General features: G+C 60.5%; 60 protein-coding genes (2 of these 60 only partly in view). 25 read left to right on the plus strand and 35 right to left on the minus strand.

The window, feature by feature from the left end; genetic code table 11:
- A protein-coding gene (locus GOX88_RS10005) for a TIGR03862 family flavoprotein (RefSeq protein WP_170401027.1) crosses the window boundary here: on the minus strand, window positions 1-939 show its 5' portion. The gene continues 246 nt to the left of window position 1, outside the view; 939 of the gene's 1,185 nt are visible here — the first part of the coding sequence; it begins with the start codon at window positions 937-939; its stop codon lies off the left edge, out of view.
- A 48-nt stretch (window positions 940-987) separates the two neighbouring features.
- Here GOX88_RS10005 and GOX88_RS10010 point away from each other — a divergent pair, with 48 nt between their 5' ends.
- Complete coding sequence (locus GOX88_RS10010) at window positions 988-1,284, plus strand: HNH endonuclease (protein ID WP_170401028.1); 297 nt, start codon at window positions 988-990, stop codon at window positions 1,282-1,284.
- Here GOX88_RS10010 and GOX88_RS10015 read toward each other — a convergent pair whose 3' ends face one another.
- Genes GOX88_RS10015 through GOX88_RS10025 form a run of 3 tightly spaced genes read right to left on the minus strand, consistent with a single transcriptional unit; the run spans window position 1,285 to window position 3,367 of the window.
- The gene (locus GOX88_RS10015) at window positions 1,285-2,022 is read right to left on the minus strand and encodes a VOC family protein (protein WP_170401029.1); all 738 of its coding nucleotides are present in this window, start codon (window positions 2,020-2,022) and stop codon (window positions 1,285-1,287) included.
- Complete coding sequence (locus tag GOX88_RS10020; protein WP_170401030.1) at window positions 2,019-2,627, minus strand: enoyl-CoA hydratase/isomerase family protein; 609 nt, start codon at window positions 2,625-2,627, stop codon at window positions 2,019-2,021. Before GOX88_RS10020 ends, GOX88_RS10015 begins: the two co-directional genes overlap by 4 nt.
- Window positions 2,624-3,367: an SDR family oxidoreductase gene (locus tag GOX88_RS10025; RefSeq protein ID WP_170401477.1), complete on the minus strand. Its 744-nt coding sequence runs from the start codon at window positions 3,365-3,367 to the stop codon at window positions 2,624-2,626. The genes GOX88_RS10020 and GOX88_RS10025 overlap by 4 nt, the downstream gene beginning before the upstream one ends.
- A 139-nt stretch (window positions 3,368-3,506) precedes the next feature.
- On the opposite strand from GOX88_RS10025, the gene GOX88_RS10030 reads away from it, so the two are divergent.
- The 5 genes from GOX88_RS10030 to lpxK all read left to right on the plus strand — a co-directional run bounded on the left by GOX88_RS10030 (window position 3,507) and on the right by lpxK (window position 9,536).
- Window positions 3,507-5,030, plus strand: a complete 1,524-nt coding sequence (locus GOX88_RS10030; RefSeq protein WP_170401031.1) for a DUF2125 domain-containing protein — start codon at window positions 3,507-3,509, stop codon at window positions 5,028-5,030.
- Window positions 5,031-5,185: 155 nt separating this feature from the next.
- Window positions 5,186-6,532 carry a TldD/PmbA family protein gene (locus GOX88_RS10035; protein ID WP_170401032.1) on the plus strand — a complete coding sequence of 449 codons (1,347 nt, stop codon included), beginning with the start codon at window positions 5,186-5,188 and terminating at the stop codon, window positions 6,530-6,532.
- Window positions 6,519-7,319: an inositol monophosphatase family protein gene (locus GOX88_RS10040; protein WP_170401033.1), complete on the plus strand. Its 801-nt coding sequence runs from the start codon at window positions 6,519-6,521 to the stop codon at window positions 7,317-7,319. The genes GOX88_RS10035 and GOX88_RS10040 overlap by 14 nt, the downstream gene beginning before the upstream one ends.
- A complete protein-coding gene (locus tag GOX88_RS10045) occupies window positions 7,316-8,551 on the plus strand; it encodes a 3-deoxy-D-manno-octulosonic acid transferase (RefSeq protein ID WP_170401034.1) in 1,236 nt (411 codons plus the stop codon). Before GOX88_RS10040 ends, GOX88_RS10045 begins: the two co-directional genes overlap by 4 nt.
- A complete protein-coding gene (gene lpxK / locus GOX88_RS10050; RefSeq protein WP_170401480.1) occupies window positions 8,538-9,536 on the plus strand; it encodes a tetraacyldisaccharide 4'-kinase in 999 nt (332 codons plus the stop codon). The genes GOX88_RS10045 and lpxK overlap by 14 nt, the downstream gene beginning before the upstream one ends.
- 39 nt (window positions 9,537-9,575) lie before the next feature.
- Here the strand turns inward: lpxK and GOX88_RS10055 are convergent, their stop codons facing one another.
- A complete protein-coding gene (locus GOX88_RS10055) occupies window positions 9,576-10,238 on the minus strand; it encodes a DsbA family protein (RefSeq protein ID WP_170401035.1) in 663 nt (220 codons plus the stop codon).
- 14 nt (window positions 10,239-10,252) lie between these two features.
- Window positions 10,253-10,759, minus strand: a complete 507-nt coding sequence (locus GOX88_RS10060) for a DUF721 domain-containing protein (protein ID WP_170401036.1) — start codon at window positions 10,757-10,759, stop codon at window positions 10,253-10,255.
- Between the two features lie 81 nt (window positions 10,760-10,840).
- On the opposite strand from GOX88_RS10060, the gene mutY reads away from it, so the two are divergent.
- Together mutY and GOX88_RS10070 are read left to right on the plus strand one after the other, a co-directional pair.
- Window positions 10,841-11,896 carry an A/G-specific adenine glycosylase gene (gene mutY, locus GOX88_RS10065; RefSeq protein ID WP_254436274.1) on the plus strand — a complete coding sequence of 352 codons (1,056 nt, stop codon included), beginning with the start codon at window positions 10,841-10,843 and terminating at the stop codon, window positions 11,894-11,896.
- Window positions 11,897-11,955: 59 nt separating this feature from the next.
- Window positions 11,956-13,092 (plus strand): alkane 1-monooxygenase, encoded by a 1,137-nt coding sequence (locus GOX88_RS10070; RefSeq protein WP_170401037.1) that lies wholly within the window; start codon window positions 11,956-11,958, stop codon window positions 13,090-13,092.
- 78 nt (window positions 13,093-13,170) lie between these two features.
- Here GOX88_RS10070 and GOX88_RS10075 read toward each other — a convergent pair whose 3' ends face one another.
- The 4 genes from GOX88_RS10075 to GOX88_RS10090 form a co-directional block, all read right to left on the minus strand.
- Window positions 13,171-14,559: an adenylate/guanylate cyclase domain-containing protein gene (locus tag GOX88_RS10075; protein ID WP_170401038.1), complete on the minus strand. Its 1,389-nt coding sequence runs from the start codon at window positions 14,557-14,559 to the stop codon at window positions 13,171-13,173.
- 144 nt (window positions 14,560-14,703) lie between these two features.
- Entirely contained in the window at window positions 14,704-15,804 is a 1,101-nt protein-coding gene (locus tag GOX88_RS10080) for a site-specific DNA-methyltransferase (RefSeq protein ID WP_170401039.1), read from the minus strand.
- 107 nt (window positions 15,805-15,911) lie between these two features.
- Window positions 15,912-16,529 carry a ribonuclease HII gene (locus tag GOX88_RS10085; RefSeq protein WP_170401040.1) on the minus strand — a complete coding sequence of 206 codons (618 nt, stop codon included), beginning with the start codon at window positions 16,527-16,529 and terminating at the stop codon, window positions 15,912-15,914.
- 111 nt (window positions 16,530-16,640) lie between these two features.
- Window positions 16,641-17,129: a hypothetical protein gene (locus GOX88_RS10090; RefSeq protein ID WP_170401041.1), complete on the minus strand. Its 489-nt coding sequence runs from the start codon at window positions 17,127-17,129 to the stop codon at window positions 16,641-16,643.
- A 176-nt stretch (window positions 17,130-17,305) separates the two neighbouring features.
- Here GOX88_RS10090 and GOX88_RS10095 point away from each other — a divergent pair, with 176 nt between their 5' ends.
- From GOX88_RS10095 to GOX88_RS10105, 3 genes are all read left to right on the plus strand, one after another.
- Entirely contained in the window at window positions 17,306-17,593 is a 288-nt protein-coding gene (locus GOX88_RS10095) for a hypothetical protein (RefSeq protein WP_170401042.1), read from the plus strand.
- Complete coding sequence (locus tag GOX88_RS10100; protein WP_170401043.1) at window positions 17,565-18,266, plus strand: winged helix-turn-helix domain-containing protein; 702 nt, start codon at window positions 17,565-17,567, stop codon at window positions 18,264-18,266. The genes GOX88_RS10095 and GOX88_RS10100 overlap by 29 nt, the downstream gene beginning before the upstream one ends.
- 106 nt (window positions 18,267-18,372) lie before the next feature.
- Complete coding sequence (locus GOX88_RS10105; protein WP_170401486.1) at window positions 18,373-19,944, plus strand: DUF427 domain-containing protein; 1,572 nt, start codon at window positions 18,373-18,375, stop codon at window positions 19,942-19,944.
- Between the two features lie 54 nt (window positions 19,945-19,998).
- Here GOX88_RS10105 and GOX88_RS10110 read toward each other — a convergent pair whose 3' ends face one another.
- The 6 genes from GOX88_RS10110 to GOX88_RS10135 form a co-directional block, all read right to left on the minus strand.
- Entirely contained in the window at window positions 19,999-20,790 is a 792-nt protein-coding gene (locus GOX88_RS10110; protein WP_170401044.1) for a DUF1217 domain-containing protein, read from the minus strand.
- Window positions 20,787-21,188, minus strand: a complete 402-nt coding sequence (gene flbT / locus GOX88_RS10115) for a flagellar biosynthesis repressor FlbT (protein ID WP_170401045.1) — start codon at window positions 21,186-21,188, stop codon at window positions 20,787-20,789. The genes GOX88_RS10110 and flbT overlap by 4 nt, the downstream gene beginning before the upstream one ends.
- Window positions 21,188-21,562: a flagellar biosynthesis regulator FlaF gene (flaF, locus tag GOX88_RS10120; protein ID WP_170401046.1), complete on the minus strand. Its 375-nt coding sequence runs from the start codon at window positions 21,560-21,562 to the stop codon at window positions 21,188-21,190. Before flaF ends, flbT begins: the two co-directional genes overlap by 1 nt.
- Window positions 21,563-21,639: 77 nt before the next feature.
- Window positions 21,640-22,851, minus strand: a complete 1,212-nt coding sequence (locus GOX88_RS10125) for a flagellin (RefSeq protein WP_170401047.1) — start codon at window positions 22,849-22,851, stop codon at window positions 21,640-21,642.
- 209 nt (window positions 22,852-23,060) lie between these two features.
- Window positions 23,061-23,420, minus strand: coding sequence for a flagellar export chaperone FlgN (locus GOX88_RS10130; protein ID WP_170401048.1), 360 nt, complete (start codon window positions 23,418-23,420; stop codon window positions 23,061-23,063).
- Entirely contained in the window at window positions 23,404-23,685 is a 282-nt protein-coding gene (locus GOX88_RS10135) for a rod-binding protein (RefSeq protein ID WP_170401049.1), read from the minus strand. The genes GOX88_RS10130 and GOX88_RS10135 overlap by 17 nt, the downstream gene beginning before the upstream one ends.
- A 111-nt stretch (window positions 23,686-23,796) precedes the next feature.
- Between GOX88_RS10135 and GOX88_RS10140 the strand changes: the two genes are divergently transcribed.
- Genes GOX88_RS10140 through GOX88_RS10150 form a run of 3 tightly spaced genes read left to right on the plus strand, consistent with a single transcriptional unit; the run spans window position 23,797 to window position 26,615 of the window.
- Window positions 23,797-25,026, plus strand: a complete 1,230-nt coding sequence (locus GOX88_RS10140; RefSeq protein WP_170401050.1) for a flagellar hook-length control protein FliK — start codon at window positions 23,797-23,799, stop codon at window positions 25,024-25,026.
- Between the two features lie 2 nt (window positions 25,027-25,028).
- Window positions 25,029-25,694 carry a flagellar hook capping FlgD N-terminal domain-containing protein gene (locus tag GOX88_RS10145; RefSeq protein ID WP_170401051.1) on the plus strand — a complete coding sequence of 222 codons (666 nt, stop codon included), beginning with the start codon at window positions 25,029-25,031 and terminating at the stop codon, window positions 25,692-25,694.
- Window positions 25,695-25,748: 54 nt separating this feature from the next.
- The gene (locus GOX88_RS10150) at window positions 25,749-26,615 is read left to right on the plus strand and encodes a phosphotransferase (protein ID WP_367647813.1); all 867 of its coding nucleotides are present in this window, start codon (window positions 25,749-25,751) and stop codon (window positions 26,613-26,615) included.
- 3 nt (window positions 26,616-26,618) lie between these two features.
- Here the strand turns inward: GOX88_RS10150 and GOX88_RS10155 are convergent, their stop codons facing one another.
- Genes GOX88_RS10155 through GOX88_RS10175 form a run of 5 tightly spaced genes read right to left on the minus strand, consistent with a single transcriptional unit; the run spans window position 26,619 to window position 31,904 of the window.
- Window positions 26,619-27,920: an NAD(P)/FAD-dependent oxidoreductase gene (locus tag GOX88_RS10155; RefSeq protein ID WP_170401052.1), complete on the minus strand. Its 1,302-nt coding sequence runs from the start codon at window positions 27,918-27,920 to the stop codon at window positions 26,619-26,621.
- Complete coding sequence (locus GOX88_RS10160) at window positions 27,917-28,735, minus strand: ABC transporter permease (RefSeq protein ID WP_170401053.1); 819 nt, start codon at window positions 28,733-28,735, stop codon at window positions 27,917-27,919. The genes GOX88_RS10155 and GOX88_RS10160 overlap by 4 nt, the downstream gene beginning before the upstream one ends.
- Window positions 28,732-29,622: an ABC transporter permease subunit gene (locus GOX88_RS10165; protein WP_170401054.1), complete on the minus strand. Its 891-nt coding sequence runs from the start codon at window positions 29,620-29,622 to the stop codon at window positions 28,732-28,734. Before GOX88_RS10165 ends, GOX88_RS10160 begins: the two co-directional genes overlap by 4 nt.
- Window positions 29,622-30,761: an ABC transporter ATP-binding protein gene (locus GOX88_RS10170; RefSeq protein ID WP_170401055.1), complete on the minus strand. Its 1,140-nt coding sequence runs from the start codon at window positions 30,759-30,761 to the stop codon at window positions 29,622-29,624. Before GOX88_RS10170 ends, GOX88_RS10165 begins: the two co-directional genes overlap by 1 nt.
- A gap of 57 nt (window positions 30,762-30,818) precedes the next feature.
- Window positions 30,819-31,904 (minus strand): polyamine ABC transporter substrate-binding protein, encoded by a 1,086-nt coding sequence (locus GOX88_RS10175; protein WP_170401056.1) that lies wholly within the window; start codon window positions 31,902-31,904, stop codon window positions 30,819-30,821.
- A 140-nt stretch (window positions 31,905-32,044) separates the two neighbouring features.
- Here GOX88_RS10175 and GOX88_RS10180 point away from each other — a divergent pair, with 140 nt between their 5' ends.
- Together GOX88_RS10180 and GOX88_RS10185 are read left to right on the plus strand one after the other, a co-directional pair.
- Window positions 32,045-32,728: a GntR family transcriptional regulator gene (locus GOX88_RS10180; protein WP_170401057.1), complete on the plus strand. Its 684-nt coding sequence runs from the start codon at window positions 32,045-32,047 to the stop codon at window positions 32,726-32,728.
- 74 nt (window positions 32,729-32,802) lie between these two features.
- The gene (locus GOX88_RS10185) at window positions 32,803-34,200 is read left to right on the plus strand and encodes an aspartate aminotransferase family protein (RefSeq protein ID WP_170401058.1); all 1,398 of its coding nucleotides are present in this window, start codon (window positions 32,803-32,805) and stop codon (window positions 34,198-34,200) included.
- Window positions 34,201-34,970: 770 nt separating this feature from the next.
- Here the strand turns inward: GOX88_RS10185 and GOX88_RS10190 are convergent.
- Window positions 34,971-36,269 (minus strand): lytic murein transglycosylase, encoded by a 1,299-nt coding sequence (locus GOX88_RS10190; protein ID WP_170401059.1) that lies wholly within the window; start codon window positions 36,267-36,269, stop codon window positions 34,971-34,973.
- A 111-nt stretch (window positions 36,270-36,380) separates the two neighbouring features.
- On the opposite strand from GOX88_RS10190, the gene GOX88_RS10195 reads away from it, so the two are divergent.
- On the plus strand, window positions 36,381-36,767 hold the full coding sequence (locus GOX88_RS10195; protein WP_170401060.1) for a DUF1801 domain-containing protein: 387 nt from the start codon (window positions 36,381-36,383) through the stop codon (window positions 36,765-36,767).
- On the opposite strand, the gene rnr is transcribed toward GOX88_RS10195, so the two are convergent.
- The 3 genes from rnr to dapE are packed head-to-tail and all read right to left on the minus strand — an operon-like array spanning window position 36,758 to window position 40,782.
- Window positions 36,758-39,016 (minus strand): ribonuclease R, encoded by a 2,259-nt coding sequence (rnr, locus tag GOX88_RS10200; RefSeq protein ID WP_170401061.1) that lies wholly within the window; start codon window positions 39,014-39,016, stop codon window positions 36,758-36,760. The genes GOX88_RS10195 and rnr overlap by 10 nt on opposite strands.
- 47 nt (window positions 39,017-39,063) lie before the next feature.
- Window positions 39,064-39,639 (minus strand): TIGR04282 family arsenosugar biosynthesis glycosyltransferase, encoded by a 576-nt coding sequence (locus tag GOX88_RS10205; protein WP_170401062.1) that lies wholly within the window; start codon window positions 39,637-39,639, stop codon window positions 39,064-39,066.
- A 3-nt stretch (window positions 39,640-39,642) separates the two neighbouring features.
- The gene (dapE, locus tag GOX88_RS10210) at window positions 39,643-40,782 is read right to left on the minus strand and encodes a succinyl-diaminopimelate desuccinylase (RefSeq protein WP_170401063.1); all 1,140 of its coding nucleotides are present in this window, start codon (window positions 40,780-40,782) and stop codon (window positions 39,643-39,645) included.
- A 199-nt stretch (window positions 40,783-40,981) separates the two neighbouring features.
- Here dapE and GOX88_RS10215 point away from each other — a divergent pair, with 199 nt between their 5' ends.
- Window positions 40,982-42,040: a transporter substrate-binding domain-containing protein gene (locus GOX88_RS10215; RefSeq protein WP_170401064.1), complete on the plus strand. Its 1,059-nt coding sequence runs from the start codon at window positions 40,982-40,984 to the stop codon at window positions 42,038-42,040.
- Between the two features lie 96 nt (window positions 42,041-42,136).
- Here the strand turns inward: GOX88_RS10215 and GOX88_RS10220 are convergent, their stop codons facing one another.
- Window positions 42,137-42,481: a hypothetical protein gene (locus tag GOX88_RS10220; protein WP_170401491.1), complete on the minus strand. Its 345-nt coding sequence runs from the start codon at window positions 42,479-42,481 to the stop codon at window positions 42,137-42,139.
- 106 nt (window positions 42,482-42,587) lie between these two features.
- On the opposite strand from GOX88_RS10220, the gene GOX88_RS10225 reads away from it, so the two are divergent.
- On the plus strand, window positions 42,588-42,923 hold the full coding sequence (locus tag GOX88_RS10225) for a cupin domain-containing protein (protein WP_170401065.1): 336 nt from the start codon (window positions 42,588-42,590) through the stop codon (window positions 42,921-42,923).
- Window positions 42,924-42,975: 52 nt separating this feature from the next.
- Here the strand turns inward: GOX88_RS10225 and dapD are convergent, their stop codons facing one another.
- Window positions 42,976-43,803, minus strand: coding sequence for a 2,3,4,5-tetrahydropyridine-2,6-dicarboxylate N-succinyltransferase (dapD, locus tag GOX88_RS10230; RefSeq protein WP_170401066.1), 828 nt, complete (start codon window positions 43,801-43,803; stop codon window positions 42,976-42,978).
- Between the two features lie 108 nt (window positions 43,804-43,911).
- The gene (locus GOX88_RS10235; protein ID WP_170401067.1) at window positions 43,912-44,829 is read right to left on the minus strand and encodes a threonine/serine dehydratase; all 918 of its coding nucleotides are present in this window, start codon (window positions 44,827-44,829) and stop codon (window positions 43,912-43,914) included.
- Window positions 44,830-44,908: 79 nt separating this feature from the next.
- Here GOX88_RS10235 and GOX88_RS10240 point away from each other — a divergent pair, with 79 nt between their 5' ends.
- Together GOX88_RS10240 and GOX88_RS10245 are read left to right on the plus strand one after the other, a co-directional pair.
- Window positions 44,909-45,751: a TIGR00730 family Rossman fold protein gene (locus GOX88_RS10240; RefSeq protein ID WP_170401068.1), complete on the plus strand. Its 843-nt coding sequence runs from the start codon at window positions 44,909-44,911 to the stop codon at window positions 45,749-45,751.
- Window positions 45,752-45,754: 3 nt separating this feature from the next.
- A complete protein-coding gene (locus GOX88_RS10245) occupies window positions 45,755-46,852 on the plus strand; it encodes a cystathionine gamma-lyase (protein WP_170401069.1) in 1,098 nt (365 codons plus the stop codon).
- Here the strand turns inward: GOX88_RS10245 and GOX88_RS10250 are convergent, their stop codons facing one another.
- The gene (locus GOX88_RS10250) at window positions 46,853-47,236 is read right to left on the minus strand and encodes a hypothetical protein (RefSeq protein ID WP_170401070.1); all 384 of its coding nucleotides are present in this window, start codon (window positions 47,234-47,236) and stop codon (window positions 46,853-46,855) included. It lies immediately after the preceding gene.
- Between the two features lie 149 nt (window positions 47,237-47,385).
- On the opposite strand from GOX88_RS10250, the gene GOX88_RS10255 reads away from it, so the two are divergent.
- The 3 genes from GOX88_RS10255 (at window position 47,386) to GOX88_RS10265 (ending at window position 50,360) form a co-directional block, all read left to right on the plus strand.
- The gene (locus GOX88_RS10255; protein ID WP_170401071.1) at window positions 47,386-48,303 is read left to right on the plus strand and encodes a DnaJ C-terminal domain-containing protein; all 918 of its coding nucleotides are present in this window, start codon (window positions 47,386-47,388) and stop codon (window positions 48,301-48,303) included.
- Window positions 48,300-48,638 carry a hypothetical protein gene (locus tag GOX88_RS10260; protein WP_170401072.1) on the plus strand — a complete coding sequence of 113 codons (339 nt, stop codon included), beginning with the start codon at window positions 48,300-48,302 and terminating at the stop codon, window positions 48,636-48,638. The genes GOX88_RS10255 and GOX88_RS10260 overlap by 4 nt, the downstream gene beginning before the upstream one ends.
- 63 nt (window positions 48,639-48,701) lie before the next feature.
- A complete protein-coding gene (locus tag GOX88_RS10265) occupies window positions 48,702-50,360 on the plus strand; it encodes a U32 family peptidase (RefSeq protein ID WP_170401073.1) in 1,659 nt (552 codons plus the stop codon).
- Window positions 50,361-50,363: 3 nt separating this feature from the next.
- Here the strand turns inward: GOX88_RS10265 and GOX88_RS10270 are convergent, their stop codons facing one another.
- The 5 genes from GOX88_RS10270 to GOX88_RS10290 all read right to left on the minus strand — a co-directional run bounded on the left by GOX88_RS10270 (window position 50,364) and on the right by GOX88_RS10290 (window position 53,864).
- Window positions 50,364-50,990 (minus strand): cytochrome P460 family protein, encoded by a 627-nt coding sequence (locus GOX88_RS10270; protein ID WP_170401074.1) that lies wholly within the window; start codon window positions 50,988-50,990, stop codon window positions 50,364-50,366.
- Between the two features lie 234 nt (window positions 50,991-51,224).
- The gene (gene rlmN / locus GOX88_RS10275; RefSeq protein WP_170401075.1) at window positions 51,225-52,412 is read right to left on the minus strand and encodes a 23S rRNA (adenine(2503)-C(2))-methyltransferase RlmN; all 1,188 of its coding nucleotides are present in this window, start codon (window positions 52,410-52,412) and stop codon (window positions 51,225-51,227) included.
- Between the two features lie 79 nt (window positions 52,413-52,491).
- A complete protein-coding gene (locus GOX88_RS10280; protein WP_170401494.1) occupies window positions 52,492-52,869 on the minus strand; it encodes a lysozyme inhibitor LprI family protein in 378 nt (125 codons plus the stop codon).
- Between the two features lie 131 nt (window positions 52,870-53,000).
- Window positions 53,001-53,168 (minus strand): hypothetical protein, encoded by a 168-nt coding sequence (locus GOX88_RS10285; protein WP_170401076.1) that lies wholly within the window; start codon window positions 53,166-53,168, stop codon window positions 53,001-53,003.
- A 162-nt stretch (window positions 53,169-53,330) separates the two neighbouring features.
- Entirely contained in the window at window positions 53,331-53,864 is a 534-nt protein-coding gene (locus tag GOX88_RS10290) for an invasion associated locus B family protein (RefSeq protein WP_170401077.1), read from the minus strand.
- A 178-nt stretch (window positions 53,865-54,042) separates the two neighbouring features.
- On the opposite strand from GOX88_RS10290, the gene GOX88_RS10295 reads away from it, so the two are divergent.
- Window positions 54,043-55,041 (plus strand): asparaginase, encoded by a 999-nt coding sequence (locus tag GOX88_RS10295; protein WP_170401078.1) that lies wholly within the window; start codon window positions 54,043-54,045, stop codon window positions 55,039-55,041.
- Between the two features lie 3 nt (window positions 55,042-55,044).
- Here the strand turns inward: GOX88_RS10295 and GOX88_RS10300 are convergent, their stop codons facing one another.
- Window positions 55,045-55,069 carry the end of a YciI family protein gene (locus tag GOX88_RS10300; protein ID WP_170383832.1) on the minus strand. 296 nt of this gene lie beyond the right edge of the window, so only the last 25 of its 321 coding nucleotides appear in the window; its start codon lies off the right edge, out of view; its stop codon occupies window positions 55,045-55,047.

Genomic DNA, 55,069 nt, shown 5'->3' on the forward strand with positions numbered 1-55,069 from the left:
GGCATCACGCCATTGCGCCTTCGGTAAGGCGCTGGCCTTGGTCATCTCGTGAAACAGCGCAACCTTCTGTGGCGGCAGGCCGAGCGACTTTTTCAACCATTGCGACAGCGTTGTCTTGGATTTCTTCGAAGACAAACGGGCCTTTAGAACCTCAGCGTCCAAATCAGGCAGCAGATCCACAAAAAGAGGCGCCCCGCCACGCAAGGTCGGGGTCAGAGTGTACAACCCTCCGCCTTCGAGGCCTTTTGCCGATATCGTGGCTTCACCCCGGCTTTCCAGATCTCCAGCCATCCAGCGCACCGACTTCAAAGCCGCGCCGAAATGGGGCTGCATATGAGGGCTCCAATCGACCGATAAGGCTGAGTTCGAAGGTGCAAACGGCGCAAGGTCTACACCTTTCTCCCGCAAGGTTTGCGCCCACTGGCCATCTGACCCAAGCCGCGCCCAACTGGCTCCGCCCAGCGCAAGGATTGTGATGTCCGGCGTGATACTTCTCTGATCGTCAGGAGTTTCGAACACGAGGGCATTTCCATCCCAACCCAACCAACGCCAGTGGGTTTTGACCTGCACGCCAGTGCCCTCAAGCCGCCTCAGCCAGGCGCGCAACAAAGGCGAGGCTTTCATGACCGTGGGAAACACCCGCCCGGTCGAGCCCGTGAACAATTCTTGCCCCAAACCCTGCGCCCAGCCCTGCACTGCGGTGGCGTCAAACGCGGCAACCATCGGGCGCAGCCAGCCTGACGCGTCACCATAGGCCTGCAGCAGGGTCTCGAACGGCTCGTCCCTGGTCAGGTTCAGACCCGACTTTCCGGCCATCAGAAACTTGCGCGCGACCGAAGGTTTAGCTTCGGCCACCAGAACATCGCGGCCAGCAGCGGCAAGCTCCTCAGCCGCCATCAGGCCTGCGGGTCCGGCTCCGATAACCACTGCCTGCGCCATACCCGTCCTCTTGCTTTCCACGCCATCCGGCGCAAATTAGTCTCTGCCATGCCGACCAGCGACCCGATCTGCCCGCTCTGTGACCGCCCCATCCCGGATGGGGACGGCAGCCTGCACCATCTGATCCCAAAACTCAAAGGGGGCAAGGGCGGACCCACGGTTTTGCTGCACATAATCTGCCACAAAGAGGTTCACGCTACCCTGTCCGAAGCCGAACTGGCGCGCGCGTTCAACACGGTCGAGGCCCTGCGCGCCCACCCGCGGTTGGAGAAATTCCTGAATTGGGTCCGCAAACGCCCACCCGGATTTCGCTCGAAAGTGCCGGGCAAACGGCGTGGTCGGTGATCAGGCTGGCCGCACCGGGTCGCCAAAGGCATCGCGGAGGGATTCCGTCAACCCCTGAACCTCCAGCCCGCGATAATCCGGTGCCGGTGCGAATTGCGCCCCGGCAAGATGTTGAAATTCCAAAGTGGTATAGGGGCGTTTCCACAACCATTCCCGGTTCTCAACCGCCCAGAGGTCCGCATTCGGCGGTTCCTCATCGGTGAAGGCATAGAAATGCAGATCGAACCCGTATTGGGCCACATCCTGCACCGACAAAAGGCGCATTCCCTGCGCGCGGCAGAACGCGTCCTCGGCGGCGATATCCCCGGTGCGCAAGGTGATCTGGCCGATACAGGCATGGGCGAACGGGTCGCCCGGATCGGCGGCATTTTCGGGGCGGTTGCCCTGGAAGTCATGCTGTAGCAGCTCGATCACAAACCCTTCGGGGTCTTTCAGGTGGCACATATAGCCTATGTCGAGAAACTGTTTCGGGTCCGAGACCTCAACCCCTTTCTGGCGCAGATACGCGACAGCCAGATCGACATCCGGCACGGTGACGCCGATCTTCCAATACCTCTGCCCACCGTCATGGGTATAACCGCCGCCGCCCGGCATCAGCAGCAAGTCCGCATCCTGCCCGCCATAGCCAACGCGGCGGTTCGGCCCCTGCGCCCGGCCGGTCATGCCCAGAACATCCGCATAAAACGCGGTCAGCCGGTCCGGATTGGCAACACGGAGCAAAACAGCAGACAATCTCATCGGCACATCCCTGCGATTCCGGCGGCAATCCGGGGGTCGGCGGCCAGACTGTCCGCCACCAGTTCATGCGCCGTTTGCATCAACCTGTCGGGGTCAACCACGCGATCGACCAGACCGAAGGTATAGGCCTCATCGGCAGTGATCTTCTGCCCGGACATCAAAATCATCTTGGTACGCGACGGTCCGATCAACGCGGCCATCCGCACCGGGTCCGACGGTTGCGGCAGAAAGCCCAGCTTCATCACAGGATAGAAGAACTTTGCCTGCGGCACTGCGATCCGAATGTCACAGGCCAGCGCCATCCCGTTGGCCCCGCCCGCAAGTGTTCCGTTCAAGGCGGCAACCGTCAGGCACGGCAGAGCGGCGATCGCACCCGAAAGCCTCTCCCACACATCCGAGGTCGCCAGTCCGGCGCGTGCCTCGTCCAGATCGGCCCCGGCGCTGAACACCTTGCCCGTACCTGTCAGGATCACAGCGCGGGCCTCGGTCGCGGCCTCGGCAATCTCGGCCAGCTCGGTCAGCATCGCCCCGGTCAATGCGTTGGCTTTTTGCGGGTTGTTCAGCGTGACGGTCCACAACCCGTCGTCTTTGGTCAGTTCGATCACGTCAGACCTACCCTTTTCCGGATATCCTCGCGCCGCAGCGAGATTTCGGTGCCCAAAAACTCATCCGCATCCGGGCTGCACATCCACAGCAGAGCCCGCGCCGGCCAGTCGGCGGGGATGTGATCGCTCCAATCCAGCTGGCTGACCGCGTTGATGCCACTGGCCTTGATGACGCGCTGCATGTCGGTGGCCACTGTGCCCGGCGACAGGCCCATAGCGCGGATGCCGTGGATCGACTCCTCAAGATGCAGGCATTCGGTCAGCATCTTGGCCCCCGCCTTGGAGGCGCAATAATGGCTCCAGGCCTCGATCGGGTTGGACGCGGCCCCCGAGGACACCGTGATCACCGTGCCCCCGCCTGCGGCGCGCATGACGGGCAAAGCCGCACGCATCCCGTAGAAAACGCCCTTGAGGTTGATATCGATGGCCGCGCTCCAGGCCGCGACATCGGCATTGGACAGATGGAAGATCGGGTCGATGACGCCCGCATTTCCGATCAGAACGTCCAACCCGCCGAACCGGTCGACACAATCCGCAACCGCCTGTTCGACCTGTGCGAAATCACTGACGTCGCATTGCAGCGCGATCGCGTTTTCGCCCAGCGCGTCAGCCAGCGCCCCGATCTGTTCACGATTGCGTGCGACCAGCGCCACATTCGCACCGGCTGCGGCAAATACGCGCCCCGCCTCGGCACCGATGCCGCGACTGGCCCCTGTTATCAGTACAGTTTTCCCCTGCATATGACCCCTGTAGCTCCGTTGTTTTGAGATTGTGTGAATCTCTACCGCGCCAACGGGGAACGGGTCCAGCCCTTGCCCCTTGACGCCCGGGGCCGCAGACACGACGATGCCCGCAAAATTGATCAAGAAGGGTTCTCAAATGTCCGTTTTCGTTCGTCGCAGTTGCGGCGCAGTCTTGGCTTATGCCGTCATCACCCAGGGTGCACTTGCCGATGTCACCGCACAGCAGGTTTGGAATGACTGGCAGGCCTACCTGACACAGATGGGATACACGGTTTCGGCCGAACAATCCGTATCGGGCAATGTGACCACCATCTCGGATATGAGCGTGGCCATGACGGTTCCGGACAGCGAAGGAGCATTCCAGGTCACCGTACCGCAAATGACCCTGACCGAAAACGGCGACGGCACGGTCAGCATCGACCTGCCTGAAAACTTCCCCATGACCGTAACGGGCGAGGAAGCGGACGAGGCGTTTGCCGTCGACATCGAGTATTATCACAAGGGTCTTGAAATGGTCGTCTCGGGCGATCCGGACGACATGACCTATGACTATTCCGCGCCAACTCTGGGCGTGAAGCTGGGCGGCCTGACGGTTGACGGAGAATCCGCACCCGAAGACCTTCTGGATATGGATTTCGAACTGAGCAACCTTGCGGGCAGTTCGCGGATGAAAATCGGTGAAAACCGCGAGGTCGATCAGAAATTTACTGCTGATGGGCTGACCTATGACCTCATGTTCAACGATCCGGAAGGGTCGGATGACGGCAAGATCGTCGGATCGATGGACAAACTGGCCTTTGAAGGCCTCAGCGTGATCCCGTCGGATTTCGATGGCTCGGACCCCGCTAGCTTTTTCCAGGGCGACACCTCGTTTTCGGGCCTGTTCACCTATGGCTCGGGGAACACCGCCATTGACGGGACCAGCGAAGGTCAGGCGTTCTCGATGGGCAGCGAATCCCAGGGCGGCCGGTTCGGGGCCAGCCTGGACGAACAGCGCCTTGCCTATGACATCGAGCAGAACAACGCGAAACTGGCGGTCACCACCGCTGACCTGCCGTTCCCGATTGAAATCGCGATGGCCAAGACCGGCGTGAGCTTTGAGTTCCCGCTGAAGCAATCCGAGGAGGAGCAGCCCTTTGGTTTCGCCATAAACCTGACGGATTTCACCATGTCGGACGTGTTGTGGAGCATTTTCGACCCGGCCGGAGCGCTGCCGCGTGACCCCGCGACCATCGCGCTGGACACCACCGGCACCGCCAAAATCCTGACCAATTTCTTCGATCCGGCTTCGATCGAAGAGTTGGAGGAATCCGGTGACGCACCGGGTGAGCTGAACTCGCTGAAAATCAACGAATTGCTGGTTTCTCTGGTCGGCGCAAAGCTGACGGGTGACGCGGACTTTACTTTCGACAATTCGAACACCGAAGAGTTCGACGGAATGCCCGCACCGGCGGGCGTGGCGAACCTGCAGCTGGTGGGGGCCAATGCGCTGATCGACAAGCTGATCGGCATGGGTCTGCTTCAGGAAAGCGACGCGATGGGTGCCCGAATGATGATGGGCCTGATGGCGGTACCGGGGGATGAGCCCGACACGCTGAACTCGAAAATCGAATTCACCAAAGACGGCCAGATCCTGGCCAATGGTCAACGCATCAAGTGATGATCATGCGGCGGGGCGGATATTCTGCCCCGCCTGCCCCCCCTGTGTCCTGGCCCGAGCGCCACTCACCCTAAAATGCATCCTCCAATACAACCGCAGGTCTTGCGGGTCGGGCGGTCCAAGGCTAGGTCCAATGGGTAAAGACCGGAGGCCGCATGACCCGTACACCCGAAGAGATCAGCCAAGCCCTGTTGGGCGCAGCCCGCACAGCCGGGGCGGATGCGGCGGATGCCATCGTGATCGACGGCTCTTCTGTCTCGGTCGAGGTGCGGGGCGGCGCGCTGGAACATGCCGAACGCTCGGAAGGCACCGATTTGGGCCTGCGGGTGTTCCTGGGCCAGCGACAGGCGATTGTCTCCAGCTCGGACAGTCGGCCTGAGACCCTGACCGCGATGGCCGAACGCGCCGTGGCCATGGCGCGCGAAGCGCCCGAGGACCCGTTCACCGGTCTGGCCGATGCGGACCAGTTGGCCAACGGCTGGGACCTGCCCGCGCTGGAACTGTTCGACCCGGCCCCGGAACCGGCGGCCGAGGATTTGAAGCGCGACGCGCTGGAGGCCGAGGCCGCCGCGCTGGCGGTTCAGGGGGTTTCGCAGGTTTCCGACGCGTCGGCGGGGTATGGCACCCATCGCGTGCATCTGGCGGCGACCAACGGCTTTTCCGGCGGCTACGCCCGCAGCAGCCGCTCGACCTCTTGCGTGGCGATCTCGGGCGAAGGCACCGGGATGGAGCGCGATTATGACGGTGACAGCCGCACCTTCCAAAGCGACCTGCGCAACCCCGAGGAAATCGGCCGTACCGCAGGCGAACGTGCCGTGTCACTGGTGGGCGCGCAAAAGCCAGCAACCGGAACCTTTCCGGTGCTGTTTGACGAACGCATTTCATCCTCGCTGATCGGTCACCTGCTGGGGGCCAGCAACGGGGCCGCCATCGCGCGGGGTGCCTCTTGGCTAAAGGATTGTCTGGGCGAACAGGTATTGCCCGAACACCTGTCGCTGATCGAAGACCCGCACCGCCCGCGTATCGCAGGCTCGCGCCCCTTCGATGCCGAGGGTCTGGCGACCCGGCGTCGTGCGATTGTTGAAAACGGCATTCTGACCGGCTGGACCCTGGACCTGTCCAGCGCGCGAAAGCTGGAGATGAAATCAACCGGCAACGCAGCACGCGGCGTATCCGGGCCGCCATCGCCAAGCAACTGGAACCTGAGCCTGACGCAAGGCACTCAAAGCCGCGAAGACCTGCTGCGCGACATGGGCACCGGGCTGCTGGTGACCTCGATGATCGGCTCCACCATCAACCCCAACACGGGCGATTATTCGCGCGGCGCCTCGGGGTTCTGGGTGGAAAACGGTGAGATCACGCATCCGGTCAATGAATGCACCATCGCGGGCAATCTGCGCGACATGCTGAAACGGATCATCCCGGCAAACGATGCGCGGCCCTACCTGTCGCGGGTAGTGCCCTCGGTGCTGATCGAAGGAATGACGCTTGCCGGCAACTGACCTGCCCCTTTTGATCGACGCCGCGTTAGAGGCCGGAAAGATCGCCACCCGATACTCGGGCGCCACGGCACAGCGTTGGGACAAGCCCGACGGCGCGGGCCCGGTGACCGAGGCCGATCTGGCGGTCAATGCCATGCTGGAACAGCGCCTGCCCTCGGCCCGGCCCGGCTATGGCTGGCTGAGCGAAGAGACCGAGGATTCCACCGCCCGGCTGACCCGCGACCGCGTGTTCATCATCGATCCGATCGACGGCACCCGCAGCTTTGCCGAAGGGTCCCGCACCTGGGCGCATTCGCTTGCCGTCGCCGAAGGGGGCGAAGTCACCGCTGCGGTGATTTACCTGCCACAGCGCGATCTGCTTTTTGCCGCCGCCAAAGGCGAAGGCGCGACCCTGAACGGAGCGGCAATCCGGGTGTCCGGCGTCTCGGATATTAGATCGGCCGAGATTCTGGCGGCCAAGCCCAATCTGGACCCGCGCCATTGGTTGCAAGGTCAGGTGCCCGAGTTCAAACGGGTCTATCGCCCCTCACTGGCCTATCGCATGGCCACAGTCGGCCAGGGTCGGTTTGACGGGATGCTGACGCTGCGCCCCAGCTGGGAATGGGATATTGCAGCCGGAGACCTGATAATCCGCGAGGCGGGCGGCACCTGTTCGGACCGGTTGGGCCAGCCCCTGCGGTTCAACAACCCCCATCCACGTCTGAACGGCGTGATCGCGGCGGGTCCGTTGCTGCACGATGCCCTGCGCGCCCAGCTTGACCCGGACAGCGCCGGTATTCGCCCATGAGCAAGCCGCGCTCTCTCAGCCTGGCCGCGTATCGGGTGCTGTCCTGGGGCGTGCCCAACACGGCAAACCGGCCCGACCAGCCTCGCCCCGAAGGTGAGCTGATCTGGGTTCATATCAGCGTTCAGAACCGCCAGCGTGCGGTGACCGATTTCTGCCGCAGGCTACAACTGGCCCGCCCGTCCCTGAACGTGTTGCTGACGGCCCCGCCCGAGGCCGATCTGCGCCGCTGGGATCAGGGTGACTATCCGCTGGTAAACCTGCCTTTGGAACAGACCGGTGCCGCGCGGGCGTTTCTGGATCACTGGCGCCCCGATATCGGCCTCTGGGTCGGGGGCGGGCTGATGCCCAACGTCATCACCCGTGCCGAGGAACGCGGCATTCCCCTGATCCTGATCGAGGCGCAGATCGACATCAAGATCGCGCGCGGGGCACGATGGCTACCGGATATCACCCGCTATACGCTGGACTGTTTCCAATCGATCCTGACCAAGACATCCGAGACGGCCCGCACGATCCGCCGCCTTGGTGTTGCCTCGGACAAGGTCGGCGAATCCCCTCCCCTGCATGTCAGTCCGAACCCGAGGCCCTGGCCCGAAGACGAGTTGATCGAAACCAATCATGCCTTGGCGGGCCGACTGGTCTGGCTTGCCGCCTGCGTATTGGACAAAGAGTTCATCTCGGTTCTCAGTGCCCATCGTCAGGCGATGCGGATGCTCCCCCGGTTGACGCTGGTCCTGCATGTGGCGGACATGGCCGAAGCCGGACCGTTGCACCAGCGCCTGGAATCCATGGACCTGCGCTGCGCCAACTGGGATGCCGACGGGCAGATCGAAGACACCACACAGGTCATCCTGTCGGCGGAACACGAAGACCTGGGTCTGTGGCACCGGATATCGCCTGTCACGTTCATGGGCAGTTCGATGGAGCGCGGTGCGGGCGGGCACGATCCGCTTGTTGCAGCAGCCCTCGGGTCGTCCATCATCCACGGGCCGTTTGTGCATCGTCATCAGCAGATATACGATCAGCTGGATCGCGCCGGGGCCGCACGCGTTGTCAGGACCGCAACCGAGCTGGGCGACGCCGTGGTTGAAATGCTGTCGCCGGACCGCGCTGCGGACATGGCACTGGCGGGGTGGCAGATCGTATCCGAGGGCGCGCCACAAACGGATCGGCTAATCGACATGGTGCAGGACTGCCTGGATCAGCGGGGGACAGATGATGCGCGCACCTGATTTCTGGAACACCGCCCCCGATCGGCTGGACCTGCGAGCCAGGTTGCTGGCGCCGCTGGGACGCATCTATGCGGCCGCAACCGCGCGCCGGGTTACCTCGGAGGCCGGTATCAAACCGGGCGTTCCGGTGATCTGCATCGGTAATCTGAACGCGGGTGGCACCGGCAAGACCCCCACCGTTATCTGGATGATCGAACGGTTGCGCGACGCCTGGCACGAGACCCATGTGGTGACGCGTGGCCATGGCGGCTCATTGGACGGTCCCGTGCGCGTTGATCCCGCCAAACACACCGCCGCACAGGTCGGGGACGAGCCGCTGCTGCTGGCCGCCTTTGCCGAGGTCTGGGTCGCCAAGGACCGCGCCGCCGGGGCCAAAGCCGCGGCTGAGGCCGGGGCCACGGTGATCGTACTGGATGACGGGTTTCAGAACCCCTCGGTCGCTAAGGATTTCTCGATCATCGTGGTGGATGCGGCACGTGGTTTCGGCAATGGCCTATGCCTGCCCGCCGGCCCCTTGCGTGAACCCGTTGATGTCGGATTGCAACGCGCCGATCTGGTGCTGTCACTGGGGGATGCGGCGTCTCAGGCGCACTTCTCTGACCGCTGGGGCACAGCCCTGACGGTGCCCCATGTCACCGGTGAGGTGGCACCGTTGCAGACCGGTATGGATTGGGCCGACACGCCCGTTCTGGCCTTTGCAGGCATCGGGCATCCGGAAAAGTTCTTTCGCACCCTGCGCCAGCAAGGCGCGAAACTGCTGCGGGCCGAGGCGCTGGACGATCACCAGCCGCTGACCCCGGCCCTGATGGCACGTTTGGAAAACGAAGCCCGTCTTTTGGGTGCGCAGATGGTTACAACGGAAAAAGATGCCGTGCGCCTGCCTGCCGCATTCCGCAGCAAGGTCCTGACGCTGCCTGTTCGTCTGAAAGTGGAAGAGGCCGACGAGATCCGGCAGATGCTGCAGCAGATCGCCCCGTCGCCGTGATTGGCGACCGGCCCGGATTGAGCCGGTCGCACATGGCAGTTAGCTGCCCAGTTCTTCTTCGATCAGCTTCTTGAAATCGGCATAGGACATGTTGTCGACCTTCTTGCCGTTCACGATGAACGAAGGCGTTGCCTGAATGCCGTCACGCTCGGCGTTTTCCTGATACCAGGCCACCAGCGTCTGGGCACGGGTGCCGTCCTGCAGGCAGGCTTCAAGCTGGTCATTGTCGATGCCCGCCAGACGCCCGATCTTGCGCAGCTCGTCCACGATCTCGGCCGGGCCACCGGCTTTGACCCATTCGGACTGACCTTCGAAAATCAGGTCGGAGATGCCAAAGAACTTTTCGGGGCCACCGCAGCGCGCCACCAACGAGGCCCAAAGGCCGTAGCGGTCGAAATACACTTCGCGGTAGACGAACTTGACCTTGCCGGTGTCGATGAAATCCTTCTTCATCTGCTTAAACGCACCCTGATGGAAGGTGGCGCAATGCGGGCAGGTGTAGGAGGCATATTCGATGATCTCGACCGGCGCATCCTCGGCGCCCTGCACCATCTCGACGATGGTCGAGGTGTCCAGATCGGCTTCTTGCGCCTCGGCGCTGCCGATCAGCGGATAAGACGGAGAGGAATTTGACAGCGACAGCCAATAGCCGCCCGCGGCGATGGCGACGGCCGCGCAGATTCCAGTTGCAATACGGCTCATTTCTCAGCCCTTTCTCAGCGTTTTTGCTTGGATAAAACGTTACGGCCCAGACGTTCAAGGGCCGCGCGCAGATCACCGTCGTGAACGTCGCGTGCGGTCCGGCCTGCCTCGGCCTCGATCTCTGGGTCAATCTTGGGTTTCGCTGGTTTCGGCTTGTGGTCGAAACTGGCCTGCCCCTCGGCAAATCCAGTCGGAGCGGTCTGGGTGATGCGCACCCGGCTGATGGCGTTATAGCCATAAACCGCGTTCACCTTGCCGCGCAGCTGTTCCTTTTGCATCTCAAGCATCGGGGCCTGCGGGCCGGTGGTCAGAACGGTCAGCGTCGCCCCCATGCCTTCCCTGCCATAGCCCACCTTTACGGGCCGCGCGATCGATGCCAAATCCTGGCCCACGATCTCGGCCCAGTGGGTCAGCAGGCGCGACACGGCAAAGCCCCGGCTTTCCCCGGCGCGCCGAATCTGCCCGTTCAGCAATGTCGCGGTGCGTTTGAACCCGCGGGTCGAAGAACGTCTGCGCTGCATCTGGTTTCCAACTCCTGCGCCGCTATTGTAAAGGGCGTGACACCGGGCGCCAGCGAAACCCGACAGGGAGATAGATAAAACTTGCGTGACTCTCTTCAACAAGGCCTGAGCGGTTCTCTGCTGGACTGGTACGACCGCCACGCCCGCGAGATGCCCTGGCGTATCGGCCCGGCAGATCGGGTCGCAGGCGTGATGCCCGATCCCTATCGCGTCTGGCTGTCCGAGGTGATGCTGCAACAGACTACGGTGGCCGCCGTGCGCGACTATTTCACCCGCTTCACATCCCGCTGGCCCACGGTTCAGACACTGGCCGCCGCCCCGGACGATCAGGTCATGGGCGAATGGGCCGGGCTTGGCTACTACGCCCGCGCCCGCAACCTGCTGAAATGCGCGCGGGCGGTGACTGATGAGCATGACGGCACGTTCCCCGATACTTACGAGGCCCTGCTAAAATTGCCCGGCATCGGCCCCTATACCGCCGCCGCCATTTCGGCGATCGCCTTCGACCGCCCCGAGACGGTGCTGGATGGCAATGTCGAACGCGTCATGGCGCGGTTTTACGACATTCACGATCCCTTGCCCGGTTCCAAACCTCTGCTCAAGGACAAAGCCGCGGCGCTGACACCCGACACGCGACCCGGAGATTATGCGCAGGCGGTGATGGATCTGGGGGCCACGATCTGCACGCCGAAATCTCCGGCCTGCGGTATCTGCCCTGTCCGCGAACCCTGTCAGGCCCGCGCGGCCGGAACGCAGCCTGACCTGCCGCGCAAGACACCGAAAAAGCCCAAACCCACGCGCTACGGCCACGTCTATATCGCCCAAAACAACAACGGTGCCTTGCTGCTGGAACGTCGCCCCGACAAAGGGCTACTGGGCGGGATGCTGGGCTGGCCGGGCTCGGATTGGTCCGATACACCAGATGACTCACCCCCGTTTGAGGCGGATTGGCAAATGCTGACCGGCGAGGTGCGACACACATTCACACATTTCCACCTGATCCTGCGCATCTGGACGGCTCCGCTGCCTGCCGAAAGCGCGCCCGAAGGCCTGATTGTACTGGAAAAACACGCCTTCCGCCCCGGCGACCTGCCCACGGTGATGCGCAAGGCGCACAACCTCTGGCGCGACCGATAGTCCGTTGTGCACGCCAATGGACTGTGACTAGTCTATGCGCAATCGTTCGGAGCCCTCCCATGACCGCAAACCTGTCCCTGTCACGCTGGCAATCGGCACTGCCCTTCTGGATCTCATTCCTGCTGATCCCAGTGATCTGGGCCACGGCAATGGCCGGCGGCTGGTGGGTGCTGCTTGTCCCGATGTCGACATGGTGGGCCTTTGCCGTGTTGGACCGGTTCACCGGACTGGAGTTGAACAACGCCGACCCAAACACGCCAGACACCGTGCTACGCTGGTATATCCTGCTGACTAAAGCCTGGGTTCCGGTGCAGTTCCTAACCCTGTACGGGCTGATCTGGCTCACCACCCATACCGACCATCTGTCGACAGCGGCCAAGATCGGGCTGTTCTTCGGAATGGGCACGATTTCCGGCACCATCGGCATCAATTACAGCCACGAGCTGATGCACCAGAAAGGCCGGTTCGAGCGTTGGTTGGGCGATATCCTTCTGGCGATGGTGCTGTATTCGCATTTCCGCTCGGAACATCTGCTGGTGCATCACCGCTATGTCGGCACCCCACGCGATCCGGTCACGGCACGCTATAACGAAGGCTTCCACCGCTTCTACCCGCGCGTCCTGAGGCAATGCCTTGTCTCCGCCTTCCGGGCCGAGCGTGAAATGCTGGCCCGCAAAGGCCGTCCCTGGACCGATCGGTCCAACCCATTCTGGCGCTATTGGGCCCTGCAAGGCGTGATGCTGGCCCTTGCCTTTGCCATCGGGGGTCTACCCGGCCTCGCCCTGTTCCTGATCCAGGCAAGCACTGCCATCTGGCAGCTGGAACTGGTCAACTACGTCGAACATTACGGCCTGACCCGAAAACACTTGGGTGAGGGGAAATACGAACACGTCCTGCCACGCCATTCGTGGAATGCCTCGCAGAAGGCGTCGAACTGGCTGCTGATCAACCTGCAGCGCCATTCGGACCACCACTACAAACCCAACCGCCGGTTTCCGCTGCTGCAGCACCATTCCGAAGACACCGCCCCACAACTGCCCTATGGCTATCCGGTGATGACCATCGCTGCCATGATCCCGCCCCTCTGGCGCCGGGTCATGAACCCCCGCGTCCGCGCCTGGCGCCGCCAGTACTATCCCGAGGTCACGGACTGGGCGCCCTACAACAAGTCGCAAAACCCTTTGCCACGTACCTGACCGCAGCGCGCGCCAGCGCGCTGCCCGGCCCAACGATCCGCATTGCATCTCTGATGCAGGGCAGATCGACGGGAGCCCCTACCCCGTCATTACCCACACATCCATCGGGGCCTCTACCCCCCGGACCGCATGGTTTTCGTGTTTCTCGAATCCTGCCATCAGCTCAGATGCGCTGTGCCCCTCGTCCTGCAACTGGTCCCGCACCGCGTCGCTGATGATCACCTTGGCCTGAAACACCCGGGTCAGCGCCTCCAGCTTGGCGGCCACGTTCACCGCATCTCCGATCACCGCAAATTCCAGCCGGTTAGCGCCAATATCGCCCAGAACCACTGCGCCATAATGAACCCCGATTCCAACACGTATCTCAGGCTCGCCCGCCCGGCGGCGCTCAAGGTTCCAGCGGTCGATCACTGACGCCATTGACCGGGCACAGGCCACCGCGTTGCTGGCATCCTGAGGCGTTGGTACCGGCGTTCCGAATGTCGCCATCAGCCCGTCACCCAAATACTTGTCCAGCGTACCATGATGCCGGAATACCTCGGCCTCCATGCGGGCATGGAACCCGCGCAGAACCTCGATCACCTCATAAGGGTCACGCCCGGCGGTATATTTGGTGAACCCCACGATATCGATGAACAGAACCGCAATGTTCTCTTTGCGCACCTGTTTGAGCGGCTCGTCGTTCTGGCTCAGTTCGTCCACCACGTTGGGTGAAAAATACCGTGACAGGTTTGCTCGCTCCCTCTCCAACCCTGCATTGGTCATCAACAACCTGTTGAGCCGGCGCATTGAAATGCCAAGCGTCACGGCAACCATCATGAATACAATGACCTGCTGAATGCGCAGCTCAGGCATAAAACTGTTTGGGTTCAGCCATTCGGCGACATCCGGATAGCCGACCAAAGCCTCTGCCACCCGTTCGCTGATGCCGGGGATCGGCGTTGCTACCCACCAGGCGATCACCCAGCCCGCGGTCCACATCATCACGGTCCACGATCCGATCGCAATAACCGTCCGCCAGGAATAGGCCAGCGTGCCTGCTGCCAGAATGATGAAGAAATACTGGAAGTTGTCGAACCTGTACTGCATGGCCAGCGGCCGCACATCATCGCTAAACGGGTTGGGAACGATCATGCCCAATGTCATGATCAGCAAATCCGCAAAAATCAGCAAAAGCTCGGTACGCGATTGTCCCACACGCCCCGCCCGCCGGATCAGCCAGCCATTTGCACAGATCAGCAACAGGATGAAGTGATACCACATCACCTCCAATTGCGGGTTGAGGTAAACCAGCAGAACCGCAGTCAGGCCCATCGCGACCCACCGGGCGCGGACGGCAAGCTCCAGCCCTTCGCGCTTGTGCCGTTCCAGCGCGGCTTCGGTGTATTTGTTGTCCAGATCGTAATTGTCCGGGCGCGTCACCGAAAACCGTTCAAGGCGGGATTGGCTGGCTGTGGTATCCGACATCTCTGAGGCTCCTTCGCTGCGCCGCAGGATACAGAAGGTATGGATTGAAACCAGACGTTCGGAAAACAAAAGACCCCGCCGAAGTCGGCGGGGCAAGGCTTAGTGCCTTGTGTCAGGCCACAGGCACCGGCGGTATTGGTGAAATCAGTTCATCTCGGCCCGGATTTGCTGGCGCAGAACATCGATCGGCACGGTCTTGCCGTCGCGCTTGAAGCACCAGTAGGTCCAGCCGTTACAGGATGGCGCGTTTTCCAGATGCGCACCTACCTGATGGATCGAGCCCTTGACGTTCTGCCCAACCAGCGTGCCATCGGCGCGGACCTTGGCCTTGTGGCGCTGGTTCATGGAATAAAGCTCCTCGCCCGGCCGCAACATCCCGCGCTCGACCAGTTGGCCGAAGGGAACACGCGGCTCGGCGCGTTTGCTGGCGCTGACTTCCAGCGCTTCGCGGTCGAATTTGCGCACCTTCGAGATGCGCTTCTCAGCCACCTTGCGATAGCTTTCCTCGCGCTCGATACCGATGAACTCACGGCCCAGCATCTTGGCGACGGCACCTGTGGTCCCGGTGCCGAAAAACGGATCAAGGATCACATCGCCCGGATTGGTCGAGCCAATCAGCACACGGTGCAACAGCGATTCCGGTTTCTGCGTCGGGTGCGCCTTGTCGCCGTTTTCGTCTTTCAGACGTTCATGCCCGGTGCAGATCGGCAGCACCCAGTCGCTGCGCATCTGCACGCCTTCGTTCAGCGCCTTCAACGCTTCGTAGTTGAACGTGTATTTCGCGCCTTCGCGTTTCGAGGCCCAGATCATCGTCTCATGCGCGTTGGTGAAGCGTTTGCCGCGGAAATTCGGCATCGGGTTCGACTTGCGCCAGACAACGTCGTTCAAAATCCAGTATCCCGCGTCCTGCAGGGCCGAGCCCACGCGGAAGATGTTGTGGTAAGAGCCGATCACCCAAATCGCGCCATTGGGCTTGAGCAGACGATGCGCCGCCTTCAGCCAGTCACGGGTGAACTGGTCATAAGCGCCAAAGCTGGAAAACTGATCCCAGTGATCGTCGACCGCGTCTACCTGGCTGTTGTCGGGGCGGTGCAACTGGCCTTTCAGCTGCAGATTATAGGGCGGATCTGCAAAGATCAGGTCCACCGACGCCTCGGGCAGACTGTTCATCACTTCGATGCAGTCCCCGGATAGAATCGTGTTTAAAGGGAGCGCTTTTGCGCCCTTTTTGGTGGTTGTTGTCATTTTACTGCCTCAAGTATCCACGGCGCTTTTGCGCTCATTTGGTTGAGACAAGGATGAGTCAAAGACGATTCGCCGTCAATTTCTTTTTTGAATCAGCGACTTACGATTTACTCTTGATACAAGATATTGTGTACCGGCTTGAACGAACGTCTATGGTGTGGGGTCACACCAAGATTTTGCAGCGCTTCGCGGTGTTGTTTCGACGGATAACCCGCGTTTGTCTCCCACCCGTAGCCGGGATGCTGTTGCGCCAAATCCACCATCAGTTGATCGCGCCAGTTTTTGGCAACGATAGAAGCCGCCGCAATCGACACCGAATGCGCGTCGCCTTTGACCACGGCCTGCGACGGGATCGTTAACCCACGAGGAATCATGTTTCCGTCGATCAGCAGATAGTCGGGTGGTGGGTCCAGCGCGGCGACTGCACGCTCCATCGCCAGATGCGAGGCACGCAAGATGTTGTGTTCGTCGATCTCGGCCACCGAAGCCTCGGCTACCGTGACCTCGGCCCGGTCGCGCAGGGCGGCCTCCAGCGCGGCGCGGCGTTTGGCGGTCAGCTTCTTGGAATCGTTCAGCCCTTCGGGAATATTATCGGGGTTCAGAACCACAGCAGCCGCCACCACCGGCCCGGCCAGCGGCCCGCGCCCAACCTCATCCACGCCCGCGATCCGCAGGTATCCCTGCGCCGCAGCGGCATTCTCAATCTCATAATCCGGTTTCGTCATGCCCCCGGAAAACCGCGTTTCTCCGCCCACCGCAAGAAAAAAAGAGAGGGCAGCTTGCGCCACCCTCTCCCTGTACGGCACTTCTGTGGCGCCGCTCCTGCTCGAAAACTGTTACTTGTAACTCACCCGGTATCCGTTCTGGCGCAAACAGCCAGGGTGGTACGCCCGCTTGACTTTTTTGCCATTCCAGAACCTGACCTTGCACTGGTCCGGCAGGCTATTGCTGTATTTGTAATGCTTGCTCAGGCAGTTCTTGCCCAACAGCGGTTGATCGGGCGAGAACCCATGGAAAGTGCGCAAGCATCGTTGCGGCAGGCTATAGCGCGCAACCCGTTCCGGCAGCGGACGGACGTCGTGCGGCCTGCGCTTTGGCTTTGTGTACACGTGGTCCTGGGGCGCCTTATAAACATGATTGTAGTTATTCGTAACGGTGTTCTTCTTGTTTTCATCGTTGAGATGCTTCACCGCAACGCCAAGCAGCGCGATGGCTGCCAATCCACCAAGGATATCTTCGACATCGGCCGCCCGCGCCTGCGACGCCGAAATTCCGGTGATGGCAACCGCAGAGGCCACGATCAGGGCGATGAATTTCTTATGCATGGTGCTTGTCCTTCAGAAGTCTCAGGTGACCCGTTTGCGGGCCGTGTGCTCAATGCCCTGACACTGGGTGTTCCCTGCCCAGACAAGCAATAACGACCCCTTGTTATCCGATATCAGCCCCGCCAAACCCCTTGGGTTATTGAATATCGCGCCAACCCATGCGCAGGATGCGGCCTATGAAACAGCTCCTCTCTTCTCTGGCCCTGCTGGCCCTGATATCGCTTGGCTCGGCCGCCACGGCGGCCGATTGCTATGCGGATTACAAGGCCAAACAGGACAATCCGCTGCGCCTGCACTATGGCGTCATGCAGGTGTCGGCCTGCGACAAGGGGCAGGCAAAACGTGAAGTCGCCCAGCGCCTAAAGGGCGCGGGCTGGACCCTGCTGAACGTCATGTCCGTGTTCGGGCCGGAAGGGTTGGAGAAAAGGAAGGCCAATGCCGGACAATTCTATCTCCGTTACTGAGGCCCGCCGATCCGGTGTCAGACTGGTCGGCGCGGGCATCGCGGCGATCGTGTTGATTCTGGTGACAGCGGCGATCTTCCTGTTCTGGACCCTGCCCGACGCAAACGCCTTCAACGCGCGGGTTGAGCGGCTGTTCATCGAAAGCGACCTGACCTCGCAGACTGAAATCCGGCTTTTGGAGATTCTGGCACAATCCGGCACGGCCTTTGCCGACACGTTGTCCAGCTATCGCATGGTGATCTTCGTGCTGCTGGTTTTCGCCACCGCAATGCTGGTGACCGCGCTGGTGTTTCTGGTGATGTTGGTGTTGCTGAACCGCCGGATGGCACAGATCGAACGCACTGGCATTCAGGTCACCTCTTTGCTGATCAGCCGCGAGGAAAACACCGTCTACTTGAACAATATGGATTTCAAATTGACCCCGGCGGCGATGGAGACCCTGTCGGTTTTGGCCGAATCCCGTCTGGATGATGAGGTCCTGTCGGGCGTGCAGATCGAGGCGATGATATCCGGCAAAGACGCCGCCGACTGTGACGAGGCCGCAGGCGCCACCCGGATCAAACGGCTGCGAGATGCCCTTGGCAACCAGATGGTCAGTGAGTTGCTGGTCAAGAACATCGCCAAAAAGGGCTATATGCTGTCGATTGAAAAAGACGTGATCCAGATGGTCTGATCCTGCCGCGTTGCACAAGGCACGTTCGATAAAATGCCGGTGACACCCCTTGGAATGCGGCAGTGAAAGGCCCATCCTATAAAGACTCGCGTCAGGGAGTCTGATGATGAATGTGCACACCACCCCAAAGACCAAAGGTTATGGCATCTCGGTCGAAGAGCTGACCGGTCGGGTTGCGATCTACCGCGACGACATCCTTCTTGCCGAAAGCAGCAACGCCAAGGTCATGTATGAAACGCGGCTGCCGGCCACGATCTATATCCCGCGGGACGACGTCTGCATCGATCTTGGCGACGAAACCGAGCTGCAGACCTTTTGCCCTTTCAAAGGGACCGCGACCTATCACGATGTCATTCTGGATGGTCAGCAACTGGCCAATTCCGTCTGGGCCTATGAGGACGCCCTGCCCGAAAGCGCGGCCATTCAGGGCCATATCGGATTCATGCCCGCAGCCTATACGCGGATCGATCTGGGCGAAAACAATCTGCGCGACCCCGAGGATGGCAATATCAGCGGCCCTCTGATCGACTGGCTGATGCGCGGCGCGTCCGAGAACCAGACCCCCGAAGCCTTCACCAAAGCCCTGGCCGAGAAAATGCTGGAACACGGTATTGCAATCCAGCGGCTCAGCATTCTGGCCTGGTCGCTGCATCCGTTGATCGCGGGTAAACACTATATCTGGGAAAAGGGCGCGGCCGAGATCTCGACCAATGTGCCCACCTATGAGATCCACGACCACCCGGCCTATATCAACAGCCCCCTGCGCCACGTATCGAACGGTCTGGGCGGGGTGCGTCAGCGGCTGAACGACGAAAACCCGCAGAACAGCTTTCCGATCATGGAGGATTTGCGCGCCAAGGGGGCAACCGACTATGTCGCCATGCCGTTGCCGTTTTCGGACGGGCGGACCAACGTTCTGACGCTGACCTGTGACCACCCGGATGGGTTCACCACCGAAAATCTGGGACTGGTGTTCGAATGCTCTTCGGTCATCGCCCGGTTTTATGAGGTCTTCATGCAGCGTGAAAATGCCCAGGTTCTGCTGGAAACCTATGTGGGCAAACGTTCCGGCGCGCGCGTTCTGGGGGGTGAAATCCGGCGCGGGGACGGGGATGAGATCGACGCTGCCATCATGTTCTGCGACCTGCGCAATTCCACCAGTCTGGAAGAACAGCTCGGCCGCACCGCCTATATCAACCTGTTGAACGAGTTCTTTGAAACCGTTTCCGGCATCGTGCATGAGAATGGCGGCGAGGTTCTCAAGTTCATCGGCGACGCTGTGCTGGCAGTATTCCCAGCCGGAGAAGACTCGGAGTCGGCCCGTTGGAATGCCCAGCGCTCAGCCATCGAAATCGTCGAAAAACTGGGTGAGCTGCGCCTATCCGGGTCTGATACCCACTGTGATTGCTCGATCGGTGTCGCCTATGGGCGTGTTACCTATGGCAATGTCGGATCACGCGAACGGCTGGATTTCACCGTCATCGGACAGGCCGCAAACGTGGCGGCCCGATTGGGGGAATATGGCAAAAAGGTCGGTCACCGTATTGTCGTCTCGGCTGATATTCAGCCGGCTTGTGCCAATGCGTTGCCGCTGGGGGATGTCAAACTGCACAACGTGTCCCAGCCTGTCACATCCTTTGCCCTGCGAACCTCAGCAGATGAGGTATTAAGCAGCTAACGTCCGTTGTTGCGATCAGAAGAGGGCCGAACCAATGCTGCCCCGTGATCGCCATCACGCCCCCAGCAGGAGCAGCGCGGTCTGAGCGGGTGAAATCGTGCTCTGCAACTGTGCAATCTGGCTGCGGGCAAGATAGCGGTCGGTCAGCTGCGCCACCGCCGTCTCATCCGTAAACTGCGACAGATCATCCGACCCGGTCACACCCGACAGCCGGTCTTTGAACACCTCAAGCTGCCGGTCGATATCCAGCTGGGCAAAGCTGGACGGCAGGCCAAGCGCTGTTTCCATCATGCTGCGCAGTGGCGGCAGGCTCATCAGATCGAACCACTTGGTGTCCGCACTTCCGCTTTGCCCGGCCAGATCGACCAGAGCGTGCTGCGCATACAGCGCAATCCGCATGGTTTCGTCGGACTCGCCCACCGCGATTTCGAACCGGGATACGTCGTTGTCGCGTGCAATGTCCTCCATGAAGGTCACCAGCCCCGTCCGGCGTATTTCCCCCGGCCCCAGACCGAAGGCTTCGGAAAACTCCCGATACCTGCCGTCCGACAGCCGGTTTGACAGCGCATCATCGGCACTGGTGCCATCGGACAGCACCTTCTGGATGAAGTAGCGATTATTGATATCGTCTTCCAAACCGAAGGCACCCAGGGCGACCTGCAACAAGCGGCGGTCCGACACCAAATCCTCGGCCGTTTGCACCTTTCCGATGTTGTCCAGAAAATACTGCCGTTCCCTCTCGTTGACGGATGACGAGGAGAAGCTGTCGAGCTGCGCCTCATAGGTGCGCTGCAGAAACCGCCAGCCCACCAAACCGCCCGTGGGGATGACAGGCTGGAATGTCATTGCTGATACGCCATCAAGCGTTCTTCGCGCGGCAACAATGCGCGCAGCGATTTCAGGCACTTGTAGTACTGCTCGGCCAACAAGGCCTCGGTCGCCTCGGACAGAACACGACGGCTGTCCGCGTCGGTGAAGACCTGGCTCAGCTCTTCGACCCGGCGCAGCAGCTGCTGACGGGCGCGATCGGGCTCCGTATCACCGGACAACACAAGCTGCGCGGCGTAACAGACCCGCCGGACCGGGGTGTTCACCTCATCCGGGTGGATGGCGTCCCGCAAGCGCAGGACGTTGGCATCGGGTGTCATGATCGAGAACCGACTGCGACGATCCCCGTTTTCAACAACCACACCATTGATCAGCACCCTCTCTTTCGGTGCCAGCTTCAAAACCAGCCCGCCCATCACGTGGCCCCCATTTGCCGCAGGCCGCGCAGTACGGCCATGTTGATCTCAAGCAGAGGTTCCACGGTCGCCTTGTTGCCCAGAACCTGGCTGCTGTGCTGTTCGGTGAACTCGGCCAGATAGAAAATCCGGGCCCGCAACTCGTTGGGCAAAGCATTGTCCGAATCCGAGACACCGCTGGCCAGAACGGTCCAAAGACGGCGATTTTCGTGCAGTGCCTGAACGAATCCGCCAAAATCCGATTTTTGCCGGGCGGCGGCAGCCTTGAGCCGATGCGTGATCTTTGAAATCGCCTCGTACTCGGTGTCGCGCGGTGTGCGCGTGGGGGCGGCGGTCTGCGCATAGGCTCGCTGTGCAAGAGTGTGCGGTGTCACTTGAAATCCTTCCAATAATCCGTCTTTTGACGATCAGGGCCGGGGCGCGCTTCCACGCCCCGGTCAGGTTCCGAGATTTAGCGGAACAGAGACAGGATCGACTGCGGCGCCTGATTGGCGATCGACAGAGACTGGGTGGCCAGCTGCTGTTGGACCTGCAGGGCCTGCAGACGGGCCGAAGTCTCTTCCATGTCGGCGTCAACCAGCGAACCGATACCGGATTTGAACGAGTCAGCCAGGTTCGAGATGAACTCTTTCTGGGTCTCGATCCGGCCCTGCGACGAACCGAATGCAGCCGAAGCGTCAATCGAGGTGTCGATCAAGGTTTCAATCGTTGCCATAGCCGCGGTTGCGCCAGCGCCGGTCGAAACGTCAATGCCGGTCAACGCGCCCAGACCGCCCGAGCCTGCGTTCACGTACTGAGCCGAGAAGGAGACGTCATTACCAGTTGCATTGGCGACCGACAGCGTGCCTTGAGTGCCCGAGTCGTAGTCAACGGTCAAACCGGTGATGCCCAATTCGTCGATCTTTGCCTTCAGGCCCACAGCGACAAGGTCACCTGTTGTTGTCGCAGCAGCGTCCGCAGCCGAGACGGTGTAGGAAACGACTTGATCGTTAATCGCGACAACAACCTTGTCACCCGCGGCAAAAGCACCGCTGGATTCATCTGTCACCAGCGCAGTTGCCGAGGTTGCACCATTGTCGATGGTCGCGCCCACCCGGTCGTTGCCGGTTGAGGCACCTGTCGAGCCGTCAAACACCTGTGCCGCAGTGTAGCCGCCAGTCGACAGGTTCTGACCCGCCACAGATATCGACGAAGCGGTCACCGCACCTGTGTTGTCACGATCGAGCGAGGCCAGGATCGAAGCAGAACCTGAAGACCCGTCCACCAGGTTCAGGCCGTTGAACTGCGCCGCACTAACAACCGAGTTGATCTGATCTTTCAGAGCGGTCACGTCATCATTGATCTTGCCGCGATCCACGTTGTCTTCCTGTGCCGCGACGATCTTGCCCTTCATCTGGGTCAGCAGATCGGTCACTGTTTCAGCGGCATTCCGGGCCACTGCAACAGTCGATTCACCCAGCGCCAGGCTGTCCTTGATCGCGTTGAAACCATTGACGTCGGATTCCATGACCTTAGAGATCGCCCAGACGGCCGAGTTGTCCTTGGCGGTTGCGACGTCCTTACCGGTCGAGATCGCGTTCTGGGTCTGTGCCAGGTTCTTGTTGACCGATTTCAGAGTTTGCAGCGCAACCATTGCGCCGTTGTTGGTCAGAATGCTGGACATAGCTTTCTTCCTTTTCCGTTCGGGCCCTTTACGCCCATGCTTACCCCGCACTACATGCGGGCTTTGACGTCTTTCTGATCAATGCGATCCGCCGTCGGGCCGTTCGCGCCACCTGCTGTTTCAGGTGCACGACCACCTTTGCCCCTGATCCCCTAACGGAGTGCTAAAGCGCCCAAGCCAGAAAATTCGGATTTGAATCAAACCCGTCGCTACGCCCGTTTTTCCAGCTTTGCATGGTGGCGCACGGTGTATCCGTTGCGCTGACCATCGGCGCCATAGGTGCTGAATTCCTGCCGCACGCGGCGCAGCTCGGCCATACGGCTGGCCACGGCGCGAATCCCCTCTGCCGCGCTGTTCAGCAAGGCCTGATTGCGTTCGACCTTCTCTTGCAGGCGAATCAGCTCGGCACTGTCAAAGACCTGAAGCTCATTGATCGCCCCGATCAGCTTTTCCTTTTCCGGGGCCATGTGATTCAGCCGGTCCAGATCCCCGTCGACAAGCGCGGTGCGCTCAAGGTCCAGCACTTCTTCCAAGGATTGGATCAGGTCGGTGTCAGCTTTGGTCGGCATTGGTTTTCTCCATCATGGATTGGAACAGGATTTCGGACAGACCGACGCCACCGGCCTCGGCCAGCGCGCGCGCCTGATGCTGCACAAGAAAAGAGGAAAACTGATCCTCCCCCGCTCCGCCGCCGAAGGATCGGCGCGCCTCGCCCAATCCGGACGCCTTGAGCATTTCAGCCAGAAACGCAGCCTCCAACTCGACTGCGGCGGTCTGCACTTTCTGGGGTGTCGTCGGTGGTTGCGGGACAGGAGGGGTCGCAGAAACCTTCATTGCTTTCTCCGAAATTTGCATCGAACTTTCTTGATCAAAGGCGAAAGCGGTTAAAATAAACGTAACTTCCTGCAGGCAGATTTCCGGTTACACAAAAGGAGCCGGAGCAAAATGCCCAACCCTCTTTCAGCGGTGATGTCCTCACCTACCGCAGCCGCGAAACCGGATGCGACCCCGCCTAAGGCGCGCGAATCCAATAGCGGCAAGTCCTTTCAAACGGTCATGGATCAGGACACCAGCCCACAATCCAGTGATGCTGAAACGACTGATCTTCTGGTTCAAGACCCGGAGGCAGCGGCAGAGCTGGAAGTCGCCCCGGAAGAGGTTGAGTCGGCAGACAGCGCTGTTGCACCGGATGACCAACTCCTTGCCGAAGTCCGTCCTGTTACAGCAGAGGCGATGCCAAAGCCGGATTTGGAATCGACCCCCAGGGAACAGTCCGCAACACCGGCGGTCGTCCCGGCTGACGCGGAATCAACCGGCGACAAGCAACCGGATCTTCCACAGGCAGACCTCCCGCAAACCGCCGAAAGCCCAGCACAGCGTTTGGTTCCTCCGGTCTTTCAGGCTTTGGTTGCCGGAAGTGACCAACCGAGGCGACCGACTGAAAACGTCCATAAACCACAAAGCCTGCCGATGGGTCCGGTCGTTGTGGACCAGCGCCCGAAAGAATTGCCGTCTCTGTCGGTCTTTACCAGCCCGGATCGGGATACACCGCTGGTCACTCCGTTGGCTAATCCGGCACCTAAACATCCAAAAACACCCGATCGCGCGCCGACATTCGTTCAGATGCAGCTTCTGGCGACCGAGAAAACCAGCCTGCAAGCTGAAACACAGCCGGTTCCCGAGATCGAGGACATACAGACCGCGAGAGAGACCACGACTCTGTCAGCCGCGCGCGACTCGGGGCCCGCAATGCAGGCAATGACAGCCACCGCCCGCGCGGAAACGGCGCGCGCCATCGCATCTCAGATGGCTACAGCCATCAATGTGCGGTCGCATTCCGGCACCATCGAGGTTGCGTTGAACCCCGAAGAACTGGGGCGCGTTTCGATTGTTCTGAATGGCCGCGACGATGGCTTGCACCTGACAATCAGCGCGGAACGCCCCGAGACGCTGGACATGATGCGGCGCCACCTCTCGGTTCTCGAGGCCGAGTTCCAGAACTTCGGTCTGGGCGATCTGTCCTTTGATCTGGGTACATCTGCCGATGCGCAGCACGACGATTCTGACGGGGGTGAGGGCAACGAGTTCTCGACCCCTCAACCCGAGCACGTCGCCGAGACTGGCCCGGCACGCCCAAAAATTGCCCCTGACGGGCGAATCGACATGAGGCTTTGACCATGATCACCCCAACGCAATCGACAACTCAGACCAACGCGCCCGTGCAGGGGGCCTCTAAGTCACAAGCCGCATCCGTGGCGTCCGATTTCGACACGTTCCTGTTGCTGATGACCACACAAGCGCAGAATCAGGACCCGCTGGAGCCGATGGATTCCAGTGAATACGCCTCACAACTGGCGCAGTTTTCGATGGTTGAACAGCAGGTGCAAACCAACGAGGCGCTGTCCGGGCTGGTGCTGTCACTGGGCGGCGTCAAGCTGGAGGAGCTGGCCAATTGGATCGGCATGGACGTTAAGACTACCGCGGCGTTTCACTTTGACGGTGAGCCTGTGACCCTGTCCGCGCAGGCTGCAGCGACGGCCGATGGCGCGGTCATGGTCATCCGTGACAGCAATGGCACCGAGATTGAGAGGGTTTCTGTCCCGGTGACACAGACCGACTTTGTCTGGGCCGGAACAGCGAGTGACGGCAGCCCGTTGCCCGCGGGCAGCTATACGGCGACGCTGGAAAGCTATGAAGGGGATGAGTTGCTATCGGCCCAACCCGTCGCGGCCTACAATCAGGTGGTTGAGGCGCAGGTCGGGGAGGACTCGGTCTTGCTGACTCTGGAAAGCGGTCAGGTTGTGCCGGTGGGAATGGTCACAGCGGTTCGCGCCGGAGCTTGATCTGCGGGGCGCGACAGGCCAAACCTGTGCAACCTGCGACTCGCTTTTGTACCGGTGGCCCCTCTGTCTGACCCGATTACCCCTCCGTTGGATCTTGTTGATGACCTGCGCGATCAGGGTCTGATTGCAGGGGGCGCACGGTTTCAGACCTTGTATGGCGGGCGCACAAATCAGGTCTGGAAGGTGTTGGAAGAAAACGGCGGCAAGGTGCTGAAACTGTACCGTGCCGGGCTGCGCAATCCTCTGTTCCGCAACGATGCCGAGTTGGAGGCGCAGTGCCTGACCGCCTTGGAGCCCAGCGGATTTGCCCCCCTCCTGCGCGCAGCCGGTCAACATGAACATGGCCGATGGGTGTTCTACGATCACGCGCCGGGCTCACCCTGGCGCGAGGGGACGGCTAAGGTGGGGACGCTGCTGCGCAAGCTGCATACACTCAACTTGCCCGTACAAGCGCCCAAAGGGTGCAATGGCAGCGCGGATCTGGCCCGACACGGGCAGAGTATACTTGATGGATGCGTTTCCAGCACACGGCGTAGGCTGGAACAATTGAAGCCCGACGAACAAGTGCCGCCGACTGCCAACACCTGCCTGATCCACGGTGACCCGGTGGCCGGGAACATTCTGGCCGCACCGTCCGGCCTGACCCTCATTGACTGGCAATGCCCGGCGCAGGGTGATCCTTGTGAGGACCTAGCTTTGTTCCTGTCCCCGGCGATGCAACATCTTTACCGGGGCGCGGCTCTGACGCAGGAAGAAGAGCATGAGTTCCTGTCCGCCTATGGCCACACGGAAACGCTGGAACGGTATCAGGTACTGCGCCGCTGGTACGCGTGGCGCATGGCGGCCTATTGCCTGTGGCGTGCTGAAAACGGCGCGGGTGATTACGCGGAAGGGTTGGAACTGGAGCTGGCGACGCTCTGACCGTCACCAATCCGCAAGCGCCATCACCGCATAAGCAGGTGGCATCAACGCACGGCGCCAGCGCCCAAGCGGAAACCGCTGCGGCGCACGTGCAATTGGTTCCGGGAGTTCGGGGTCCTGCCCCAGAACCATCCGGGCCAGCGCGCGCCCGCAATAGGTGCCCATCGCCACCCCATTACCGTGAAAGGCGAACCCGGCGAACATCCCCGGCTGGCCCTCTACCGGTCCGGCAAATGGCGTAAGGCCCCGGGACAGGCAAACCATGCCCGACCACATATGGGTCACGTCAACACCTGCCCAACCCGGGAACATCTGCCTGAAGTCCTTGACGACCTTGCGCCGAATGGCGGCCTCGGCCCAAGGCGATGACAGCAACCCTCCACGCATACCGAACAGAAACCGCCGGTCAGGCATCAGGCGGAAGTAATGCAGCAGATTGCGCGTGTCATAAGACATCTGATTCGTGGTCCAGCCCTGTGCCTGCAACTCGGCCTCGGACAAAGGACGGGTGACCAGAACCGTGGATTGGGCGGGCATATAGCGGCCCGCCATCCAGAACGGGATGTCCTCACTGGAATACCCGTTGGTGCAGATCAGCACGTTCTGCGCCCTGATCCGGCCCGAGTCGGTCTGAACTTCGAAACCGGATTGCGTTTTTCGGATGGTTCGCGCCGCGCTGTTTTGGAACAGGTCAGCGCCACGGGATCGGGCCGCCTGCGCCAGCCCGAACAGGTATTTTCTGGGGTTCAGGGCAAATCCGATCGGGTTTGTATAGCCTCCGTGAAACCCGTCGCCAAAGCCCAGCCCCGGCAGATCACCGGGTTCATGAAGCGTGCCCGAGGTCCCGGCCTGCCGCCGCAGCTTTTCCATCGCGCGTGGAGTATGAGCCAGTTGGGTCTCACCCTGCGAATGCACATCGGCATCGATACGTTGGGTCTCAAGCAGATCAGCGACAATATGAACCGCATCTTCTTCGGCTTGGGCATAGCTGTTTGCGGCGGCTTCTCCGAACTGGCGGGCCATCGCGCCATGGCTCAGCTTTGACCCACCCAGACAACAGAAGCCACCATTGCGTCCGGACGCTCCCCAACCCGGTGACCCGGCTTCGAGCACGGCGACCGACACTCCGGCCTCGACCAGATGCAACGCCGCCGACAGGCCGGTGAAGCCGCCGCCGATGATGACGACATCGACGCTCTGGTCGCCTTCCTGCACTGGCCAATTGGGGCTGGGGCAGGTCTCATCCCACCAACAACCCGCGCGCGGACCGGGGCCGTAGGTGTAGTTGGGGTAGATGCGCCTCATTCCGTTCGGGCGGCAGCCATTTCGTCTTGTCGCTGCCGCATCATCGCGCGTTTGGTCACCAGCGAGGCGATGATCACGCCAATGGTGACAACCGCGATCATGATCGTCGATAGCGCGTTGATTTCGGGACTGAGCCCCAATCGCACGGAAGAGAATATTCTCATCGGCAAGGTCGTCGCCGACGGCCCCGAGGTGAATGATGCGATCACAAGATCGTCCAGCGAGAGGGTGAAAGCCAGCAGCCATCCCGAAATCACCGCAGGCGCGATTATCGGCAGGGTAACCAGACGAAACGCTTGCGCCGGTGAGCAACCCAGATCCAATGCGGCCTCTTCCAGTGATTGATCGAACGTTACAAGACGCGACGAGACGACAACGGACACAAAGCACATCGAGAACGTCGTGTGCGCCAACACAATGGTCAGGATGCCGCGATCCAGTCCGATACCGATGAAGAGCAGCAACAGCGACAGGCCGGTGATGACTTCAGGCATTACCAGCGGCGCATAAATCATGCCCGAAAACAAAGTACGGCCAAGGAAACGGCCCCCGCGCACCAGCACATAAGCGGCGGCGGTGCCCAGAATTGTTGCGATCGTCGACGAGAACACAGCAACGCGCAAAGTCACCCACGCTGCGTCCAAGATTTGCTCATTCTGAAAAAGCTCACCGTACCACTTGGTCGAGAACCCTGCCCAGACGGTGACCAGCTTGCTTTCATTGAAGCTGAAGATGATCAGGATGATCATCGGGATATAGAGAAAGGCGAACCCCAGGGTCAGCGAGACCGTGTTGAACCAGCTTAACCTGCTCATTGCTCGGCCTCCGTCTGTTTTTGCTGATTGCGCTGGAACAGCACGATCGGGATCACGAGGATCAGCAACAGCACCACCGCCACGGCGCTGGCCACCGGCCAGTCGCGGTTCGAGAAGAACTCCTCCCACAGCACTTTGCCGATCATCAGAGTACCCGAGCCGCCCAGAAGCGACGGGATCACGAACTCACCGATCACCGGGATCATGACAAGGAAACAACCCGCGATGATGCCGGGGCGCGACAGCGGGACCGTCACCAGCCAAAAGGCCTGCAGGCGCGAACAGCCCAGATCCTCGGCCGCTTCGATCAGGGATCCGTCCATCCGCTCGAGCGAGGAATAGATCGGCAGGATCATGAACGGCAGATAGGTATAAACGATGCCGATATAGACCGCCGTATTGGTGTTCAGAATGACCAGCGGGGTCGAGATGATGCCGGTCCACAGCAGGAACTGGTTCAGGTAGCCTTCGTTCGACAGGATGCCCATCCACGCATAAACGCGGATCAGGAACGAGGTCCAGAATGGCAGGATCACCAGCATCATCAGCGTCGGACGCCATTCCGCAGGTGCGCGCGCCATGCCATAGGCGATGGGATAGCCCACCAGCAGCGTCAGAAAGGTGGAAATGACCGCGATCTTGACGCTGGAGAGATAGGCCTTCCAATACAGGTCATCCTCAGTCAGCCAGACGAAGTTTTCGAAATCCAGCTGGCTGAAAAACTCTTTGATCCCGGCCCAACCCTGCGACAGGTCCAGCGTCGGCGTGTAAGGCGGAATGGCAAGTTCGGTGTCTGACAGTGAAATTTTCAGGACAATGAAGAACGGCACCAGAAACAGCGCCAGCAGCCAGACATACGGAACGGCAATCAGAAACGCGCGGCGCATCAGCTTGCCAGCAAAACCGCGGCAGTTGCTGTCCAGGACAGCCAGACCGGGTCTTCCCATGTAAAGGATCGGCGCGAGATACGGCGGGTATTGGCCGTCTGCGCCTTGATAATCGTGCCATTCGGCAGCTCGACATGATAGGTCGAGAGATTGCCCAGATAGGCGATGTCATGCACCTTGCCCTGCACCGCGTTGATCGCATCTGCCGGGCGGTCGGCCGAAATCGTCACCTTCTCGGGCCGGATCGCAATATGGCAGGCCTGTCCGTTCGAAAAACCGTTGGCCGAGGTCGCCGTCAGGGGTGATTGCCCCTCGGCCCAGTCGATTTGATAGCTGTCCTCGCCATTGGCCGATGCGCGGCCTTCGATAATGTTTACGTCACCAATGAAATCAGCGACATAGACCGAGTTCGGGTTTTCATAGATGCGATCCGGCGTTGCCACCTGCATCAACTTGCCCTGATCCATCACCGCGACGCGGCTGGCGACGGTCATGGCTTCTTCCTGGTCGTGGGTAACGATTACAAATGTGGTGCCGGTCTTTTCCTGAATGTCCATCAGCTCGAACTGCGTGTCCTGCCGCAGTTTCTTGTCCAGTGCACCCAAAGGTTCGTCCAGCAGCAGAAGTTTGGGTGCCTTGGCCAGAGATCGCGCCAGCGCCACCCGCTGACGTTGCCCACCCGAGATCTGATGCGGCTTGCGGCGGGCGAATTGCTCCAACCGTGTCAGGCGCAGCATCTCCTCGACGCGGTCCTGAAGATCATGTTTGGGCATGTTGTCCCGGCGCAGGCCGAAGGCGATGTTGTCCCAGATGCTGAGATGCGGAAACAGCGCGTAGGATTGGAACATCATGTTCACCGCCCGTTTGTTCGGCGGGATCGGGTCGATGTCCTGACCGCCCAGCATGATATGCCCTTCGGTCGGTTTTTCGAACCCCGCCAGCATCCGCATCATGGTGGTCTTGCCACAGCCGGACGGACCCAGCAGAGCAAAGAATTCCTTTTCGAAGATATCCAAAGACAGGTTGTCGATGGCCGTGAACCCGCCAAAACGTTTGGTCACATTCTGGAATTGGATCAATGGTTTCGCCTGTGGATCTTCCCACGGCGCAAAGACGGTAGTGTTCAAAACGGCCCCCATTAGACAGTCTGATTGGAACAGCAAGGCGGTCAGGCCGCCTTGCTCAGATACTTCGGATCAGGTGCCCGATTTGATCTTGGTCCACATGCGGGTCACAACACGCTGTGTTTTCTGCGGGTACGGCCCTTTGATATAGGTGTTTTCCATGGCCTCAGCCGACGGGTAGACGGCGGGATCATCGATCACGTCAGGGTCCAGAAACTCTTGCGAGGCCTTGTTGCCGTTGGCGTAGAACACATAGTTCGACGCGGCCGCCATGTTCTGGGCGTCCAGCATGAAGTTGATGAACTGATGCGCTCCGTCAGGGTTCGGCGCGTCGACCGGCACGGCCAGCTGGTCGAACCACATCTGCGAGCCTTCCTTGAACGCGTTATAGGCAATCTCGACCCCGTTATCGGCTTCGGCCGCGCGATCCCGCGCCTGCAACACATCACCCGAGAACCCAACGGCCACGCAGATATCCCCGTTGGCCAAGGCGTTGATGTATTCCGAGCTGTGGAACTTGTTTACGTAAGGCCGGACCGCAGCAAAGACCTCTTCGGCTTTGGCGATATCGTCCTTGTCATGCGAATTCGGATCAAGGCCTGCATAGACCAAAGCCGCCGGCACCATCTCATCCGGGGCGTCCAGGAAATACACGCCGCACGAGGCTAGTTTCTCCATGTTCTCCGGGTTGAAGATCAGCTCCATCGAATCCAGCGGCGCATCTTCGCCCAGCACTTCTTTGACCTTACCGACATTCACGCCCAGCCCCGTGGTGCCCCACATGTAGTTGACCGAATGCTTGTTGCCGGGATCAAACTGCGAGACGCGCTCGGCAATGACTTCCCACGCGTTGCCGATATTTGACAGTTTGGCCTTGTCCAGTTCCTGGAACGCACCCGCCTGAATCTGGCGGCTCATGAAGCTGCCGGTCGGCACCACCACATCATAACCCGACCCCCCGGCCAGCATCTTGGTTTCCAGAACCTCGTTGCTGTCGAATACGTCGTAGATCAGCGTCAGGCCGGTTTCTTCCTCGAATTTCTTCAGAAGCTCCTCGTCGATATAATCGGACCAGTTGTAGACACGTACTTCTTCGGCGAAAGCCGCCGAGGTTCCCAATGCGATGACCGCGGTCATCGTCAGCGTTTTGATTGACATTTTTTTCTCCCTGCAAGTGTACGGGTATTTTCCCGTTTTTTTGGATTTGATCAAGTTTTGCGTTTTCCCTCGATCCCGCGTATGGTTTCACGACGTCAGAAACCTGACAAGTTAACCTCATCGGAATCAGGGCAAACCAATTGGATTTGATCAAAAATAAGGCATCGGGAACCAAGGCAGAGGGCGAAAAACGGCCTGCACATGAACAGGTGTACCAGACCCTAAAAGCGCAGATCATGTTCGGCGAATTGGTACCGGGACAGCCTGTCACGATACAGGGTCTGACCGAATCTCTTGGGGTTGGAATGACCCCGGTACGCGAAGCGATCCGGCGTCTGATCTCGGATGGCGCGCTGGTGTTTCAGGGTAACCGCAGGGTCAGTGTCCCGTTGTTGTCGGCGGGTGATGTTGAGCAGATGATCTTTGCAAGATTATCAATAGAAACAGAGCTTTCCAAACGTGCGACCGCGAATATGAACAGCGCGGATATCGACCGCCTTGAACGCCTCGACCAACAGCTGGACCGCACCATCGCCGATGGTGACGTCAGCGGCTATCTGCGCCTGAATCACAGCTTCCACGAGGCGCTGTATTCCCACGCGAACGCACCGATTCTCAGCGATCTGACCGAGCGACTCTGGCTGAGATTCGGGCCGTCCCTACGCGTGGTTTGTGGCCGTTTTGGCACGCAGAGCCTGCCGGATTGGCACAAGGACATCCTTACCGCTCTGCGCGCTCAGGACGCCGATGGGGTCGCAAAAGCCACTGCAAAGGACATCAAACAGGGGATGGAACTGATGGCCGATGCCCTGAGCCATGACTAGTTTTCCGTGATTCGATTGACAGGAAAAAATTTGATCATATTGTGAACGCCAACTGCCTTTCAGGAGATTTCCGGATGTCCACCATCACCAACCACATGCCCACCGCTGAATTGCAAGCGCTGGATGCCGCCCACCACATGCACCCGTTTTCGGCCAATGGTTCACTTGGCAAAGAGGGCGCGCGCGTCATCACCCGCGCCAAGGGTGTTTACCTGACCGACAGCGAAGGCGAAGAGATTCTGGACGCCATGGCCGGCCTGTGGTGCGTCAATATCGGCTATGGCCGCGATGAGTTGGCCGAGGTCGCTGCCCGCCAGATGCGGGAACTGCCCTATTACAACACGTTCTTCAAAACGACCCACGTGCCCGCCATCGCACTGGCCAAGAAACTGGCCGAACTGGCACCGGGCGATCTGAACCACGTCTTCTTCGCTGGAGGCGGGTCCGAGGCGAACGACACCAATATCCGTCTGGTGCGCACCTATTGGGCGGAAAAGGGCCAGCCCGACAAGAACGTCATCATCAGCCGCAAGAACGCCTATCACGGGTCCTCGGTGGGCTCGGCCTCGCTGGGCGGCATGGCGGGGATGCACGCACAGGGCGGCATTCCGATCCCGAACATTCACCATATCAATCAGCCAAACTGGTGGGCCGAGGGCGGCGACATGACGCCCGAGGATTTCGGCCTGGCCCGCGCGCGTGAGCTGGAAGAGGCCATTCTGGAACTGGGCGAAGACCGCGTCGCAGCCTTCATCGCCGAACCCGTGCAGGGCGCAGGTGGCGTGATCGTAGCCCCGGATACCTACTGGCCCGAAGTTCAGCGTATCTGCGACAAATACGATATCCTGCTAATCGCGGATGAAGTGATCTGTGGCTTTGGCCGTACCGGCAACTGGTTCGGCTCGCAGACCGTAGGGATCAAGCCGCATATCATGACCATCGCCAAGGGCCTCAGCTCGGGCTATGCACCCATCGGCGGCTCGATCGTCAATGACGAGATCGCCGAGGTCATCGGCGGCACCGAGTTCAACCACGGCTACACCTATTCCGGCCACCCGGTTGCTGCGGCTGTTGCACTGGAAAACCTGCGCATTCTCGAAGAAGAAAAGATCGTCGACCATGTCCGCGACGTGGCCGCGCCCTATCTGAAACAGAAATGGGAAGCACTGGCCGATCACCCACTGGTGGGTGAGGCCAAGATCGTCGGCATGATGGCCTCGATCGCGCTGACTCCGGACAAGGCCAGCCGCGCCAAGTTCGCGTCCGAGCCCGGCACGGTCGGCTATATCTGCCGCGATCGCTGCTTTGCCAACAACCTGATCATGCGTCATGTAGGCGACCGGATGATCATCTCTCCGCCGCTGGTCATGACCCCTGCGGAGATCGATGAGATGTTCGTGCGGATTTACAAATCGCTGGATGAGGCGCAAGCCGAGATCAATGCACAGGGGCTGATGAAGGCGGCGGCATAGGATAGCGACTTCGCTAGAAGTACGAAAGGGGCGGTTGGTGCAACGACCGTCCTTTTTCAACTCAAAGCAGAATAACTTCTTTACAACCACAAAATTTCAAACTTAGTTCGGAAGCATTCGCTTCAAGAGCTTTCAATTTCAATGCCCGAGAAATTACTAGCAAAAGAAAAGAAACCATTCGTTGCACGGTGGGTCAGAGTTGTACTGCTCGTTTATTTAGTGCTTACCGTTCCACACATCATCTTATCTTTCTTTTCAGTACAATATTTTCCGTCTCCTGATTGGTTGATCAAGGCTCGCCCTTTCGACATTGCTTTGAGCGTTGCTGTACTGTGCTTTATCAGTGCCGTGTGTTTTAGGTTGTGGAAGAAACAACGCTCTTCGTCCGCCAGATGGGATGTCTTTTGGCAGTGGTTGTCCTTTAGTATGTTTCCAGCTTGGCTTGTCCTCCACATGGGTTCAGGAGCGGTCACATATGGCTTCCCTATGATAGTTTCCGCATTCGCGGGGCAGGACACAGAACTGTCATATGTAGTAAAATGGCGTGCAAATCTGAGTTCGGAAGGTCGGTGCCCATACTCAATCTATTTAGATGGAGTTCCGTCGCCATGGCAGAGATTCTGCAATTTGCCTGAAGAACTCGTCACCACCGTCAGGCGTGGCGATACGATCATTGTTTCAGGCAAAGGTACAAGCATGGGTCTATATGCAGATAGCGCAGCTCTTTCAACTGATAGCTAGCAGCGTCTCTAAGGATAGTCCTCGCTAAATCACCGCAGCCATTCCAACAGCTTCAAACTGGCATAACCGTCCGGCAGCAAGCCCTGCGCCAATTGGTACGCCCGCACGGCTTCGGTCGTGTTTGGCCCGGTGCGCCCGTCGATGCCTTGGGTATCAAACCCGGCCTCGGTCAGGCGGGATTGCAGTTCCTTTTTCTCGGTGAAACTCAGCACCCTATCCCCCCGAGGCCATTTGGCGTGAAACGGGGTGTGACCAGCCAGACGGTCGGACAGATGGCCTATGCCGATCACATAAGCGTCGGCGCCGTTATAGGTCTCGATCACGCCGAAATTGTCGAAGACCATCAGCGCCACGCCCTGCCCTCCGGCGGGCAAAAGGATGGCGGCTTGCCCATGATCCGGGACCGGTTCGCCGTCACGCCCGACCACACCGCGCGCGGCCCAGTCCGACGGCAGCAGCGTGTAATCCCGCTTGGCGGTGGCATAGTCGAACCCCTCGGGCAGGCGCACCTCGACCCCCCACGGTTGCCCCGTGGTCCAGCCGTGCCGCATCAGGTACGCAGCGGCCGAGGCCAGCGCGTCCGTGGGGTCGTCCGACCAGATATCCCGCCGTCCGTCACCGTCGAAATCCACCGCGTGATCCAAATACGAGGTCGGCATGAACTGCGTGTGCCCCATCGCGCCCGCCCAGCTGCCAACCATGTGGCTGGGGCTGACATCCCCGGCCTGAACGATCCGCAAAGCCGCGATCAATTGAGTTTCAAAGAACTGCGCCCGCCGCGCGTCAAAGGCCAGAGTCGCCAGCGAGCGGATGGTCTGATCACTGCCCCTAAACGTCCCGAACGCGGTCTCAAGGCCCCAGATCGCGGTGACGACCTCTTTCTCGACGCCATACTGCGCCTCGATCCGGGTCAGAGTCGCGTGGTGACGCTCAAGCCCTGCCCGGCCATTGGAGACGCGCTTATCCGAGACCGCGGAATCCAGATACTCCCAGATCGGTTTCGAGAATTCGGCCTGATTGCGGTCGCGTTCAATGACCTTCTTGTCATAGGTCAGACCGGCCAGCGCCCGATCCAGTGTGGCTGCGGAAATACCCTGTTCAAGCGCCCGGTCCCGAAACGCCCCCAGCCACGCCTGAAACCGCGCATTTCTTTCGGTCGACACCCGATACTCCATCGCTGAGGGCCGCAGGACCGGTCGCAAAGACACTGTCAAATCGGCCGAGGCCAGCTGAAAGGTCTGAGACCTATCCGCTGTATTGAGGGATTCCGCCTGCACAATGGATGCCCATAATGCAGCGGCAATGACGCCACTTGTGCATTTACGCATTCCGAAATTCCTGATTACTGCTCGGGGTCAGAATAGCGCAAAAGGCGAAATTCACAAAGGGCTCAGACCGAAACTTCTGACATGCCGGAGCAAACGGGATAAGCTGCTGAGATGACGCCATTTGACGATCCCAAAGTGGCCGCTGCTTACGACGCGCTGCCTAAGGAGACCCGGGCTGGTGCGCTGGTCCTGCGCGAGTTGATCTTTGACACCGCCGCGTCCTTACCCCATGCGCAACCTCTGCAAGAGGCGCTGCGCTGGGGGCAGCCGGCTTATCTGGCCCCCAAGGGGTCGACGATCCGGATCGGCACGCATAAATCCGCGTCTTTTGCGTTGTTCGTGCATTGCCAAAGCCGGTTGATGGGCGACTTCACCTCGGCCTTTCCGGGTGAGGATCGGCTGGACGGCAACCGGGCCATCCTTTTTGACAACCCGGATCAGATCGACCCGACCCGCCACGGCTGGTTGATTGCACGGGCGTTGACGTATCACCTCTGACGGCGTTTGCGTTCGACCTTGCGTTTGATCTTGTCTTTCTTGCGCTTGGTGCTGACCGCCTTGCGTCGCGTCGGCCGCCCTTTCGGGCCACGGCCGCGCGGCAGAGCCTGATCGTCGATGGACAGCAATTCCAGTTCCAGCCCGCCGGTGACAGGGGTCGCCTCGGTCAGGCGCACCGTGACACGTTGGCCGATGGCGATGATCAGGCCGGTGTCTGAGCCCATCAGGGTCCCCGCCTCGCGGTCGAAGTGGAAGAACTCGCGTCCCAGCGAGCGCACCGGCACCAGGCCATCTGCGCCGGTTTCGTCCATCTTCACAAAGGCCCCGAACCGAGCGATGCCGCTGATGCGACCGGTGAATTCGTTGCCCACACGTTCGCTGAGATAGGCCGCCAGATAGCGATCAGTGGTGTCGCGTTCGGCCATCATCGACCGGCGTTCGGTGTCCGAGATATGGGTGGCGGTTTCGTCCAGGCGCATAATTTCATCCTCGGTCAATCCGTCCTTGCCCCAGCCATGCGCCGAGATCAGCGCCCGGTGCACAATCAGGTCGGCATAGCGGCGGATGGGTGAGGTGAAATGCGCATAGTTGCGCAACGCCAGCCCGAAATGGCCGAAATTCTCGGGGTTATAATAGGCCTGCGCCATCGACCGCAGGGTAGTGAGGTTGATCAGTTCGGCATCTTCGGTCCCGGCGGCGGCGTTCAGCAGCGCGTTCAGGTGACGGGTTTGCAAGACCTGCCCTTTGGCCAGGTTCAGACCTGCCGCTTGCGCCGTTTCCCGCAGGCTTTCCAGTTTCTCGGGCGCGGGTTCCTCGTGAACCCGGAACAGCAGCGGCCTGCGCTTGGCGATCAGCGTCTCGGCGGCGGCCACATTGGCGAGGATCATGAACTCTTCGATCAGCTTGTGGGCGTCCAGACGCTCGCGGAAAGCCACGCTCTCGACCTCGCCATTTTCGCTGAGCACGATCTTGCGTTCCGGCAGGTCCAGTTCCAGCGGCTGCCGCACAGCCCGCGCTTTTTTCAGCGCAGCATAAGCGGCGTAGAGCGGTTTCAGAACCGGCTCCAACAACGGCCCGGTGCGGTCGTTCGGGGCTCCATCGATGGCCTCCTGCACTTCGGCGTAATGCAATGACGCAGCCGAGCGCATCAGGCCGCGCACAAATCGATGGCCGATCTTGTTGCCGTCGGCGTCGATCTGCATCCGCACGGCAATACAGGCACGCGGGACGCCTTCGTGCAGCGAGCACAGGTCACCCGACAAACGATCCGGCAGCATCGGCACCACGCGGTCGGGGAAATAGCTTGAGTTGCCGCGCTTGCGCGCCTCACGGTCCAGCGCGGTTCCGGGCTGCACATAGGCGGCGACGTCGGCGATAGCGACCCAGATCACATGGCCACCGGGGTTCTTGGGGTCATCATCGGCATGGGCATAGCAGGCGTCGTCATGATCGCGCGCATCCGAGGGGTCGATGGTCAGCAGCGGCATGTCCCGCAGGTCTTCGCGGCCCTTCAGGCCAGCGGGTTTGGCCTTGTCGGCCTCGGCAATCACCTTGTCGGGGAAATCGTCGGGAATGCCGTGCTGATGGATGGCGATCAGGGACACGGCCTTGGGCGCCGACGGGTCGCCCAAGCGTTCCACTATGCGCGCACGCGGCAGACCCATGCGGTTCTTGGGTCCGGCCTGTTCGGCCTCGACCAATTCGCCGTCTTTCGCGCCCAGAACCGCGCCGTCATGCACCAGCCATTCGGTCTGGCCGGTCTTGTCGATGGGCACGATCCGCCCGCCCTCGGCCCCTTTGCGGAAGATGCCGACGATCTTGCGCGGGTTGGTCCCGATGCGGCGGATCAGGCGGGCTTCGTAATTGTGGTCTTCCTCATGCACCACGGTCAGGCGGGCCAAGATACGGTCGCCCTCGCCCAGCGCCGGATCGCTGGCACGGGTGATGATCAGAACGATGGGCTCGACCCCTTCGCCATGCCATTCCAGCGGACGGGCAAACAGATCGCCATCGGCATTCGGAGCCTTCACCTGCAACACGCTGACCGGCGGCAGGCGATCCGGGTCGCGATAGCTGCGCTTGCGCTTTTCCAGATGCCCTTCGGCCTCAAGCTCTTTGAGGATACGTTTCAGGTCGATCCGGTCCGCGCCCTTGATGCCAAAGGCCTTGGCGATATCGCGTTTCGAGGTCAGGGTGGGGTTCGCCGAGATCCAGTCGAGGACCTCTTGCTTGGTAGGGATGCGAGTCATGATTCCGGCCTAGCACGGGGATGCGACCGCGTCATGACTAAAAAGGATCAGGGTTTCAGATCGGCCAGCGTGTCGACATCGCGCAACTGATCCAGCAGGGCCACGCGCGTGCCGGGAACAGAGGCCAGCGTGTCAGCCAGAGCGTGTTCGGTTGACCAACGGACATCGCGGAACAGGCCCAGCGGCAGCGCACTGTATCGTTGCGCGCCGACCAGCCAGTACCCTCCGTCCGGTGCGGGGCCGAAGACCATCTGGTCCTGACCCAGCGCCTTGAACGCCCGTGCGATGTGCCCGCGTGTGATGCCCGGGATATCCGCGCCGATCAGGCACACCGGCCCGGTCGGCATACCGCGCAGCATCCGTGCCATCCGGTCACCCAGATCACCGCGCCCTTGCGCCGCGCGCGGCAGGTCAGCGGGCCAGATGCGGCTGGTCAGTCCCTCTCGATCTGGCGAAACCGCCAGCACGATCTGCCAGCGTGGGTCGCGCAACCGCCGGATCAGCGACCGGGTCTGCTGCCGAAACCACCACGCCGCGCCGACCATGCCGATATCGCGGCCCAGCCGGGTTTTCACCCGCCCCGGGCGTGGCTCCTTGACCATGATGACCAGAGTGCGCTGCATCCCTCAGGCGAAATAGTCCCGCAGGATGCGCGTATAGATCGCCTTGAGCTGCTCGATATGCGCCACCTCAACGCATTCATCCACCTGATGCATCGTGCGGCCAACCAGGCCGAACTCGACCACCGGACAGTGGTTTTTCACAAACCGCGCATCCGAGGTGCCGCCCGTGGTGGACATCTCGGGCCGGATACCAGTTTCCGCTTCGACCGCCTGCGCCACCAGATCGGACAGCGGGCCGGGCGGGGTCAGGAAGCTTTCGCCCGAGATCTTAATCTTGATCCCGACCTCGACCCCATAGGTTTCGGCCACGTTTTGCGCCTCGGTCCGCAGCCATTCGCTGAGACCTGTGCCAGAGTGCAGATCATTGAACCGGATGTTCACCGCCCCGCTGCACTGCGCCGGGATCACGTTGGTCGCTTCGTTGCCCGTGTCGATATTCACAACCGCCAGCGTCGAGGCGTCGAAATGATCCGAACCGCGATCCAACTCATGACTGGCCAACCGGTCCATCAGCCGCGCCATCGCAGGCAGCGGGTTTTTCGCCCGGTGCGGATAGGCCGAGTGTCCCTGCACGCCGGTCACGGTGAACCATGCGGTCATCGACCCGCGGCGGCCGATCTTCATCATCTCGCCCATAGTGTTCGGGCAGGTGGGTTCACCCACCAGACAGACCGACATCTTCTCATCCGCCTCAACCATATAGTCCAGCAGTGCCGTGGTGCCGTCCAGCGCATCGGCCTCTTCATCGCCGGTGATGGTCAGGATCACGGCGCCATCGGGCGGCGTGTCCCGCACGAAATCCACGGCTGCTGCTGCAAAGGCCGCCACGCCGGATTTCATGTCCGTTGTCCCACGCCCGTACATTACGCCATCGCGGATTTCGCCGCCAAAGGGCGGCATCGTCCAGGCGGCCTCATCGCCTACCGGCACGACATCGGTGTGGCCGTTGAAGCCAAAGCTGCGCGCGTGGCCCTTTTCACCCCAGCGCGCAAACAAGTTGCTGATACCGCCGCGATCCACACGAGTGCAGTCGAACCCCGCATCGGACAGGAGTTGTTCCAAAAGAACCAGCGCTCCGCCTTCCTCGGGTGTGACCGATGGGCAACGGGTCAGGGCCGCTGTCAATTCTACCGGATCTGTCATGGCGGGGTCCCTCTGGTTCGTTTGCGTGCACAGATTCAACGAATTGGACCAATTGCCAACCCCCGCCCGCCCGAATCTCGGGGCTTTTTTCCGCGTGTTTCGCTTTGACACCCCGACAAATCACAGGTCTTTACCCCGCGATCTCCTTGCCGCACCGATCAAATCTGCGTTAGAGCCCCGCCAAACAGGTGATTTGACAATGATACGCGCGCTTTTCGCATTGGCCTGCCTGACCTTTGCCGTTCTTGCACAGCAAAGCCAGGCCCAGACGCTGAATGTCACCACGGTGACCCGCCCTCCGTTTTCCTATGTCGAGGACGGGGCCCAGACCGGGTTTTCCATGGACCTGCTCGAGGCGCTCGCCGAGTCGCTGAACTGGGAGTATTCGGTCGATCGGGTCGGGGCCTTCAACGACATGCTGGGCGCGGTGCAGGATGGGTCCGCCGATCTGGCCATCGCCAACATCTCGATCACCGCCGCGCGTGAAACACAGATGGACTTCAGCCAGCCGATTTTCGAGGCCGGGTTGCAGATCATGGTCCCGTCCGAGGCCGCGCGCCAGCCGTCACTGCTGCATGCGCTGCTGTCGCGCGAACTGTTCATCGCCATCGGCCTGGCCTTTGCTCTCTTGCTGGGCGGCGGCATGTTGATGTGGACCTTCGAGCGTCGCTCGCAGCCCTATTTCGACCGAAAGCTGAAAGAGGCGTGGTTCCCCTCTTTCTGGTGGGCGCTGAACCTGGTGGTGAATGGCGGGTTCGAAGAACGTATGCCGCGCACCCCGTTTGGTCGCATGCTGGGTGTGGTTCTGGTGGTCTCGTCCCTGTTTATCGTGTCAGTATTCACGGCGCGCATCACCTCGGTCATGACGGTGGATGCGATCAGCGGCAGCGTGAATTCGGTCAACGATCTGTATGGCAAGCAGGTGGGCACGATCACGGATTCCACAGCCGCCAGTTTCCTGAACCGGCGCGAGATTGAATTCACCGGGTATTCCGGCCTTGATGAGATGCTGGCCGCTTTCAGGGAAAAGGATCTGGACGCAGTGGTTTTCGACGCCCCGATCCTGTCCTATTACGCCAGCCATGAAGGTCGCCGGATCGCCACAATGACCGGCGGCATCTTCCTGCGCGAAAGCTACGGGATCGCCTTCCCGACCGGCTCACCTCTGGTTGAGGACGTCAATCAAGCGCTGCTGTCGCTGCGCGAAGACGGTACCTATGACGAGATTTACCGCAAGTGGTTCGGGGCGCGGAATTAGGGCGTTTTGCGATTTCGCTGACAAAACCTCATTGAAATGCGCGTTTGGCCGAAGGGAGAGGCAGCGCATTTCGGTTCTTTGTAAACGCAAAGCGCCTTAGGCCTGACCCTCATCGCCGAAAAACGGCGTCATCTGCGCGACGATCACCGCGTTTTCGTCCAACGCCCGCTGCATCAATGCCCGCTCGTCCGGGTCGATGTCATGGCCCTGTGCCTCACGCTCGGCCAGGGTGCCATAACCGGTGACATCCAGCGGCGCGGTATCGGCCTGTTTCAGAATGGCCACGGTTTCGCGCACGGCCTCGGCCTCGTCCACGCCGCTGGCGAAACACATCAGCGCCGCCCCGGTCGCGCCTTCGGGCAGGCCGTCGCCATCCTTGCGGCCGATCTGCACAAGCAGGGTATAAACCTGCTGACGAGAGGGTTTCTTTTGCTTTTCCATGTTGGGGGCCATAGCCGCGCGCCCGCGCCCGGTCAAGCCGTCGGCAATTGCAGGATGCCCCCGGTGCGTCCATAGTGCCCCGACATAGATCGCAAAGGATGCCTCCATGCCCTATCCTGAATTCATCACCGACTTTCCAAGCCTCGACGTGCCCTTCCCCGAGGACGTGGTGCAATCAGCGGTGATCCGGTCGGATGCGGGGCTGGTGGCGTTCTTCACCTTCCTCACGGATTTCGAACTGCCCGCGCATTCGCACAAGGCGCAATGGGGCACGGTGATCGAGGGTGAGGTGGAACTGACCATCGGGGATGAGACCAGGACCTTTCGCCCGGGCGACAGCTACTCGATCCCGTCCGGCGTCGAACATGGCGGCAAAATCAAGGCCGGAACGCGAGTGATTGACGTGTTCGAGGAACCCGACCGCTATCCGGTCAAAGCGTAACAAAAAAGGCCGCAGCGCAATGCCGCGGCCCCTGATTTGATCTGCGGTCCGATCAGTCGCGCAGCAGCTCGTTGATGCCGGTTTTCGAGCGGGTCTTTTCGTCCACCCGTTTCACGATCACGGCGCAGTACAGGCTGACGTTGTTCTTGGACGGCATCGAGCCGGCAACAACCACCGAATAGGGCGGCACTTCGCCATACATGACTTCGCCGGTTTCACGGTCGACGATCTTGGTCGACTTGCCGATGAACACGCCCATGCCCAGAACCGAGCCTTCGCGGACGATGCAGCCCTCGACCACTTCGGAGCGTGCACCGATAAAGCAGTTGTCTTCGATGATGGTCGGACCGGCCTGCATCGGCTCCAGCACGCCGCCGATACCGACGCCACCCGACAGGTGCACGTTCTTGCCGATCTGTGCGCAGGAACCCACAGTGGCCCATGTGTCGACCATGGTGCCTTCGTCGACATAGGCGCCCAGGTTCACAAAAGACGGCATCAGCACCACGCCCGGGGCGATATAAGCCGACTTGCGGACAACACAATTCGGAACGGCGCGGAAACCGGCAGCCTGCCACTGGTTTTCACCCCAACCGGCAAACTTGCTGTCCACCTTGTCCCACCAGCCGCCAGCCTGAGGACCACCGTTCTGGATTTCCATATCCTTGATGCGGAAGCCCAGCAGAACCGCTTTCTTGGCCCACTGGTTCACGTGCCAATCACCGCTTTCCAGCTTTTCGGCAACCCGCAGCGAGCCGCTGTCCAGCGCGTTCAGCGTATCTTCGATCGCTTCACGGGTCTCGCCGGAGGTGGCGGGGGTGATGGTGTCGCGCGCCTCCCAGGCGGCTTCGATGGCGGCTTCCAGTTGCGCGTTGGACATGTGTGGGCTCCCTGCAGAATCTGTTCACGTTGGTGTTGCCTATACGCAAGCGAAGGACTGGCCGCAATGCGACGCTGAACGCGCACTTTGCGGCTGTTTGCTGCGGTTTTATGCGCCCAGGGGGTCCGGAGAGATATTGCCGCCGCAGATCAGCACCGCCACCCGCTCGCCCGGTTCCGGCTGGTAGGCCCCCGAAAGCAGGGCTGCCAACGCCGTCGAACCTGCCGGTTCCACAAGGATTCGATGTGCTTGCCAAAGCAACTGCTGCGCCTCGGCAATGGCCTCATCCCTCACCAGAACCGAAGCCATCCCCTGCGCCAGACCGAAACAGATCGAGCCAATCCGCCGCGCGCCCAGCGCGTTGGCGGCAATGCCCGAGACGGCAACATCCACCGGCTCACCCGCCTGCAAGGCCGCGTTCAGCGCGCAGGAGGTCTCGGGTTCGACCGCCACAACCTTGCGCGCGCCCTGAAACCAGCCCAGCGCCCCGGCGATCAACCCACCACCGCCAACAGCGATCAGAACCGTATCGGCATTCAGTCCTTGCGCCTCCCACTCGGCAAAGCAGGTGCCCTGCCCGGCCACGGTGGCGGGTGCATCGTAGGCGTGGATCTGCATCGCGCCTGTCGCCTCTTCGTGCTGCTGCGCGCCGGTCAGCGCGTTGGCGTATTCGCCCGGCACCACGCTCAGATCCGCACCAGTCTGTTCGATCAGGGCAATTTTGGACGGCCCTGCAATTTCCGGCACGAAGATTTTGGCCGGATAGCCCAAGGATCGCGCCGCATAGGCCGCCGCCGCACCGTGATTGCCGCCCGATGCGGCCACAACGCCCGCTTCGGGCACATCCAAACTCAGCAGCGTGTTGAACGCCCCGCGCGCCTTGAAACTGCCGGTGTGTTGCAAGTGTTCCAGCTTCATTTCGACCGGATATTCCAGCCCCAACGCACGGCTTTCCATTACCGGTGTCACCTGCGCGTACCCGGTGATCCGATCGGCGGCTGCTGAAATATCGCTCTTCCAATTCATTGTTGTTCTTCCGTGACTGGCGCTCTGGCCGCGAACCCTATAGCTGTTTCAGGAACACGCAAGCAGGGAACCATCACCCATGAGAGAAGACCGCCTCAGCCCTTTCCGCGACGCCCAGACCGACCGCTCGACCGCGAGCGAGGTTCCGGACACGCCGCAGACACGCTCACCCGCGTATCGCCTTGCCTTTGCCGACGACGATTTCCTGTGCCGGGATGAGCTGCGCCCGGTACGCTTGCAGCTGGAACTGCTGAAGCCCGAGATGATCATGACCGAGCGTGAGATCACTTCGACCATCGTCATGTTCGGCGGGGCACGAATTCCGGAACCCGCGCAGAAACACACGGCCCGGACGGATACGCTGGCGGGTCTTTCTAAATACTATGATGAGGCGCGCGAGTTCGCCCGGTTGATGACCGAGAAATCAAACCAGACCGGCTGTCGCGAAAACGTGATCGTCACCGGAGGCGGCCCTGGCGTGATGGAGGCCGGAAACCGCGGCGCACAGGATGCGGGCGGCTGTTCGATCGGTCTGAACATCGTGCTCCCGCATGAGCAGGCGCCGAACGAATTCGTGACCCCGGACCTCAGCTTCAACTTCCACTATTTTGCCATTCGCAAGATGCACTTCCTGATGCGCGCCCGCGCCATCACCATCTTCCCCGGCGGCTTCGGCACGATGGACGAGCTGTTCGAATCCCTCACCCTGATCCAGACCGGCCGGATGGAGCGTGTCCCCTTCCTGCTGTTCGGGCGCGCGTTTTGGGAAAAGGTCATCAACTGGGAGGCGCTGGCCGATGCGGGCACCATCTCGGACGAAGACCTCGACCTGTTCCGCTTTGTCGATACCGCGCAAGAGGCGGTCGACATCATCGAGAACTGGGAACCCGCCCCACCCCGCGACGAAATTCCGGGGCGCTGAAGGATGGCACCGAAAACCGGAGAGATGCTGCATCTGCGCGGCAATACGTTGCACGCAGGTGACCCGGTGGCACTGCCGCTAACCCAAAGCAGCATGTTCCATCTGCCAGGCGCACCGGATGGTCTGCCCACCTATGGTCGGGTCGACAATCCCACGTGGCAGCATCTGGAACACGTTCTGGCCCATCTGGAGGACGCGCCTTGCCTGACCTTCCCGTCGGGCATGGGGGCAATCTCAGCGGCTTTGTTTGCCACCCTGAAAGCCGGATCGCGCCTGCTGATCCCGTCGGATGGGTATTACGTCACGCGAGTGTTGGCCGACCGGTTTCTGTCCGGGCTGGGTGTTTCGGTCACGGAACGCCCGACAACAACCTTCACCGAGGGTGGGTTTGACGGGTTTGATGTGGTTTTTGTCGAAAGCCCCTCGAACCCCGGGCTGGACATGTTGGACCTGCCGGCCATCGCCTCGGCTGTGCGCGCCGCCGGGGGCATCACGATTGCCGACAACACGACCCTGACACCCTTGGGCCAGCGCCCGCTGGATATGGGTATCGACGTAGTGGTGGCCTCGGACACCAAAGCCATGGGCGGGCATTCCGACCTGCTGATGGGCCATGTGGCCAGTCACAATGCACAGATCATGGAGCGGGTTGAAGAATGGCGGCGCGTCTCAGGCGCGATCCCCGGCCCGCATGAGGCATGGCTGCTGCATCGCGGGTTGGAAACACTGGACGTGCGTTTCGACCGTATGTGTAGCTCGGCGCAGGTGCTGGCCGAACGACTGGCAGAGCATCCAGCAGTCAACGAAATCCGCTATCCCGGCCTGCCCGGCGACCCCTCACATACGCTGGCCAAGGCACAGACCGCACGGTTCGGGTTCCTGTTGTCGATCACGCTGGCGAGCGAGGACATGGCCGAGGCCTTCATCAACACCTGCCCGATGCTGCGGCCCGCGACCTCATTTGGCGGCGTCCACAGCTCCGCCGAGCGCCGCGCGCGGTGGGGCGACGATGTCGACCCCGCCTTCATCCGCCTGTCGGTCGGATGCGAACCGGTGGAAGAGTTGTGGCAGGCGATCGAGGCCAGCCTGGACGCGCTGTGATTACTTCTTAGGATTGCGCAGTTCCTTGAAAACGTAGATCGGCAGCACCACGCTGGCGATCAGCGCCCCCAGCCAAACCAGAAGCGTTGCGGCCAGCAGGTTGGAAATCCCTCCAATCGTCAGCCCGTTGGTCACCAGATCGGTCACCAGCAAACCCACGAACGTCACGATCAGCGCGATGCCGCCCTTGATCGAGGGCGCTCTTTTCTCGCCCAGCTTCAGGATCAAAGGCTCGGCGATCCACTGCACCAGCGTAAAGACAACCACTACCACGATGAATGAGATCGGCCGGATTGCAAATTCCGGCAGCAAAATCGCAGCAAGCAGCAACCCGATGGCATTCCCGGCCAGCAGAGCCAGGATGGACTTGAGTCTGCGCGTCATGGGAGTCTCCGTCAAAAGAACAATTCGAAACATGCATATGTTAACAGACTCGCAGAAATTTGCGAGCGGTTTCAAAAGCCTCTTCCTTTTGGCCCTTTGAAAACGCATGATAAAACCCATCCTGTTCAGCCCGACCCGCGAGAGGTGAGATGAGCGACGATCCCTATTCCGCCCTTGGTGTCGCCAAAGACGCCAGCGATGCCGAGATCAAAAAGGCCTATCGGCGCATCGCCAAGGAATGCCACCCCGACCTAAAACCCGGCGATGCCGAGGCCGAAGCCAAGTTCAAGGCCGCTGCCGCTGCCTATGACCTGCTGAAAGACCCGGAAAAGCGGGGGCAGTACGACCGGGGTGAGATCGACGCCTCGGGCCAGGAACGCCCCCAGCAGCAATATTACCGCGACTATGCCGAGGCCGCCGGAAACCCCTATCGCGGACGTCAGGCGGACCCGGACGATATGTCGGATATCTTCGCTGAGTTCATGCGGGGCCGCGGTGGGTACGGCCAGCGCACCCATGAATTCCACGCACCGGGGCACAATCGCGCCTACAGCCTGCAAATCAGCTTCTTGGACGCGGTGTTCGGCGCCAGCCAGAAATTGACGCTGCCCGATGGCGACCGGATCGAGGTGAAAATCCCCGCTGGCATCACCGACGGCCAGACCATCCGCCTGCGCGGCAAAGGCGATCCGGGCTTTGGTGAAGGCCCGCCGGGCGACGCGCTGGTCACGGTCTCGGTCGCGAAACACCCGGTCTTTGACCGTCAGGGCGACGACATCCACATCACCCTGCCGATCACGATTGATGAGGCCGTTTTGGGCGGCAAAGTCCCCGCCCCTACCATCGACGGCGGCGTCAATGTCAGCGTTCCGGCAGGCACCAGCAGCGGCAAGACCCTGCGCCTGCGTGGCAAGGGGGTCAAGAAACGGGGCTCAACCGAACGCGGCGATCAGCTGATCGAACTAACCATCACGATGCCTGACCAGATCGACGACGAGTTGAAGCAGTTTATGGAGACATGGCGCGATAACCACCGCTATGATCCGCGCAAAGGAATGCCGTCATGAGCCTGACCGAAGAGCAACTGATCGCAACCGTCACCCGCCTGACCTCGACCCGGCTGACCGAATACCTGGCCGCCGAGATCGTGATCCCGGAACAAACGGATGAGGGTCTGGTTTATCACAGCCTCGATGTCGCACGTCTGGAACTGGCCTGCGAGCTGCATGACCAGTACGAGATGGAACCGGATGCGCTGTCGATGATGATCTCTCTGATCGACCAGATGCACGGGTTACGCGCCGAACTGCGCGAAGTTCTGAACGCGGTCGAAGCGCAGCCCGACCCCATCCGCAAGCAACTGATCGAGGTCATCGGCACAGCGCGGTTCCGTCGCAGATAACGGGCTTTTGGACTCAGGGTCTTTGCCGTAAAAGGCCCCCTTGATCCAAAACCCGGTATGTCCATGACCCAGTCCAGATCCGAATTGCTGATGCCTGCGGGCAATCTGCGTAAGCTGAAACTCGCCATCCTCTACGGGGCGGATGCGGTGTATCTGGGTACGCCGGATATGTCGCTGCGCACGAAATCCGAATTCTCGCTGGAAGAAGTGATCGAAGGGGTCGAGTTCTGTCACCAGCATGGGCGGCGCGCCTACCTGACGCTGAACCTGTTTTCGCACAACAAGGACATCCCGAAGCTGGACGAATACATCGACACGGTCCGCAAGGTGAAGCCCGACGGGCTGATCATCGCCGATCCCGGTGTGTTCCAATATGTGCGCGAGCGGGCACCCGAACTGCCGCTGCATATCTCGACCCAAGCCAATATCTGTTCCTGGCTGTCGGTGAAATTCTGGCAGGATCAGGGGGCCGAACTGGTGGTTCTGGCGCGCGAGGTTTCCTACCCTGAACTGGTCGAAATCCGCGAGAAATGCCCCGATATCAAGCTTGAAGCTTTTGTCCACGGTGCCATGTGCATGACCTATTCGGGCCGCTGCCTGCTGTCGAACTTCATGGCCGAGCGTGGCGCCAATCAGGGCAACTGTGCCAATTCCTGCCGCTGGAACTATGGTCTGAAACTGCGCCTGAAGGACGGCACGCATCAGGAACTCCGTATTACCGAGGAAAATGCCGACCTGTTCGAATTTCTGCTGGAAGAAGGTTGCCGCCCCGGTGATCTGATGCCCATCGAAGAAGATGATCGCGGCTCGTATATCCTGAACTCGCGCGATCTGTGCATCATGCCGAAGCTGGATGAATACCTGAAGATCGGCGTCGATAGCCTCAAGGTCGAAGGGCGCGGCAAGTCGGAATATTATGCCGCCATCGTCGCCCGCGCCTATCGCATGGCCATCGACGATTATCACGCGGACCCTGAAAACTGGGACCCGAAGCCTTACATGCGCGAACTCGAAACCGTCGGGAACCGCGGCTATACGCTGGCCTTCCACGAAGGGCGGCTGACCAACTATTCCCACGATTACGAGCACACGGCATCCATCGCGCAATGGGAATATGCCGGGATCGTCACAGAAGTGACCGAAGGTGCGTTTCTGGTCGAAGTGAAGAACAAGCTGGAACCGGGTGACGTGCTGGATTTCGTCTCACCCATCTCGCGCGACACGGTTCTGCTGCGGGTCTATGATTTCGAACGCGCCCATGACGGCGCGCGGCTGGACGTGGTGCATGGCAGCACGAAAACCGTCATCCGCCTGCCTTTCACCCTGTTCGATCACGAAGACATCGATGACTTGCGCGCCCGTTTCCCGGTCTACTCCGTGCTGCGCAAGGAACGCGCCCTGACCGACGAACACTGGAGCCGCATCCGCTTTGACAAGCTGGTACAGGGTCTTGAAACCTCGGGGCGTGACAACCCCAACGCCTATGCCCGTCGCCGCGACGAACTGGTCGAAAAGATCGGAGAGGACGGCAACGAACGCCGCTTCAAGACCAACCGGATCGGCACCGAGGGCTGCTGCGGCAAAGGCTGCAACGGCTGTCTGATCTTCTGGCAGGATGAGAAATACGCGCTGGCCCGCGAGGTGCTTTCGAAACGCAAACAGGGCGAGCAACTCAGCCGCCGCGAAGCCACGGTGCTGAAGCTGCCTGATGAAGCCGTCTGACGTTCAGTTCCCGGCGATATAGTCTTCGGGAACAAAAAACGTGTAATCCCGGTCGGCAACGGCCTCGTGACAGTCATGGCAATAACCCACCGCTGAGGCGCGGAATCCCATTGTGTCACCGAATAAGGACCCGTCCGGCAATACCATGATATAGCGCCAGTCGGCCGTGTCGGGGCTGGCGCCCTCGGCCAGTTTCTCCATCACGAACAGGGCGCCGGGATGGATATTGCCCTCATCCGTGACGGTCACGCTGTCCTTGGCCAGCACCGAACCTTTGGGCAGCTTTTCACCCTCCTGCAAGGTACCGTAATTATGCGCCATGCGATTGGCATAGCTGTTCACGAAACGCTGGCCATGGGTGGCCGAGATATAGGGCGCATCATTGAACAGCGGCCAGCTTTGGTAATTCATCAACTCATCCAGCTGCGCGGCACCATACCCGCGCGCCATACGCCGTTGCAGCGACTTGTAAATCTGCAACGCCTCGTCCTTCGACAAATCTGCCGGATTTTCAATGGCGATATGCGCGTTCTCGCCGGTGGATTGCGCAGCCGTTTGAGGGGCGGAAATGCCCGAAATCACCAACGCTGCAAGGAAAATCGAAAACAGTCTAATAAATCGTAACAACATATTGATGGCCCACCTGGTTAATAAGGTTCGCCTGAACGCCGCCGGTCATGCCTAAAATAAGATAGCGGCCCTGAACAAACGCGCCACGACCGGAGAGCGGCTTTCACCGCTTTGTGCGCAAGAGTGAAATGCGCCCATCCCGCCTTGACGGTCGAAATATATCAAATTTTGCATTCAAAAAACAGCGGACCAAACATTAATTTATTGTCGCCCACTGCAGAACAATCGAATGGGTCAGTTTTGCAGCCCGGCTTCGGCCTCGATCTGTTTGCGCGATTTGCGGGCACGCTCGGTGGCTGATTTCAACTGACCGCAGGCCGCCATGATATCCTCGCCGCGTGTTTTGCGGATGGGTGAGGCATAGCCCGCCTGATAGACGATATTCGCGAAGGCCCGGATACGGTTGTTCGAGCTGCGCTTATACGGTGCGCCCGGCCATTCGTTGAACGGGATCAGGTTGATCTTGGCCGGAATGTTGTGGCGCTTGATGTGGTCGATCAGGCGATGCGCGTCCTCGTCACTGTCATTGACGCCGTCCAGCATCACGTATTCAAAAGTGATCCGCTCGGAATTCGAAGCTTTGGGATAGCTGGCCAGGGCCTGCAGCAGCTCTTCGATGTTCCAGCGCTTGTTGATGGGAACCAGCACGTCGCGGGTTTCATCCGTGGTGGCATGGAAGGAGATCGCCAACAGACAACCGATTTCCTCGGCTGTGCGCGCAATCTCAGGCACCACGCCCGAGGTTGACAGAGTAATACGACGACGCGACAGGGAAATCCCCTCGGGGTCCATGGCGATCTTCATCGCGTCGCGGACGTTTTCAAAGTTGTAAAGCGGCTCGCCCATGCCCATCAGAACGATGTTGGAAAGCAGGCGGGTTTCGTCCTTGGGTGCACCGGGAACCGGCCATTCCTCAAGATCGTCGCGCGCCATCATCACCTGCCCGACAATTTCCGCCGCCGTCAGGTTGCGTACCAGTTTCTGCGTACCTGTATGGCAGAACGAACAGGTCAGCGTGCACCCGACCTGGGACGAGATACACAGCGTGCCGCGATCCTCTTCGGGGATATACACCACCTCAACCTCATGCCCGCCCGCGATGCGGCACAGGTATTTACGGGTGCCATCTTCCGAGACCTGACGGGTCACAACCTCGGGAATTTCGATCACGAAACTCTCGGCCAGTTGCGCCCGATAGGCTTTGGCCAGATTTGTCATCTCACCAAAATCGCGCACACCCCATTGATAGATCCACTGCCAGATCTGTCCGGTCCGCATCTTGGCCTGTTTTTCCGGCGTGCCATGTTCGATCAGAACCGCGCGCAGCTGGTCGCGGGTCAGGCCGACAAGGTTAATCTTCCCCTCTGGCAATTTGCGGGGGATGGTCATGACGTCTTGAGTGATCGGCGCTTTGGGCGACATGTGGCTATCTCAACGGATTCTGGCTTGGGATGCGCCTCTATATAGGAACATCCGCAAAGATCAAAAGGAATCGTATCGATCAATCGGCAAAGCGCAGCAACTCATCCACGCGCGCGCGCCCTAGATCGACCCGGCACGACGTGATCGCGATGCCGGTTCCCGACCCGCCACCGTAGGAGGCGCCAATGGCCTCGCATTGCGCATCCCGGTAACTTTCCCAGGCTGATTGCGCGGCCTCCAATGCAGGCTGCGCAACGATGCGGCCCGTGACATCATCCAACTCTTTGGCGGCCTGCACGGCAAAGCCGTAACTTTCCTCCAGCGCCTGAGCGACCCGGTCCTCCATCGCACTTACGCAGGCCCCGATTTCGACCTGCGATCCTGCGTCTGGGCACTCTAACGTCGGGTCCGCAAAAGCCGCGGATGGCAACAATAGTAAAAGCAAGACGTGGCGCATGTTCCATTCCCGGCTGAGGCTTTGTGCGGGGTCACGATACCACGCGATCGGCGAAGGCCCCAAATACAGATCGGCCGCACCGACCAAGCCGATGCGGTCAAATTCTGGCCATCCGGGTCAGCTTAAACCCCTCAGATGCCCGCAGGCAGGATATCGCAATCCGCTGCATCCAGCGTTTTCACCGGATCTTCCGGGCCGCACTGCTCACCCGAGACCGGGTAGGTGTCGGTATCTTTTTCACAGGCGCTCAGGAACATGGCGGCAGTCATCATGAAGGCGACAATGGTTTTGTTCAGCATAGGCAGGCTCCTTCCTTATCTCTGAACTGATTAGTTCAGAGTTGTCGATCACTCACTTTGATACGGATCAATTTTTCAGGCAAACGTGGCGTCAAGCGAACGTGTTTTGCCCAAAAGAAAACCCCGCCGAATGACGGGGTTTCGCGTGTCTGCGGATGGCGATCAGTTCGTGCAGCGTTTTTGGGCGTCTTCCAGAGCTGCGGTGAACCCCAGCAACGAGAACGTGTCCTTGGTCTGCGTCCCGCGTTCGGACCGGGCCGTCACCACCGCCTCGGTGCCTTTTTTCATGGCCTCGATCACCTTGGGTTCCTGACCTTGCGTCGCAGGCCAGGCCCATTCGCCGTCAGTGATGAACTCAAACTCCTGATCGTCGATCCGGACATTGACCGAAGAACCGGCCGCAAACGGGTAACCGCCGGTAAAGGACACCTGACCGGCGACGTTTTCGCTGGGCCGGAAGACCACAAACAGCAGAATGTCGCTGCGCCGCACCGATACCACGCGTCCACCGCGTGTGTTCACGGTTTCATCGGGTGTCGCCACGCTCCAGCATTCGGTGGGATCTTTTTCGACGAACACGCTCCAATCCGTCTTTGCGGCCACGCGATTGGTGCTGGACGCCTGTTGAGCGGTTGCAGTTGTGGCCATCCCTGCCACGCACAGGCCCGCGATCACGCGGACGAGTTTCGATCCCATCTGTCCAGCCTCCTAGCTCGACCTAAACCTCATACCCATCGGAAATACCTGCGCACCTTGCCGGTTCGTCTGTAAGTTGCGTATTCCGATGATTGTCGACATACACACACTAACGCAGGTTTCGCCACAGGCGAAAGGGCGATTGGCAGAATTTTGCGCATATTTGAGGAGGGTCCCGATGACGCAGCCCGTAGCAATGACAGAACTGTGGCGCGGCCCATTGCTGGAAAGCCTGCATCTGGGTCACGCGGTGATCTGCGATGACAGCGGCCAGATCGTGCAAAGCTGGGGCGATCCGGATGTGACGATGTATCCCCGGTCCTCGGCCAAGATGATTCAGGGGCTGCCGCTGATCACCTCCGGTGCGGCTGCGAAGTACGGGCTGAATTCCGAGCATCTGGCACTGGCCTGCGCCTCGCATAGCGGCGCGCATATCCATACCGACCGCGTGACGGCCTGGCTGGACCATCTGGGCCTGACGGAACATGATCTGCGTTGCGGCCCGCAGGAACCACAGGACATGGCCGCGCGCGACGGGCTGATTCTGGCTGATGACACGCCTTGCCAGATTCACAACAATTGTTCGGGCAAACATTGCGGCTTTCTGACCGTGGCGCAGCATATGGGCGCAGGGCCGGAATATCTGGAAATCGATCACCCTGTGCAGCAGGCTTGCTTATCTGCGCTTGAGGCCACCACCGGTGAAACCAGCCCGGCTTATGGCATCGACGGCTGCTCGGCCCCGAACTTTGCCACTTCGCTGGTGGGGCTGGCGCGATCGATGGCGTGGTTTGCCTCGGCCGCTGACCGGTCGGACCGGGCCAGTGATGCGGCGCAGCAACTGACCGCAGCAATGATCAAGCATCCGGAACTGGTGGCTGGTGAGAACCGCGCCTGTACCGAGCTGATGCGCGCCATGGAGGGACGCGCCGCGATCAAAACCGGGGCCGAGGCCGTATTCGTCGCCATCATTCCGGAAAAACGCATGGGTGTGGCGCTGAAAATCACCGACGGCACCACCCGCGCCAGCGAGTGCGCCATTGCCGCCCTTTTGGTCCACTTGGGCGTGCTGGAGGCCGAACACCCGGCCACCCGCAAATTCATGAACGCCATCCAATACAGCCGCCGCGGGATAGAATGCGGCGTGATCCGCCCAGCGCCGGGGTTTCCCGGCTAAGGGTCACATTTCGATCGGATGCACCTCG

Source organism: Ruegeria arenilitoris, assembly GCF_013030985.1.
Classification (GTDB): Bacteria; Pseudomonadota; Alphaproteobacteria; order Rhodobacterales; family Rhodobacteraceae; genus Ruegeria; species Ruegeria arenilitoris_B.

Coding starts and splice junctions, on each gene's coding strand:
- GOX88_RS10010 (WP_170401028.1), top strand. CDS start 988: ATGCCGACCAGCGACCCGATCTGCCCGCTCTGTGACCGCCCCATCCCG.
- GOX88_RS10015 (WP_170401029.1), bottom strand. CDS start 2,022: ATGAGATTGTCTGCTGTTTTGCTCCGTGTTGCCAATCCGGACCGGCTG.
- GOX88_RS10025 (WP_170401477.1), bottom strand. CDS start 3,367: ATGCAGGGGAAAACTGTACTGATAACAGGGGCCAGTCGCGGCATCGGT.
- GOX88_RS10030 (WP_170401031.1), top strand. CDS start 3,507: ATGTCCGTTTTCGTTCGTCGCAGTTGCGGCGCAGTCTTGGCTTATGCC.
- GOX88_RS10035 (WP_170401032.1), top strand. CDS start 5,186: ATGACCCGTACACCCGAAGAGATCAGCCAAGCCCTGTTGGGCGCAGCC.
- GOX88_RS10045 (WP_170401034.1), top strand. CDS start 7,316: ATGAGCAAGCCGCGCTCTCTCAGCCTGGCCGCGTATCGGGTGCTGTCC.
- lpxK (WP_170401480.1), top strand. CDS start 8,538: ATGCGCGCACCTGATTTCTGGAACACCGCCCCCGATCGGCTGGACCTG.
- GOX88_RS10055 (WP_170401035.1), bottom strand. CDS start 10,238: ATGAGCCGTATTGCAACTGGAATCTGCGCGGCCGTCGCCATCGCCGCG.
- GOX88_RS10060 (WP_170401036.1), bottom strand. CDS start 10,759: ATGCAGCGCAGACGTTCTTCGACCCGCGGGTTCAAACGCACCGCGACA.
- GOX88_RS10070 (WP_170401037.1), top strand. CDS start 11,956: ATGACCGCAAACCTGTCCCTGTCACGCTGGCAATCGGCACTGCCCTTC.
- GOX88_RS10075 (WP_170401038.1), bottom strand. CDS start 14,559: ATGTCGGATACCACAGCCAGCCAATCCCGCCTTGAACGGTTTTCGGTG.
- GOX88_RS10080 (WP_170401039.1), bottom strand. CDS start 15,804: ATGACAACAACCACCAAAAAGGGCGCAAAAGCGCTCCCTTTAAACACG.
- GOX88_RS10085 (WP_170401040.1), bottom strand. CDS start 16,529: ATGACGAAACCGGATTATGAGATTGAGAATGCCGCTGCGGCGCAGGGA.
- GOX88_RS10090 (WP_170401041.1), bottom strand. CDS start 17,129: ATGCATAAGAAATTCATCGCCCTGATCGTGGCCTCTGCGGTTGCCATC.
- GOX88_RS10095 (WP_170401042.1), top strand. CDS start 17,306: ATGAAACAGCTCCTCTCTTCTCTGGCCCTGCTGGCCCTGATATCGCTT.
- GOX88_RS10100 (WP_170401043.1), top strand. CDS start 17,565: ATGCCGGACAATTCTATCTCCGTTACTGAGGCCCGCCGATCCGGTGTC.
- GOX88_RS10105 (WP_170401486.1), top strand. CDS start 18,373: ATGAATGTGCACACCACCCCAAAGACCAAAGGTTATGGCATCTCGGTC.
- GOX88_RS10110 (WP_170401044.1), bottom strand. CDS start 20,790: ATGACATTCCAGCCTGTCATCCCCACGGGCGGTTTGGTGGGCTGGCGG.
- flbT (WP_170401045.1), bottom strand. CDS start 21,188: ATGGGCGGGCTGGTTTTGAAGCTGGCACCGAAAGAGAGGGTGCTGATC.
- GOX88_RS10125 (WP_170401047.1), bottom strand. CDS start 22,851: ATGTCCAGCATTCTGACCAACAACGGCGCAATGGTTGCGCTGCAAACT.
- GOX88_RS10130 (WP_170401048.1), bottom strand. CDS start 23,420: ATGCCGACCAAAGCTGACACCGACCTGATCCAATCCTTGGAAGAAGTG.
- GOX88_RS10135 (WP_170401049.1), bottom strand. CDS start 23,685: ATGAAGGTTTCTGCGACCCCTCCTGTCCCGCAACCACCGACGACACCC.
- GOX88_RS10140 (WP_170401050.1), top strand. CDS start 23,797: ATGCCCAACCCTCTTTCAGCGGTGATGTCCTCACCTACCGCAGCCGCG.
- GOX88_RS10145 (WP_170401051.1), top strand. CDS start 25,029: ATGATCACCCCAACGCAATCGACAACTCAGACCAACGCGCCCGTGCAG.
- GOX88_RS10155 (WP_170401052.1), bottom strand. CDS start 27,920: ATGAGGCGCATCTACCCCAACTACACCTACGGCCCCGGTCCGCGCGCG.
- GOX88_RS10160 (WP_170401053.1), bottom strand. CDS start 28,735: ATGAGCAGGTTAAGCTGGTTCAACACGGTCTCGCTGACCCTGGGGTTC.
- GOX88_RS10165 (WP_170401054.1), bottom strand. CDS start 29,622: ATGCGCCGCGCGTTTCTGATTGCCGTTCCGTATGTCTGGCTGCTGGCG.
- GOX88_RS10170 (WP_170401055.1), bottom strand. CDS start 30,761: ATGGGGGCCGTTTTGAACACTACCGTCTTTGCGCCGTGGGAAGATCCA.
- GOX88_RS10175 (WP_170401056.1), bottom strand. CDS start 31,904: ATGTCAATCAAAACGCTGACGATGACCGCGGTCATCGCATTGGGAACC.
- GOX88_RS10185 (WP_170401058.1), top strand. CDS start 32,803: ATGTCCACCATCACCAACCACATGCCCACCGCTGAATTGCAAGCGCTG.
- GOX88_RS10190 (WP_170401059.1), bottom strand. CDS start 36,269: ATGCGTAAATGCACAAGTGGCGTCATTGCCGCTGCATTATGGGCATCC.
- GOX88_RS10195 (WP_170401060.1), top strand. CDS start 36,381: ATGACGCCATTTGACGATCCCAAAGTGGCCGCTGCTTACGACGCGCTG.
- rnr (WP_170401061.1), bottom strand. CDS start 39,016: ATGACTCGCATCCCTACCAAGCAAGAGGTCCTCGACTGGATCTCGGCG.
- GOX88_RS10205 (WP_170401062.1), bottom strand. CDS start 39,639: ATGCAGCGCACTCTGGTCATCATGGTCAAGGAGCCACGCCCGGGGCGG.
- dapE (WP_170401063.1), bottom strand. CDS start 40,782: ATGACAGATCCGGTAGAATTGACAGCGGCCCTGACCCGTTGCCCATCG.
- GOX88_RS10215 (WP_170401064.1), top strand. CDS start 40,982: ATGATACGCGCGCTTTTCGCATTGGCCTGCCTGACCTTTGCCGTTCTT.
- GOX88_RS10220 (WP_170401491.1), bottom strand. CDS start 42,481: ATGGAAAAGCAAAAGAAACCCTCTCGTCAGCAGGTTTATACCCTGCTT.
- GOX88_RS10225 (WP_170401065.1), top strand. CDS start 42,588: ATGCCCTATCCTGAATTCATCACCGACTTTCCAAGCCTCGACGTGCCC.
- dapD (WP_170401066.1), bottom strand. CDS start 43,803: ATGTCCAACGCGCAACTGGAAGCCGCCATCGAAGCCGCCTGGGAGGCG.
- GOX88_RS10235 (WP_170401067.1), bottom strand. CDS start 44,829: ATGAATTGGAAGAGCGATATTTCAGCAGCCGCCGATCGGATCACCGGG.
- GOX88_RS10240 (WP_170401068.1), top strand. CDS start 44,909: ATGAGAGAAGACCGCCTCAGCCCTTTCCGCGACGCCCAGACCGACCGC.
- GOX88_RS10245 (WP_170401069.1), top strand. CDS start 45,755: ATGGCACCGAAAACCGGAGAGATGCTGCATCTGCGCGGCAATACGTTG.
- GOX88_RS10250 (WP_170401070.1), bottom strand. CDS start 47,236: ATGACGCGCAGACTCAAGTCCATCCTGGCTCTGCTGGCCGGGAATGCC.
- GOX88_RS10255 (WP_170401071.1), top strand. CDS start 47,386: ATGAGCGACGATCCCTATTCCGCCCTTGGTGTCGCCAAAGACGCCAGC.
- GOX88_RS10260 (WP_170401072.1), top strand. CDS start 48,300: ATGAGCCTGACCGAAGAGCAACTGATCGCAACCGTCACCCGCCTGACC.
- GOX88_RS10265 (WP_170401073.1), top strand. CDS start 48,702: ATGACCCAGTCCAGATCCGAATTGCTGATGCCTGCGGGCAATCTGCGT.
- GOX88_RS10270 (WP_170401074.1), bottom strand. CDS start 50,990: ATGTTGTTACGATTTATTAGACTGTTTTCGATTTTCCTTGCAGCGTTG.
- rlmN (WP_170401075.1), bottom strand. CDS start 52,412: ATGTCGCCCAAAGCGCCGATCACTCAAGACGTCATGACCATCCCCCGC.
- GOX88_RS10280 (WP_170401494.1), bottom strand. CDS start 52,869: ATGCGCCACGTCTTGCTTTTACTATTGTTGCCATCCGCGGCTTTTGCG.
- GOX88_RS10285 (WP_170401076.1), bottom strand. CDS start 53,168: ATGCTGAACAAAACCATTGTCGCCTTCATGATGACTGCCGCCATGTTC.
- GOX88_RS10290 (WP_170401077.1), bottom strand. CDS start 53,864: ATGGGATCGAAACTCGTCCGCGTGATCGCGGGCCTGTGCGTGGCAGGG.
- GOX88_RS10295 (WP_170401078.1), top strand. CDS start 54,043: ATGACGCAGCCCGTAGCAATGACAGAACTGTGGCGCGGCCCATTGCTG.